This is a genomic window from Variovorax soli, from assembly GCF_031454625.1.
Lineage (GTDB): Bacteria > Pseudomonadota > Gammaproteobacteria > Burkholderiales > Burkholderiaceae_C > Variovorax > Variovorax soli_A.
In genome coordinates, this window is the sequence record NZ_JAVDRF010000008.1 from 1 (window position 1) to 55342 (window position 55342).

The 55342-nt window shown below is 68.6% G+C and carries 49 protein-coding genes, 1 tRNA gene and 1 pseudogene (1 of these 51 cut by a window edge); 19 read left to right on the plus strand and 32 right to left on the minus strand.

The annotated features are described in order from the left end of the window. The 7 genes and pseudogenes from J2739_RS18015 to J2739_RS18045 all read right to left on the minus strand — a co-directional run. Nucleotides 1–1256, minus strand: a pseudogene (locus J2739_RS18015) (hypothetical protein); the annotation flags it as partial. 135 nt (nt 1257–1391) lie between these two features. Then, nucleotides 1392–1895, minus strand: a complete 504-nt coding sequence (locus J2739_RS18020) for a hypothetical protein (RefSeq protein WP_309904069.1) — start codon at nt 1893–1895, stop codon at nt 1392–1394. A 659-nt stretch (nt 1896–2554) separates the two neighbouring features. Then, the gene (locus J2739_RS18025) at nt 2555–3394 is read right to left on the minus strand and encodes a proteasome-type protease (RefSeq protein ID WP_309904070.1); all 840 of its coding nucleotides are present in this window, start codon (nt 3392–3394) and stop codon (nt 2555–2557) included. Between the two features lie 5 nt (nt 3395–3399). Further along, nucleotides 3400–6024 (minus strand): DNA mismatch repair protein MutS, encoded by a 2625-nt coding sequence (gene mutS, locus J2739_RS18030; protein ID WP_309904072.1) that lies wholly within the window; start codon nt 6022–6024, stop codon nt 3400–3402. 111 nt (nt 6025–6135) lie between these two features. Next, nucleotides 6136–6651, minus strand: a complete 516-nt coding sequence (locus J2739_RS18035) for a hypothetical protein (protein ID WP_309904074.1) — start codon at nt 6649–6651, stop codon at nt 6136–6138. A gap of 116 nt (nt 6652–6767) precedes the next feature. Then, complete coding sequence (locus tag J2739_RS18040) at nt 6768–7601, minus strand: siderophore-interacting protein (protein ID WP_309904076.1); 834 nt, start codon at nt 7599–7601, stop codon at nt 6768–6770. A 4-nt stretch (nt 7602–7605) separates the two neighbouring features. After that, a complete protein-coding gene (locus tag J2739_RS18045; RefSeq protein ID WP_309904078.1) occupies nt 7606–8160 on the minus strand; it encodes a PadR family transcriptional regulator in 555 nt (184 codons plus the stop codon). Between the two features lie 71 nt (nt 8161–8231). Between J2739_RS18045 and J2739_RS18050 the strand changes: the two genes are divergently transcribed. Next, complete coding sequence (locus tag J2739_RS18050) at nt 8232–9218, plus strand: AraC family transcriptional regulator (protein WP_309904080.1); 987 nt, start codon at nt 8232–8234, stop codon at nt 9216–9218. A 13-nt stretch (nt 9219–9231) separates the two neighbouring features. On the opposite strand, the gene J2739_RS18055 is transcribed toward J2739_RS18050, so the two are convergent. Both J2739_RS18055 and J2739_RS18060 read right to left on the minus strand, forming a co-directional pair. Continuing rightward, a complete protein-coding gene (locus J2739_RS18055) occupies nt 9232–10548 on the minus strand; it encodes a sulfatase family protein (RefSeq protein WP_309904082.1) in 1317 nt (438 codons plus the stop codon). A 7-nt stretch (nt 10549–10555) separates the two neighbouring features. After that, nucleotides 10556–11524: a Bug family tripartite tricarboxylate transporter substrate binding protein gene (locus J2739_RS18060; RefSeq protein ID WP_309904083.1), complete on the minus strand. Its 969-nt coding sequence runs from the start codon at nt 11522–11524 to the stop codon at nt 10556–10558. Between the two features lie 302 nt (nt 11525–11826). Between J2739_RS18060 and J2739_RS18065 the strand changes: the two genes are divergently transcribed. After that, nucleotides 11827–12324, plus strand: a complete 498-nt coding sequence (locus tag J2739_RS18065; RefSeq protein WP_309904085.1) for a MarR family winged helix-turn-helix transcriptional regulator — start codon at nt 11827–11829, stop codon at nt 12322–12324. A gap of 155 nt (nt 12325–12479) precedes the next feature. On the opposite strand, the gene J2739_RS18070 is transcribed toward J2739_RS18065, so the two are convergent. From J2739_RS18070 to J2739_RS18080, 3 genes are read right to left on the minus strand one after another with little or no spacing between them, the layout of a single operon-like run. Next, nucleotides 12480–13601: a mechanosensitive ion channel family protein gene (locus J2739_RS18070; RefSeq protein WP_309904088.1), complete on the minus strand. Its 1122-nt coding sequence runs from the start codon at nt 13599–13601 to the stop codon at nt 12480–12482. Beyond that, nucleotides 13601–15832, minus strand: a complete 2232-nt coding sequence (locus J2739_RS18075) for an FUSC family protein (RefSeq protein ID WP_309904089.1) — start codon at nt 15830–15832, stop codon at nt 13601–13603. Before J2739_RS18075 ends, J2739_RS18070 begins: the two co-directional genes overlap by 1 nt. Beyond that, a complete protein-coding gene (locus tag J2739_RS18080; protein ID WP_309904091.1) occupies nt 15832–16857 on the minus strand; it encodes an inositol monophosphatase family protein in 1026 nt (341 codons plus the stop codon). The genes J2739_RS18075 and J2739_RS18080 overlap by 1 nt, the downstream gene beginning before the upstream one ends. Nucleotides 16858–16981: 124 nt before the next feature. Between J2739_RS18080 and J2739_RS18085 the strand changes: the two genes are divergently transcribed. Then, a complete protein-coding gene (locus J2739_RS18085; protein ID WP_309904093.1) occupies nt 16982–17746 on the plus strand; it encodes an RNA methyltransferase in 765 nt (254 codons plus the stop codon). A gap of 36 nt (nt 17747–17782) precedes the next feature. After that, nucleotides 17783–18553 carry a serine O-acetyltransferase gene (gene cysE / locus J2739_RS18090; protein WP_309904095.1) on the plus strand — a complete coding sequence of 257 codons (771 nt, stop codon included), beginning with the start codon at nt 17783–17785 and terminating at the stop codon, nt 18551–18553. A 4-nt stretch (nt 18554–18557) separates the two neighbouring features. On the opposite strand, the gene mog is transcribed toward cysE, so the two are convergent. Together mog and yjgA are read right to left on the minus strand one after the other, a co-directional pair. After that, the gene (gene mog / locus J2739_RS18095) at nt 18558–19157 is read right to left on the minus strand and encodes a molybdopterin adenylyltransferase (protein WP_309904096.1); all 600 of its coding nucleotides are present in this window, start codon (nt 19155–19157) and stop codon (nt 18558–18560) included. After that, nucleotides 19154–19810 carry a ribosome biogenesis factor YjgA gene (gene yjgA / locus J2739_RS18100; RefSeq protein WP_309904098.1) on the minus strand — a complete coding sequence of 219 codons (657 nt, stop codon included), beginning with the start codon at nt 19808–19810 and terminating at the stop codon, nt 19154–19156. The genes mog and yjgA overlap by 4 nt, the downstream gene beginning before the upstream one ends. Nucleotides 19811–19867: 57 nt before the next feature. Here yjgA and pmbA point away from each other — a divergent pair, with 57 nt between their 5' ends. After that, nucleotides 19868–21238 carry a metalloprotease PmbA gene (pmbA, locus tag J2739_RS18105; RefSeq protein WP_309904100.1) on the plus strand — a complete coding sequence of 457 codons (1371 nt, stop codon included), beginning with the start codon at nt 19868–19870 and terminating at the stop codon, nt 21236–21238. A gap of 14 nt (nt 21239–21252) precedes the next feature. Here pmbA and J2739_RS18110 read toward each other — a convergent pair whose 3' ends face one another. The 11 genes from J2739_RS18110 to nirB all read right to left on the minus strand — a co-directional run bounded on the left by J2739_RS18110 (nt 21253) and on the right by nirB (nt 34087). Beyond that, a complete protein-coding gene (locus J2739_RS18110) occupies nt 21253–21981 on the minus strand; it encodes an alpha/beta hydrolase (protein WP_309904102.1) in 729 nt (242 codons plus the stop codon). Between the two features lie 90 nt (nt 21982–22071). Beyond that, nucleotides 22072–23028, minus strand: a complete 957-nt coding sequence (locus J2739_RS18115; protein WP_309904104.1) for an AraC-like ligand-binding domain-containing protein — start codon at nt 23026–23028, stop codon at nt 22072–22074. Nucleotides 23029–23191: 163 nt separating this feature from the next. Continuing rightward, nucleotides 23192–23641 (minus strand): GatB/YqeY domain-containing protein, encoded by a 450-nt coding sequence (locus J2739_RS18120; RefSeq protein ID WP_309904106.1) that lies wholly within the window; start codon nt 23639–23641, stop codon nt 23192–23194. Nucleotides 23642–23743: 102 nt separating this feature from the next. Beyond that, complete coding sequence (gene rpsU / locus J2739_RS18125) at nt 23744–23956, minus strand: 30S ribosomal protein S21 (RefSeq protein WP_007833691.1); 213 nt, start codon at nt 23954–23956, stop codon at nt 23744–23746. 108 nt (nt 23957–24064) lie between these two features. After that, the gene (locus J2739_RS18130) at nt 24065–25309 is read right to left on the minus strand and encodes a BaiN/RdsA family NAD(P)/FAD-dependent oxidoreductase (RefSeq protein WP_309904108.1); all 1245 of its coding nucleotides are present in this window, start codon (nt 25307–25309) and stop codon (nt 24065–24067) included. Continuing rightward, nucleotides 25309–26439, minus strand: coding sequence for a sterol desaturase family protein (locus tag J2739_RS18135; protein ID WP_309904110.1), 1131 nt, complete (start codon nt 26437–26439; stop codon nt 25309–25311). The genes J2739_RS18130 and J2739_RS18135 overlap by 1 nt, the downstream gene beginning before the upstream one ends. A gap of 78 nt (nt 26440–26517) precedes the next feature. Beyond that, nucleotides 26518–27312, minus strand: coding sequence for a uroporphyrinogen-III C-methyltransferase (gene cobA, locus J2739_RS18140; RefSeq protein WP_309904114.1), 795 nt, complete (start codon nt 27310–27312; stop codon nt 26518–26520). Then, a complete protein-coding gene (gene ybiB, locus J2739_RS18145) occupies nt 27309–28223 on the minus strand; it encodes a DNA-binding protein YbiB (protein ID WP_309904116.1) in 915 nt (304 codons plus the stop codon). Before ybiB ends, cobA begins: the two co-directional genes overlap by 4 nt. Nucleotides 28224–28321: 98 nt before the next feature. Beyond that, entirely contained in the window at nt 28322–31117 is a 2796-nt protein-coding gene (locus J2739_RS18150; RefSeq protein WP_309904118.1) for a nitrate reductase, read from the minus strand. Between the two features lie 83 nt (nt 31118–31200). Next, nucleotides 31201–31605, minus strand: coding sequence for a nitrite reductase small subunit NirD (gene nirD / locus J2739_RS18155; protein WP_309904120.1), 405 nt, complete (start codon nt 31603–31605; stop codon nt 31201–31203). Between the two features lie 13 nt (nt 31606–31618). After that, nucleotides 31619–34087, minus strand: coding sequence for a nitrite reductase large subunit NirB (gene nirB, locus J2739_RS18160; RefSeq protein ID WP_309904122.1), 2469 nt, complete (start codon nt 34085–34087; stop codon nt 31619–31621). Nucleotides 34088–34151: 64 nt separating this feature from the next. On the opposite strand from nirB, the gene J2739_RS18165 reads away from it, so the two are divergent. Beyond that, complete coding sequence (locus tag J2739_RS18165) at nt 34152–35858, plus strand: bifunctional protein-serine/threonine kinase/phosphatase (RefSeq protein WP_309904124.1); 1707 nt, start codon at nt 34152–34154, stop codon at nt 35856–35858. A gap of 32 nt (nt 35859–35890) precedes the next feature. Here the strand turns inward: J2739_RS18165 and J2739_RS18170 are convergent, their stop codons facing one another. After that, entirely contained in the window at nt 35891–37168 is a 1278-nt protein-coding gene (locus J2739_RS18170; protein ID WP_309904126.1) for an MFS transporter, read from the minus strand. Nucleotides 37169–37450: 282 nt separating this feature from the next. Between J2739_RS18170 and J2739_RS18175 the strand changes: the two genes are divergently transcribed. Next, a complete protein-coding gene (locus J2739_RS18175) occupies nt 37451–38728 on the plus strand; it encodes a type IV pili methyl-accepting chemotaxis transducer N-terminal domain-containing protein (RefSeq protein WP_309904128.1) in 1278 nt (425 codons plus the stop codon). Between the two features lie 140 nt (nt 38729–38868). Here the strand turns inward: J2739_RS18175 and J2739_RS18180 are convergent, their stop codons facing one another. The 4 genes from J2739_RS18180 to J2739_RS18195 form a co-directional block, all read right to left on the minus strand. Further along, nucleotides 38869–39675, minus strand: a complete 807-nt coding sequence (locus tag J2739_RS18180) for an ABC transporter ATP-binding protein (RefSeq protein WP_309904130.1) — start codon at nt 39673–39675, stop codon at nt 38869–38871. Further along, nucleotides 39672–40601 carry a nitrate ABC transporter permease gene (ntrB, locus tag J2739_RS18185; RefSeq protein WP_309904132.1) on the minus strand — a complete coding sequence of 310 codons (930 nt, stop codon included), beginning with the start codon at nt 40599–40601 and terminating at the stop codon, nt 39672–39674. The genes J2739_RS18180 and ntrB overlap by 4 nt, the downstream gene beginning before the upstream one ends. Before the next feature lie 10 nt (nt 40602–40611). Beyond that, entirely contained in the window at nt 40612–41856 is a 1245-nt protein-coding gene (locus J2739_RS18190) for a CmpA/NrtA family ABC transporter substrate-binding protein (RefSeq protein ID WP_309904134.1), read from the minus strand. 315 nt (nt 41857–42171) lie between these two features. After that, nucleotides 42172–43461 carry a nitrate- and nitrite sensing domain-containing protein gene (locus tag J2739_RS18195; protein ID WP_309904136.1) on the minus strand — a complete coding sequence of 430 codons (1290 nt, stop codon included), beginning with the start codon at nt 43459–43461 and terminating at the stop codon, nt 42172–42174. A 99-nt stretch (nt 43462–43560) separates the two neighbouring features. Between J2739_RS18195 and tsaD the strand changes: the two genes are divergently transcribed. Further along, nucleotides 43561–44613, plus strand: a complete 1053-nt coding sequence (gene tsaD / locus J2739_RS18200) for a tRNA (adenosine(37)-N6)-threonylcarbamoyltransferase complex transferase subunit TsaD (protein WP_309904138.1) — start codon at nt 43561–43563, stop codon at nt 44611–44613. On the opposite strand, the gene J2739_RS18205 is transcribed toward tsaD, so the two are convergent. Then, on the minus strand, nt 44558–45307 hold the full coding sequence (locus tag J2739_RS18205; RefSeq protein WP_309904140.1) for an alpha/beta hydrolase: 750 nt from the start codon (nt 45305–45307) through the stop codon (nt 44558–44560). The genes tsaD and J2739_RS18205 overlap by 56 nt on opposite strands. Before the next feature lie 209 nt (nt 45308–45516). Further along, complete coding sequence (locus tag J2739_RS18210) at nt 45517–45888, minus strand: Hsp20/alpha crystallin family protein (RefSeq protein WP_309904142.1); 372 nt, start codon at nt 45886–45888, stop codon at nt 45517–45519. A 117-nt stretch (nt 45889–46005) separates the two neighbouring features. On the opposite strand from J2739_RS18210, the gene J2739_RS18215 reads away from it, so the two are divergent. The 11 genes from J2739_RS18215 to J2739_RS18265 all read left to right on the plus strand — a co-directional run. After that, entirely contained in the window at nt 46006–47289 is a 1284-nt protein-coding gene (locus J2739_RS18215; protein ID WP_309904144.1) for a branched-chain amino acid ABC transporter substrate-binding protein, read from the plus strand. Continuing rightward, a complete protein-coding gene (locus J2739_RS18220) occupies nt 47195–48514 on the plus strand; it encodes a pyridoxal phosphate-dependent aminotransferase (RefSeq protein ID WP_309904146.1) in 1320 nt (439 codons plus the stop codon). The genes J2739_RS18215 and J2739_RS18220 overlap by 95 nt, the downstream gene beginning before the upstream one ends. Before the next feature lie 207 nt (nt 48515–48721). Beyond that, nucleotides 48722–48988, plus strand: coding sequence for a 30S ribosomal protein S15 (gene rpsO, locus J2739_RS18225; protein ID WP_056579564.1), 267 nt, complete (start codon nt 48722–48724; stop codon nt 48986–48988). Between the two features lie 219 nt (nt 48989–49207). Further along, the gene (gene pnp, locus J2739_RS18230) at nt 49208–51544 is read left to right on the plus strand and encodes a polyribonucleotide nucleotidyltransferase (RefSeq protein WP_309904148.1); all 2337 of its coding nucleotides are present in this window, start codon (nt 49208–49210) and stop codon (nt 51542–51544) included. A gap of 79 nt (nt 51545–51623) precedes the next feature. Next, a complete protein-coding gene (locus J2739_RS18235) occupies nt 51624–52622 on the plus strand; it encodes an NAD(P)H-quinone oxidoreductase (protein WP_309904150.1) in 999 nt (332 codons plus the stop codon). 14 nt (nt 52623–52636) lie between these two features. Next, complete coding sequence (gene tpiA, locus J2739_RS18240) at nt 52637–53389, plus strand: triose-phosphate isomerase (RefSeq protein WP_309904152.1); 753 nt, start codon at nt 52637–52639, stop codon at nt 53387–53389. Between the two features lie 39 nt (nt 53390–53428). Then, nucleotides 53429–53866 (plus strand): preprotein translocase subunit SecG, encoded by a 438-nt coding sequence (secG, locus tag J2739_RS18245; protein WP_309904154.1) that lies wholly within the window; start codon nt 53429–53431, stop codon nt 53864–53866. Nucleotides 53867–54025: 159 nt separating this feature from the next. Further along, nucleotides 54026–54110: transfer RNA gene (locus J2739_RS18250), tRNA-Leu, on the plus strand. Between the two features lie 57 nt (nt 54111–54167). Beyond that, on the plus strand, nt 54168–54527 hold the full coding sequence (locus J2739_RS18255) for an NADH-quinone oxidoreductase subunit A (RefSeq protein WP_309904156.1): 360 nt from the start codon (nt 54168–54170) through the stop codon (nt 54525–54527). A gap of 12 nt (nt 54528–54539) precedes the next feature. Continuing rightward, entirely contained in the window at nt 54540–55019 is a 480-nt protein-coding gene (locus J2739_RS18260; protein WP_057592164.1) for a NuoB/complex I 20 kDa subunit family protein, read from the plus strand. 13 nt (nt 55020–55032) lie between these two features. Then, nucleotides 55033–55342, plus strand: partial view of an NADH-quinone oxidoreductase subunit C gene (locus J2739_RS18265; RefSeq protein WP_309904158.1) — the 5' portion only. Its footprint extends 299 nt past the window's final position; the window shows 310 of its 609 coding nt (coding positions 1–310); its start codon is at nt 55033–55035; its stop codon lies beyond the right edge, outside the window.

Below are 55342 nucleotides of genomic sequence, written 5' to 3' on the forward strand. Positions count from 1 at the left end.
GTGGCCACCAGCGACAAGCGGGTCGAGGGAGAGTCGGCCGCGTTCTCGCCGCGGTGCTCCGCCACCGGCAGATCGGCCAGATCGTTCTTGGCCAGCACGCCGGTGGCGACGTAGTCGTCGATGGAGGTCGGCAGCAGCCGCCCTTGCTGCCACATCACCTGCGGGCGCTGCTGGAAGGTGCGGCGATCGGTGGCGGAGTTCTGCAGCCAGGCCACCGAGTTCTCCGCGCTCTGGGCCGAGGCCGGCACGCCGATGGCGGCAGCGTGGATGGACACGTACAGGTTGTTCGTGCTGTCCTCGTGGCCGAGCTGGTAGACCGAGCCGATGCCGCTCATGATGCCGACGTCGGCGCGCTCGGGCAGGGTCGCCACGCCGCTCTTGCTGGCGGGCGCTCCGTACCTGTAGGTCACGCCCACGTCGGAGTTGAACTTGTAGGCCATCGCCGCGTAGGCGCTGGGCACTACCGCGCCGGCGCTGTCCACGATGTCTCCGGGCAGGGCAACGCCTGGCGAAGGCGCGGGGGCTGGGGCAGGTGCGGGAGCAGGCGCAGGTGCCGGTGCCGGTGCAGGAGCGGGCGCAGGTGCAGGAGCGGGCGCAGGTGCGGGTGCGGGCGCAGGTGCAGGTGCGGGTGCAGGTGCGGGCCCCGCAGAGACACAGGACTTCGCCGTCATGACCGCGGGATCGGTGCCAAAGAATGCGTTCGTGCAATCGGCCGTGCCGTTGACCGTCTGAGTGACCCAGCGCGTGTCGGCGCCGTACTTCACGAGCGTCGGCGAGGGCACGGTGAACGAGCCGCCCTCAATGGCGAGCACGGTGCCTGCGTCAGGCGCAGGCGCAGGCGCGGGCGCGGGCGCGGGGGCCGGGGCAGGCGTTTGCACATAGCACGCCTTCGCCACATATGGCAGCGGATCGCCGAAGGTTTCGTTGTTGCACACCACGGCGCCGGACAGCTTCTTGCTGACCCAGGACGACTTCGCGCCGTACTGCACCACTGTCAAGGCGGAAAGGTTGAATACCTGGTCTTCGTTGGCGACCTTGATCCATGAGGCGTCGAGCTTGCCGAGCGCTGCTGCCTCCTTGTCCGCGGTCGGCTCGGCTGCCGGGTCAGCTGACGAAGCAGCTGCCGCAGCAGGCATCGCATCCGTGCCTTGCGGTGCGGCGAAGCCGCCGCCCGGGCCGCTGCCGCCGCCCCCGCAACCCGCGAGCGCACCTGCCGCAACACAAAGCAGAAGGGCGCGTTTGTCGATCTTTCTCACTGTGTCTCCTGTTGAAGTTGGAAAAAAGAAGTCCCCTGCGCCACGCAAAGGCGCAAAGAACTTGTGGAAGAAAACCTGGGAAGAGCTAGCCGACGCTTGGGGCTAGTGAGGGTGCGAGTCGAGCGTTCGGGCCTGCTAGGCCGCGACCGCGCCGATCAGGCTTCGAAGCTTTGTCTTGAAGCTCATGCCGACCGATGCGCTCCTTGGCCGCACCGGCACTGCAGATGGGCGGCCGGCTCGCGTGGGTGCCCACATTTCGTCCGGGGAGGTCGGCGCGGTATTGCTTGCCTGGGGTGCGGCCAGCATCACGGACGCCAGGAAGGCCGATTGGCCGGCTGCCTTGGATGCCGCGCTCAGCGCGCTCCAGTTCGCTGGACGACTGTCCGCAGGAAGCACATCCAGGTGGTTCAGCAGCGAGCGGCTCACCTCGAGCAGCGCACTGGCGGAGGTGAGGCAGAAATACACCGCCGACGGCGCAGGTGCCTGCCGGGCGCCCGGCTGTTCGTAAGGTGCGGCGGAGAATTCATCGCGCGGCAGGCATTGATGTGCCCTGGCAGGCGCTTCGAGCGCGCAGAGCAACTGGTCGATCTCGTGCAATGCGCGCTGCATGAGTTCGGTCTCGAGGGTCGTGCTTGTCACGGCGAAGCTCCTGAACTGGCGCGAGACGACTCTGGAATCTGGCTTCGGGATCGGTCTCGCTCGATCACCGGCTTGACTTCAGTGTTCTCTTTCGACCGGCAGGTCGATAGGCCCGGAGGAGCCACGTCGGCGCCCTTCGGTGGGTCACGGCCGCAAATGTTTCTTGTGGCCCGCTCCAGGCCATGTGCCCGCCGCGCGTGACATGCTTCGCATCTGGCGGACTGCTGTGCGCCCGTCAGGTTGCAGGTTGCGGATCATGTGTTCATTCACAGCTTGAGCCGCTTGGCCCGTCAACGCCGATGCGGTGGCGGACCGGTCTGCGGGCAGGCGCCTGTGTGGTGGGCGGCCAGAGGACAGAGCCGTGTCTGTCGAGGAGCACGGCGTGCGCGCGTACGTATCGGGCCGGTTGGCCCGCCCGATCGTCCGGCGGTGCAGTCGGCCTTCCGGCAAGCGCCTGTGTCGTCGGCCGCCGGGGGGCAGGCACCCTGCCTGCCGAGGATCAAGATCGGCGCGGCGATGGCGTGAGCCGGTTGGCCCGCCCGCGTTGACTCCGCGGGGGATTAATCCCCTTTCCCAGGGTCGGGGCGGGATCGCTTGGTGGCCCTGGCGGATCGATGCGCGACGGAACTTTTCCGGTCGCGCAGCGATGCATCAGCGGCTCAGATGAGCTTTTCCTCGGGCGTCGAGATCTTGCGCAGGGGGCTGTGGCGCGTGGCCGGCATCTTGAGCGGATGCTCGGCGTAGGTGTCGTCCCAGACCGGGTCCTCGATGCTGTCGAACACCTCGCGCAGCTTTTGGCCCCAGCTGTTGTGCACCATGCGGTAGTAGGGGTTGTCGGCGTCGATGCAGACCACCTTGTCCGTCTGGAGGCGGTTGGCTTCGTACACCACCAGGTCCAAGGGCAGGCCAACCGAGAGGTTGGACTTCATGGTCGAGTCCATCGAGACCAGGGCGCACTTGGCGGCTTCGTCCAACGGGGTGTCCGGCGTCAGCACGCGGTCGAGCACCGGCTTGCCGTACTTGGATTCGCCGACCTGGAAATAGGGCGTCTCGGTGGTCGCCTCGATGAAGTTGCCGGCCGCGTAGACCAGAAACAGGCGCATGCCTTCGCCCTTGACCTGGCCGCCGAAAATGAAAGAGACGTTGAACTCCAGCCCCGCATGCTTGAGCGCCTCGGCATCGCGGTCGTAGACGTGGCGCACCGCCGAGCCCAGCACCCGCGCCGCGTCGAACATGCTCTTCGCGTTCCAGATGGTGATGGGCTGGCCGTCTTCGCCGTCGTCGCGCCTCTCGCGCAGTTCCTCGATCTGGAGAATCTCGCGCACCGATTGCGAAATGCTCAGGTTGCCGGCCGACAGCAGCACCATGACGCGATCGCCCGGCTGCTCGTAGACGATCATCTTGCGGAAGGTGCTGATGTGGTCCACCCCCGCGTTCGTGCGCGAGTCGGAGAGGAAGACGAGGCCGGCGTTGAGTTTGATGCCTACGCAGTAAGTCATGGGATTCATCCGTGCTCGCGCGCTTGAAGTTTCTTCAATGTGTAGATCGCTTCGAGCGCCTCGCGGGGGCTCAGCGTGTCGGGGTCGAGCGCGGTCAGCGCGGATTCTACGGCGCTCGAACGCGGCGCCTCGACCGCCGGCGGCGGCGCGAACAGGTCGACCTGGGCGCGGGCCTGCTGCTGCTGGGCCTCCAGCGATTCGAGTGCCTGGCGTGCGTGGTTGACCACCGCGGCCGGCATGCCGGCGAGCCGTGCGACCTGGATGCCGTAGCTCTTGCTTGCGGGCCCGGGTTGCATCTCGTGCAGGAACACGATGTCGCGTCCCGACTCGGTGGCGCTGACGTGCATGTTGACGGCGCCATGGTGCGTGGCCGGGAACTCGGTGAGCTCGAAGTAGTGGGTCGCGAAGAGCGTGAAGGCGCGCGTGCGATCGTGCAGCTGGGCCGCGATGCCGGCGGCCAGCGCCAGGCCGTCGAAGGTGCTGGTGCCGCGGCCGATCTCGTCCATCAGTACCAGCGAATGAGCCGTGGCGCCGTGCAGGATCTGCGCCGCCTCGGTCATCTCGAGCATGAAGGTCGACTGCGCGTTGGCCAGGTCGTCGGCCGCGCCGATGCGGGTGTGGATGGCATCGATCGGCCCGAGCCGGCAGGCATCGGCCGGAACGTGCGAACCGATGGAGGCGAGCAGCACGATGATCGCCACCTGCCGCATGTAGGTGGATTTGCCGCCCATGTTGGGGCCGGTGATCACCTGCATGCGTTGCTGCGGGCCCATGTGCGTATCGTTGGCAATGAATGCGCCCGATGATTTCTCGGCCAACCGGGCTTCGACCACCGGATGGCGGCCTTTCTCGATGTCGATGCACGGATGGGCCACGAAGGATGGGGCGCGCCAGTGCAGCGTGTGCGAGCGCTCGGCCAGTGCGCACAGGGCATCGAGCGTGGCCAGTGCGCCGGCCAGCCGCGTGAGCGCCGCGACCGAGGGCTGCAGCGCATCGAGCAGCTGCTCGTAGAGCCATTTCTCGCGCGCCAGCGCGCGGTCCTGCGCCGACAGCGCCTTGTCCTCGAAGGCCTTGAGCTCGGGCGTGATGAAGCGCTCGGCGTTCTTCAGCGTCTGGCGGCGGCGGTAGTTGTCGGGCACCTTCGACAGTGCGCTCTGCGTGATCTCGATGTAGAAGCCGTGCACGCGGTTGAACTGCACGCGCAGATTCGAGATGCCGGTGCGCTCGCGCTCGCTGGCTTCGAGCTGCACCAGGAAGGCGTCGCTGTTCTCGCTGATGGCGCGCAGCTCGTCGAGCTCGGCGTCGTGCCCCGTGGCGATCACGCCGCCGTCGCGCACCAGCGCGGAAGGCTCGGGATGGACGGCCGCCACCAGCAGCTCCACGCAGCCGGGCGGCGGCGCGAGCTGCTCGGCCATTCGCGTGAGCAGCGGCGCAGTGTCTGGCAGCGCCGGCGCAAGCTCATCGGCCTTGGCCAGCGCCATGCGCAGCGCGACCAACTCGCGCGGGCGCACCTGGCGCAATGCGATGCGCGCCGCGATGCGCTCGACGTCGCTGGTGTTCTTGAGCCGGTCGCGCAGCGCGCGCCAGGGCGCCGCGCTGCTGCCCAGCGCCGCGGCCTGCAGCGCAGCGATGGCTTCCAGGCGCGCCTGCGCCTCGCTGCGGTCGCGGCGCGGCGCCAGCAGCCAGCGCTTGAGCAGCCGGCTGCCCATGCCCGTCATGCAGGTGTCGAGCAGCGAGAACAGCGTGGGCGCATCCTCGCCGCGCAGGGTCTGCACCAGCTCCAGGTTGCGGCGCGTGGTGGGTGGCAGCTCGATCAGTTCGCCGTCGCGCTCGACAGACAGGCGCTGCACGTGCGACAGCGCGCGGCCCTGCGTGTGTTCCGCATAGCCCAGCAGCGCGGCCGCGGCCGCGTGGGCATTGGCCAGCGTCTCCGCGCCCCAGGCCGCGAGGCTGTTGCTGCCCATCTGCTCGCACAGCTTGCGCTCGCCCAGCCCGCCGTCGAACTGCCACGCAGGCCGCACCGAGAGCGTGAAGGGCGCGCCGTTGCGCGAAGCCTTCAGGCGCTGTTCGAAACCGGGCGTGACCTCCGCGCTGTAGAGCAGTTCGCTGGGACCGATGCGCGCGATCCAGCCCTCCAGCGCATCGGCCGGGCACTCGGCCAGGCGCAGCTCGGCGCCGGTGACGCTGAGCCAGGCCAGGCCGCAGAAGTTGCGACTGCCCGCATGCACCGCGAGCAGCAGAGAGTCGCTCTTGTCCTGCAGCAGCTCGACATCGGTGAGCGTGCCGGGCGTGACCACGCGCACCACCTTGCGCTCGACCGGGCCCTTCGCTGCGCCCACCTCGCCGACCTGCTCGCAGATGGCCACCGACTCGCCGAGCTTGATCAGACGCGCCAGGTAGGTGTCGACCGAGTGGAAGGGCACTCCGCACATCACCACCGGCTGCCCCGCCGACTGGCCGCGCTGCGTGAGCGTGATGTCGAGCAGCCGCGCGGCCTTCTCGGCGTCGGCGTAGAACAGCTCGTAGAAGTCGCCCATCCGGTAGAACAGCAGGGTATCGGGATGGTCCGCCTTGAGGGCCAGGTATTGGGCCATCATGGGCGTGTGGGGGGCTGTCGCGGGGAGTGTCATCGGGGCGGCGGATCGGTGCGAGGCCAGGAAGGCGGCCGGGCCCGCATCATAAGGAAACGGGCGTCTGCCGCGCGGCAGACGCCCGTCGTAGCTCGTGAACCGAGGCAGGGTCTAGATCTGCCCGCGCCGCCGCCGCGCAACACGCACGGCGTCCACCCAGGTGTCGATGTTGAAGCGCTGCCCGGAATCGGCGATGCGCGCCCCGGTGATCATGTGAAGAGGGATGCGGTAAGTGTCGCCGGGCAACTCGCCGTGCCCCGTGAGGATCTTCTTCTGCAGGTCCAGGTGCTCGACATGCATCGTGCAGCCCGCCTTGCGGCCGTGCGGATCGATGTAGCGCAAGCGGATGCGCGGCTGCTCGTCGACGATGGAATGTTCGCCCTTGCCCTGGATGAACCACTCGGGCAGGGTGTCGGGCGCCGAATCGCCGTTGCGGTTCAGCCCGCCGCGCACCGTCGGGATCTCCGTCGGAACATGGCCGGAACGCACCCGCGCCGCAGCGATGCGGCGCTCGGCCTCACGCCGCTCCGAGACACGGTGCCACGCGACCCACATGACGACGAACAGAAGCAACGCACCCGTCAAGAGGGCAAGCAGGAACTGCCATTGGGCAAGTCCGATGTCCATCTCTGAATCCCTCGCAGCCGCTTAGTCACTAAGTACTCAGCAGAAATTCTGGTCGTGCCGCGCAGAGGTGTCAAACGGCCGCGCGGCATAGCGCCTTCGCCCAATGGCGCGGGGCGTCAATCGTCGATGGTGTCGTGCGTGGCCACGGCGCCCCGGCGCCAGTAGCCCGAGGCGCGAATCCACTTCGGGTTCGCGCCGCGCTCCGTGACCAGGTGAGCGCGCACGGCCTTGGCCAGTGTCGACTCGCAGGCCACCCAGGCGTGGAACTCGCCGGCAGGAAGTGTGAGCGCGCGCAGCGTTTCGAGCAGGGCGCCGCCGGTGCCGGGCTCGGCGTCGCGGCGATGCACCCAGTGCAGGGCGAGCTCGCCTCGCGTCGGCAAGGGAATCTGATCGGCCTCGTCGTCCACCTCCGCCAGCACCAGCACACGTGCGCCCGCAGGCATTTCGGCCAGCCGGCGCGAGATCGCGGGCAGTGCGGTGTCGTCGCCGATCAGCAGGTGCCAGTCGAAATCCGTCGGCACGATGAAGGAGCCGCGTGGCCCGCCCACGCCCAAGACGTCGCCGACGCGGGCCTGCGCGGCCCAGCGGGTGGCCGGGCCGGCCTCGTGAAGTGCGAAGTCGAAGTCGAGCGTACCGGCGGCCGCATCGTGGTGCCGCGGCGTGTAGTCGCGCATGGCGGGCTTGACGCCTTCGGGCCAGGAAGGTCCGTCCGGGCCGACCGTCGGCAAGAGCAGTGCTCCGGTTTGCGGATCGGGAAAGAAGAGCTTCGCATGATCGTCGAAGCCCGGGCTGCTGAAGCCGGCGAGTTGATCGCCGCCGAGCGTGATGCGCACCAGATGCGGCGTCACGCGCTGCACGGCGCGAACCTCGAGCCTGCGAAAGCGCAACTCGTGGCGCACGCGATGCGGCAAGCGGTCGGGGAGGGCGGAGGGGGATGGGAGCTCGGTCATGGGTTCAGATGCGTTCCAGTTGTTGAGCGGCGCTGTCGAGCACCGCGGCGAATTCGTGGGCTTGTTGTTCGGTGAGCGGTTCGCCCGCGAGGCGCAGGCGCATCGCGAGCTTGAGGTTCTCGATGGCGCGCACCACTTGCGGCGGCCGGCCGGCGCGCGGCCCCGCGCCGTCGACGCCGCCATTCATGCGCGCCATCATCTCGTCGGTGATCTCGCGATTGGCGGCGAGGAACTCGCGCCCCGGCGCCGTGATGGTGTAGCGCTTGCGGTTGCCGCCCTCGGCGGTATCGACGCTGACATGGCCCAGTTCCTCCAGCAGTGTCAGCGTGGGGTAGACGATGCCGGGGCTCGGGCTGTAGCGGCCGCCCAGGCGCTCCTCGATGGACTTGATCAGCTCGTAGCCGTGGCTGGGTTTGTTGGCGATCAGCTGAAGCAGCGCAAAGCGCAGGCCGCCATGGCCGAAGATCCGGCCGCCGCCCCGGCCACCACGGCCGCCGCTGAGGCCGTCGCCATGGTCGCCGCGCGGATGGCCGTGTAGAAAGTGCCGGAAAGTGCGCATCAGGATTCCTGGACGGGGTATCGGACGTTGAAAAAGATATATCTAAATAGTGTCGTAGTCAAGGCGCACGCATGTCCCTGCGCGCGGTGGGGCAGCCGGTGAACAGCCCTCGCCAGACCTATGTCGCCCGCATCAACCGGGTGATCGACCACATCGACGGTCACTTGGCGGACCCGCTGGATCTCGTCACGCTGGCCGGCGTGGCCCATTTCTCGGCATGGCATTTCCACCGCGTGTTCCAGGCAATGACGGGCGAGACCCTGGCCGATTGCGTGCGGCGGCGGCGCCTGGAGGTGGCGGCCGCACGCCTGCTCGGCGTGCCGCCGGAGCCGGTGCTGGCCATCGCGCTCGACGTGGGATTCGGCTCGGCGCCGGTGTTCACGCGCGCCTTCAGCGCGCATTTCGGCGCGACGCCCACGGACTGGCGGCGTGGCGCCTTCCGCGGCTGGACCGAGCGCCATCGCATCGAACTCAGCAAGATTCATCAAGCCGATCGCAAGTCGCATCAAGCCGTGCTGGCAGCCTTCCGGCAGGATGAGCTTTCCTGGCCCCAGGGCCATGTTCCTCGATCCGGAGACAGTGCCATGAAAGTCGAACTCAAGACCTTGCCGGCGGTGCGCGTGGCCTACATGCGCCATGTCGGCCCCTATGGCGATTCAGCCATCCCGCGCCTGTGGCAGCGCTTTGCCGCCTGGTGCGGCGAACAAGGGCTGATGCAGCCGCGACGCACGATGTACGGCGTCAGCCACGACAACCCCGATGTCACGCCGCCCGCGCGATGCCGCTACGACGCCTGCATCGAGGTCGACGAGCACTTCAAGCCCGTTGGCGAAATCGGCGTGCAGACGGTGGCGGGCGGCCGCTACGCCTGCTGCGAATTCAACGGCCCCTCGACCGAAATCCACGCGGCCTGGATGCGGCTGTGCGAATGGCTGCCGGACAGCGGCTGGCAGGCCGCCGACGGCCCTCCGCTGGAGGTCTACCCGCCCGACTTCGTGATGGACGAGAAGACCTGCGCGTTCAACTGCACGCTGTGCCTGCCGGTGCGGCCGCTGTAGCGCGGCGCGGTCATCAGCGCTGGGGCATGTCCTTGGACGAATAGCCCAGGCTCACGGTCGCATCGTCCGGAATGGGCGGCATGCTCGCGTTCCATGCCTCCCAGGCCGCGCGCATCGCGGCCAGGCGCTCCGGCTCGCGACCGGCGTGGTTCGCGCGCTCGCGCTCGTCGGCCGGGATGTTGAACAGGTAGTCGTGGCCGTCGACCTGCAGGTACTTCCAGTCGCCGTCGCGCAGGGCGCGCTGGCCGCGGTGGTTCATGCGCCAGTGCAGCGGACGGTGGAAGCGCGAGGCCGTGTCGCGCAACACCGGCAGCAGCGACACGCCGTCGAGCGGGTAGTCCGGGTCGGCCGTGGCGCCGGCAGCCTCGAGCATCGTGGCCGACCAGTCCATGGTCATGCAGTGCTGGTCGCTCACGCTGCCGGCGCGGATCAACGCCGGCCAGTGCGCGATCCACGGCACGCGAATGCCGCCCTCGGTCAGGTCCATCTTGCCGCCGACCAATGGCCAGTTGTCGGAGAAGCGCTCGCCGCCGTTGTCGCTGGTGAAGACGACCAGCGTGTTGTCGACCATTCCCTGCTTCTCCAGCGCGGCCATGATCCACCCGATGCCTTCGTCCATGTGGTGGATCATGCGGCGATAGACATGGATGTTGCCGCCGGCCAGGTCGAAGAGGTTGTTCTTCACGGCCGGCGCGAGGCCCTCGTCCTCGCGAGTCTCCCAGGGCCAGTGCGGCGCGGTGTAGTGCAGGCTCAGGAAGAAGGGCGCTTGCTGGCTCGCCATGCGCTCCACGTAATCGACCGCGCGGCGCGAGAGCAGGTCGGTGAGGTAGCCCTCTTCCTGCCTGTCTTGGTCGCCCGTCCACAGGTCATGGCGCCCTGCCGAGTCGCAGTGCGTGAAGTAGTCGACCCCGCCCGACATGGGGCCGAAGAACGCCTCGTAGCCCGAGCGCAGCGGCCCGAATGTGGGGGGAAAGCCCAGGTGCCACTTGCCGATCAGTGCCGTGCGATAGCCGGCGTCGCGCAGCAGCGAGGGCAGGGTGGGGTGTGCCGGCGGCAGGCCCAGCGTCGTGCTGCCGCGGCTCTTGCTGTTGATCGGCTCCTCGGCCGCGCCGCGCAGGCGGTACTGGTAGCGCGCAGTCATCAACGCGAAGCGCGTGGGCGAGCACACCGGCGAGTTCGCGTAGCCCTGCGTGAAGCGGATGCCCTTGGCGGCCAACCGGTCGAGCACCGGCGAGACGGGGCCGAATGCGGCCTCGCGCCCGCCATAGCAGCCGAGGTCGGCGAAGCCGAGGTCGTCGGCCACGATGAAGATGATGTTGGGGCGTTGCATGAACGGATCAGGGTTGGTAGCCGGATTTCTGCACCACGGGCGCCCATTGCGCCCGGTAGGCCTTCAGCATGGCGGCCGTCTGCTCCTGCGTGCTGACCACCGGCGTCATCAGCGAGTCCTTGAAGCGGCGGATGGTGTCCGGGTCCTGCATGACCTCGTGGATGGCCTGCGCGTAGCGCGCGATCTTCTCGCGCGGCATGCTCGCCGGCGCGAAGAAGGCGTTCCAGCCGAGCGCCACCAGATCGAGGCCGGCCTCCTTGAAGGTCGGCACCTCGGGCGCGAAGGCCGAGCGCTTCGCGCCCGACATCGCGAGGATGCGCACCTTGCCGGACTGGTGCTGCGGGATGACGACGTCCAGCGTGTCGACGGCGATCGGCACCTGCCCGCCGATCAGGTCGGTCAGCAAGGGGCCCGAGCCGCGATAGCCGATCACCTGGGTCTGCACCCTGGCCTTCTCGCCCACCATGAGGCCGAAGAAGTGCGGCAGGCTGCCGGTGGCCGGCACGCCGACATTGGCCTTGTCGGGATTGGCCCGCATCCAGGCCAGCAGGTGCGACAGCTCGCGCACCGGCACGGCGGTCGAGACCGACAGCGCGAACTCGTAGTCGTTGACGTGCGAGACCGGCACGAAGTCGCGCTCGGGGTCATAGCCGTTGTCCTTGAAGACCAGCGGCGCGACCACCATCACGGCGGGATTGGCCAGCATCAGCACGTTCTGCCCGGCCGGCGTGGCCTTGACCTGCTGGGCCGCGAGGCGCCCGCCGGCACCGGGCTTGTTGTCGACCACGACCGGCACGCCGAGCTTGGCCTGGAGCTTGTCGCCGACGATGCGGGCCACGCGATCGGTGGCACCGCCCGGCGCGTAGCCGACGACGATGCGCAATGGCCCCTCCGGGGCCTGGGCGAGGGCACCGCTCGTGGTCAGTGCGGCGAGGGTGAGGATGCCGGCGAGGCGGCGCAGAAGATGGTGAAGCATGGGATTTCAGTCCTTGGCCTGGAAGTTCACGGCCTTCATGATGCCGTCCCGGTGCGCAGTGTCCTCGCGCATGGTCTTCGGCATTGCTGCGGGTCCGTGCCCACGGGATACATGCCGTTCTGCAGCGACTGCTGGCGCGCTTCGCGCGAGTTCACCGCGCGGCGGTGGAGGGTGAGGGGCGTGCATGGGTCGTCTCCAGTATTTCTCTGTTCTTTCGATGGCGGGCGTGGGGTGGCACCGATCGAATTTAGAGTCGGGGCTCTCGATTGTTCAAATCAACCATTCCCCGGACTAACCCCGAGATGAGCGAACCCTCGCGCCGATCCCTGGACGGGCTGCTGCTGTACCGACTGTCCCGTCTGCTCTCCGTCGCGGGCAGCATGGTCATCCGTCTGTGCGAAGGCCGCTTCAGAATCACGCGGCGCGAATGGCGGCTGATCGCAACGCTCGCCAGCCGGGGCGGGCTGAGCTCGTCGCAACTGGCCGAGCAGGCCCAGCTCGACCGGGCCCGTACCTCCAAGGCGGTGGGATCGCTGGTCGAAAAAAGGCTGCTGTCGCGCACGCATGCGGCCGGCGACCGCCGGCAGGTGCTACTCCAGCTCACCGAACGGGGGCAGGCGGTGTACGACGAACTGCATCCGCTGGTGAGCCGCATCAACGCGGATCTGCTCGCCACACTGGATGCCGACGATGCGGCCCGCCTGGACGAGGCCCTGCGCCAATTGCAGGCGCGCGCCGAGCAGCTGGCCGGCGAAGCGGTGCTGCCGAAGGCCGATCGCGGGCGGCGCGGCACGGGCTGAGGCATGGCCTCAGAGCTGTTCTGCCTGCTATTCCCGATGGTTGAATTTCCACGTCGCGAGACACCGGGCTTGCAGCCATCGCGGCGCTGCATGCACGGGCGCCCGCGCTGCGGCAGCGCGGCGAGGCGCTCGCCGCCGCAGCCCGGCCGCGCCGTTCAGCCGCGGCCGGGTGAAGAGGCGCTGCGGACGGCGAAGGCGGAGCGGGACGCGGGTGCCGACGCTTCCGCCTCCGGCGGCCGATCGCCCTCGACGCGCAGCCTGGGCAGGAACTGCGGGTACTCGCGCTGCATGAAGTCGATCAGCCCCTCTCGCACATTGCAGCGCAGATCGAAGGCCAGCGAGGAGGAGGCGGCGGTGCACAGCACGCGGATCTGCATCGTGCGATCGGTGGCATCGGTCACGCGCAGGTTGAAGAAGCGGCCGTCCCATTCGGGCGCCGCCTTCACGATGCGCTCGAGCTCCTCGCGCAGCGGCGCCAGTGGCATGCCGTAGTCGGCGTAGATGAAGACCGAGCCCAGCAGCTGCGAGCTGCTGCGTGTCCAGTTCTGGAACGGCTTCTCGATGAAGTAGGACAGCGGCAGGATCAGTCGCCGGTCGTCCCAGATGCGCAGGACCACGAAAGTGCCGGTGATCTCCTCGACGCGGCCCCACTCGCCCTCGACCACCAGCACGTCATCGATGCGGATGGGCTGCGCGAGCGCGATCTGCAGCCCGGCGATCAGGTTGCTGAAGACCGGCTTGGCTGCCAGGCCGGCCACGATGCCGATCACGCCCGCGGAGGCCAGAAGGCTGGCGCCGACCTGGCGCGCGCCCGGGAAGGTCATGAGCATCAGCGAGGCGCCGGCCACCAGCAGCACGGTGTCGGCGGTGCGCGCCAGCACGCGGGTCTGGGTGAGCACGCGGCGCGCCTGCAGGTTGTCTTCCACGTCGTGGGGGTGCTTGGTCAGCACGCCGTCGGCGATTCCGTTGACAGCGCGAATGGCAAGCCAGGTTGCCGCCGCGATCAGCAACAGGCCGTTGAGATGCCGCACGCTCTCGATGAAGCGCAGGTCGTCCGGCGCGGCCTGCCACACCATCTGCAGCGCGACCAGCGGCAGCAGGATGCGGGCCGGACTCTGGATGTTGACCAGCATGGCGTGGAGCACGGGCGCGTGGCGCGTCAGCCGGCGCAGCACCATGCCGCCGATGCGGTGGACGAGCAGCGCCAGCGGCAACGCGATCAGCGCGGCCAGGCACGGACCGAACCACGGATGGGAGAGCAGCAGTTCCTTGTTCATCAGGCAGTCTGGGGGGTCTCGATCGTGGGGGGTTGAAGAATGCGCGCCGCGTCGTCGCGCAGCTGTGCCGAGATGCCGACCGCCATGTCGAGCCGGCGCAGCAGCCAGGGGCTGACGTCGTTGTCGAAGGGATCGGGCAGCGGAATGGGCTCTGCCACCGTGGTCGCGGCGGCGCTCTCCGGCATCAGCGGGCCGGAGGTTGGGGCGCTGCCGATGTGGGCCTCGATGCGCGCGGCCGCACGCTGCAGCGGGCCCTCGATGTCCGCCGGCGTGAGGCGGTCGCGCCGCAGCACCAGCATGGATTTCACCGCGCTCAGTTGCGCCAGCAGCTGGTAGCTGTGCGCCTGCAGGTGCTCCAGCGGCTCCAGCGGCGGGCGCACCGCGCGCGGCTCCGACAGCGAGCGCTGCGTGGCCTGGACCAGCGCCGAGAGGCTGTCGTAGGCCTCGCGGCGCGCGAGTCGCCATTCGAGTTCGGGGCTGGTCTGCACCGAGCGCAGCTGGCCGAGGCCCAGGGCGAGCCGCGCGTGGCGTGCCTGCGCCGTCAGGGTGCGCGCGACGAGGGAGGGGATCTGGCTGCGTTCCCACGAGGGCAGCACGTAGCAGAAAGCCCAGGCCAGGCCGGCGCCGATCAGCGTGTCGGCCACCCGTTCGAACAGGGCGAAGGTGGGGCTCATGCCGACATTGAGCTGGTGGGCCTGCAGCAGACCGAGCACGGTGGCGGCCACCGAGGTGATCAGGTACTTGCGCACCGCGAAGCCGTGCGCGATGGCCTGCGCCGCGGTCATTGCGACCAGCGTCCCCAGCGCGCTGGGATGCACGGCCAGCAGCGCCACCGCGACCACGCAGCCCAGCAGCGTGCCGCCCACCCGGCTGTTGCGCCGCTCCAGCGTTTGCGAGAGGCTGCCGCGCAGCACCACCACGATGGTCAGCAGGATCCAGTAATCGTGCGAGCCCCAGGGCAGCATGACCGCAATCGCATAGCCGACGGCGACCGCGAGCGCGGCGCGGATGGCATGGCGAAGCGGCGGTGCGTCCCAGCGCCACAGCCTGAAGAACGGCCTGAGCGACCACTCGGTGGGACTCACGAACATCTGCCAGTTGGCGCGCACCACCGCGAGATCGGGTTCGAGCTCGCCGCGCGCGAGGCCCACCAGACGCAGCACCTCGTCGTTGATATGGCCGATGCGGCTGGCCAGCCCGCGCGCGAGCACGGCGGGCGTCGGCCCGACGGCGAAGGCCGTGTGCGCCGCGTCCTCTTCGAGGCGGATGGCTGCCAGCTCGGGGCGGCGGTCGGGCACGGTGCCGGGTTGGCGGCCGAGCAGCAAGGCATCGGCCAGCGCGATCGTCGCGTCGGCCAGTTCCAGGAGGATGCGCTGCATCTCGCACAGTGCCGCCGCATGGCCGGGGTGCGACTTCAGCGCATCGAGGTCGAGCTCGGAAGCCACCAGCATGTCGCGCAGCTCCAGCACCGTGACCAGCATGCCGGCGAGCCGCTGGCGGCGCGGCGTGCGCGGCGATTCGAGCACGATGTCGCGCGTGGCCTGCAACTGGTCGGCCAGCGCTGCCTGCTCGCGCAGCAGCTGGCCCAGCAGCGGCCTGGGCACCTCGCGCACGTCGCCGGAGTCGTCCAGAGGCGTGAACTGGCGTGCCTCCGTGCGCATCAGCGCCGCCAGCGAGGACAGCAGGTCCGCCATCGCCTGCACCCGGTAGCGGCTGTTGAGCGCCAGGTTGGCGAGCAGCGCATAGAGGACGTAGAGCGCAGCGCCGAGCCCGAAGTACAGCGTGCGCCCGACCGCCTCGTGCATGCCGGTGGGTGCCGGCGTGGCCATCGAGAAGATCATCGAGAACATGATCGCGATGGCGATCGGGATGCCGCGCTTGCCCCAGGCCATGGCCGCGAACGCCAGGAAGGTCGCGGGCACCAGCAGCAGCCCGAGGTGCAGGGGCGCCGAATGCAGCAGCTGAACGCAGAAGAAGAGCGGCAGCCCGACCAGCGGCGAGGGCACCATCTGCCAGAACTTGCCGCGGCGCGGGCCGGGCAGGTCGGGCGGCGCGGTCACGATCACGCCGACCCCCGCGGCCGCGGCGGCCGCAACGCCCAGCGCCAGGTGGACGCCGCCCGAGATCAGCAGCAGCCCGAAGGCGACCGACAGCCCGTTCGCGACATAGTGGGAGAGCGCCACGCGCAGCGCGGCGCGGCCTCGTTCGGTGGCGGCGCGCTGCGCCTGCATCACTCGGCGGCGGCGTCGCCCTGGACGGGCGTGGCGGGGCTTTCCTCGCGGCGCAGGCGGGTCAGCTTGCGGGGCGGCGGGGCTGCGGCCGCGGCGTCGGCCGATGCTTCGGCCTCTGCTGTGGCGGCATGCACCGTGCTGCGCGCGTAGACGCTGCCGGCCGAAGGATCGACCGCGCGCACGCGCTCGCTGGCGGCGAACTTGTCGTCCACGCTCGCGAACTTCGAGTACTTGGCCAGGAGCGGCACCAGCTGGCCATAGATCCGCGGCGAGCCGGCGAGGCATTCACGCTGGTCGAGGAAGTCGGGCTCGCCGGTGAAGTTCCCGATCAGGCCTCCGGCCTCGGTGACGAGCAGCGAGCCGGCCGCCACGTCCCAGATGTTGAGGCCGGTTTCGAAGAAGGCGTCGCTGAATCCTGCAGCGACGTAGGCCAGGTCCAGCGCCGCGGCGCCGGGGCGCCGCAGGCCGGCCGCGCGCGGCATGAGGTCGGCCATGATGGCCAGGTACTGCTTGAAGTTGTCGCCGGTGCGGAAGGGAAAGCCGGTCGAGATCAGGCACTCGTTGAGGCGGGTGCGCTTGCTCACGCGGATGCGGCGCTCGTTCATGAAGGCGCCGCGGCCGCGGGTGGCGGTGAACAGGTCGTTGCGGGTCGGGTCGTAGATGACCGCGTGCTCGACCTTGCCCTTGACCGCAAGGGCGATCGAGACGCAGTAGACCGGGAAGCCGTGGATGAAGTTGGTGGTGCCGTCCAGCGGGTCGATGATCCACACGTAGTCGGAATCCTGGGCACCGTGCTCGGTGCCCGATTCCTCGGCAAGGATGCCGTGTCCCGGGTAGGCGCCGAGCAGCGTGTCGATGACCGCGCGCTCGCTCGCGTGATCGACTTCGGTCACGAAGTCATTGACCTGCTTCTGCGATACGCGCACCGCCTCGATGTCGAGCGCGGCGCGATTGATGATGGCGCCGGCGGCGCGGGCGGCCTTGACGGCCACGTTGAGCATGGGGTGCAGGTTGGGAGACGACATCGGATTGGGGGAAGAACGGCGGGCGGGGGCCCTGGGAAGGCGGCCCGGCGATGCGGGCGGCGAGAATCGTGGATTTTACCGGGTCGGGGCCGGCCTTCGGCCCGTTCCCCCTCGAGCCTGTTCCATGCGCACCCGCTTCATCCTGATCCAGACCAGCCATGCCGGCAATGTCGGCGCCGCCGCGCGCGCCATGAAGACCATGGGCTTCGACGACCTGGTGCTGGTGGCGCCGCGCTGGGCCAATGTGCTGCGGCGGGAAGAAACCATTCAGCGCGCCAGTGGGGCGCTGGACGTGCTGGAGCGCGCGCGCATCGTCGACACGCTGGATGAGGCGCTCGACGGCGTCACCCACCTCTGCGCCACCGCAATGGTTCCGCGCGACTTCGGGCCGCCGACGCGAACGCCGCGCGAGCACCTGGGGCCGCTGGCCGCGGGAGACGAGCAGCACGTGGCCTTCCTGTTCGGTTCGGAGCGCTTCGGCATGCGCAACGAGGACGTGTACCGCTGCCATGTGGCGCTCAGCATTCCGACCGATCCGGCCTTCGGCTCGCTGAACCTGGGCGCCGCGATCCAGGTGATCGCCTACGAATGGCGGCTGGCACTGGGCGGCTTCGGGGTGCGCGAGACCATCGCCCCGCCCTCCGCGGCCGACGCCCGCGCCGTGGCGGGCATGCTGGAACACTGGGAACGCTCGCTGGTGCAGATCGGCTTCCTGGATCCCGAGGCGCCCAAGAAGCTGATGCCGCGGCTGCAGCAGCTCTTCAACCGCGCGCAGCCCACGCCCGAAGAGATCCACATCCTGCGCGGCATCGCCAAGGCCATGGCCGATGCGGCCGGCGGCGGCAGCTACAAAACCCCATCGCCCGTGCGCGGCCAGGGCAGCACTTAGACTGCGCAGCCTCTATCCTCATAACAAGAACATCTCATGTTCTCGCGCCTGCGCTCCGACATCCAGTGCATCCTCGACCGCGATCCGGCGGCGCGTTCGCGCTGGGAAGTGCTGACCCTCTACCCAGGCCTGCACGCCCTGGTGCTCCATCGCATCGCGCACTGGTGCTGGGGCCACGGCTTGAAGTGGGTGGGTCGCTTCGTCTCCTATGGCTCGCGCTGGCTCACCGGCATCGAGATCCATCCGGCCGCCGTCATCGGCGATCGCGTGTTCTTCGATCATGCGATGGGCGTGGTGGTCGGCGAGACGGCCGAGATCGGAGATGGCTGCACGATCTACCAGGGCGTGACGCTGGGCGGCACCTCGCTCTACAAAGGCACGAAACGCCACCCGACGCTGGGGAAGGATGTGGTGGTGAGCGCCGGTGCGAAGGTGCTGGGGGGCTTCGTGGTGGGCGATGGCGCCAAGATCGGCAGCAATGCGGTGGTGATCAAGCCGGTGCCCGCGGGTGCAACCGCTGTCGGCATTCCGGCGCGGATCATTCCGGCCAAGGCAGCCGTCAGTGGCGATTCGACCCACGCCGACAGGAAGTTCGAGGCGTACGGAATCACGCAGGAAGACGACCCGCTGTCGCTGGCCATGCGCGGCCTGATCGACACCGCGTCGAGCCAGGAGCATCAGATCGCGCTGCTGTGGCAGGCGATCGAAACCTTGTCGACGCAGGCCAGGAAGGATTGCGTGCCGGGGGACGCAGCGACCAAGGAGTGTTTCGAGGCCCAGCGGCTCACCGAACTGGTCGGAAAGTAGCGGGTCAGGGCGCGGAAGCCCGGATCGCCGACTTCGGCCGGAAGGCCTTGCACACCGAGTCATCCGTCTCGAGGTAGGGCCCGCCGATCAGGTCGATGCAATAGGGCACGGCCGCGAAGATGCCGGGCACCACCGGTGTGCCGTCGGGGTTCTTCAGCCCTTCCAGCGTCTCCGCGATGGATTTCGGCTGTCCCGGCAGGTTGATGATCAGGCTCTTGTCGCGGATCACCGCCACCTGCCGCGACAGGATGGCCGTCGGCACGAAGCGCAGGCTGATCTGCCGCATCTGCTCGCCGAAGCCCGGCATCTCCTTGTGCGCGACCGCGAGCGTGGCCTCGGGCGTCACGTCGCGCAGGGCCGGCCCGGTGCCGCCGGTGGTCAGCACCAGGGCGCAGCCGGCGTCGACCAGCGCGATCAACGCGGCGCTGATGGCGGCCTGTTCGTCGGGGATGAGCCGCGGCTCGAAGTCGATGGGGTTGCGCAAGGCGCGTTGCAGCCACGCCTGCAGCGCGGGCAGGCCCTTGTCTTCGTAGACGCCGCTGGAGGCGCGGTCGCTGATCGAGACGATGCCGATGCGCACCGGTTCGTAGGCATGGCCGGTCATGCGTCTTCCTCGCGCGCCTGGGCCGCGGCCTCGGCGGCATGGTCCTCGGTCCCGTGCACTTCGAGCTGCGCGCGCAGCAGCTGGAACAGCTCCCGGTAGGCCTTCCCCTGGCGAGGCGCCTCGCCGGGCGGGCCTTCCTTGAGATCCTTGCGCGCCTGGCGCACCAGGGCGCGCAGCTGCTGGGCGTCGGTGCCGGGATGGGTTTCGATCCAGCCGCCCAGCGCGTCGTCGTCGGCGATCACTCGGTCGCGCCAGCGCTCGGCGTCATGCAGGATGGCGGCTTCCTGCGCCGGCCCGCGGTTCTGCTCGTCGAGCGCGGCGCGGATGGCATCGAGCGTGGCGGCGTCGAGGCCGCGCATCAGCTTGCCGATGAACTGCATCTGGCGGCGCTTGCCCTCGAAATTGGTGATGCGCTTGGCTTCGGCGATGGCGTCGCGCAGCTTGTCTTCGAGGCCCAGCTTGTCGAACAGGCCGGCGCGCAGGCCCAGCAGCGCCTCGCCCAGCGTCTGCAGCTCGGCGCTCTCGCGCTTGAGGTCGGTCTTGCTCGCCGCGTCGCTGCCTTTGAGCTCGCGCTTGAGCTCGATGTCGAGTTCGCTGCCTTCGGCGACAAAGGTGCCGCGGACGAAGTAGCCTTTCTTGGGTTTGCGGGGCATGGAAGCAATCGTAAGCCGCCGTCCGAAACGGAGGGGCGCAAGTATCATAGCCGCCACATGAGCACCTCTTCCTCGCGCGCCGACTCCGGCTTCGCCTACAGCCGTTCCTTCTTCGAAAACCTGGTCGACACGGCCCTGGCGCACGCCAGGAAGCTCGGCGCCACCGATGCCGGCGCCGAGGCGTCCGAGGGCTGCGGCCTCAGCGTCTCGGTGCGCAAGGGCGAGCTCGAGAACGTCGAGCGCAACCGCGACAAGTCGCTGGGCGTCACGGTCTACGTGGGCCACCGCCGGGGCAATGCCAGTACCTCGGACTTTTCCGAGACGGCCATCGCCCAGACGGTCCAGGCGGCCTACGACATCGCGCGCTTCACGGCCGAGGACCCGGTCAGCGGCCTGCCCGACGAAGCCGACATCGCGACCGAGCAGCTCGACCTTGACCTGTTCCATCCCTGGGACATCGGCAGCGAGCAGGCCGCCGCGCTGGCACTGGAATGCGAGGCCGCGGCCCTGTCGACTGACAAGCGCATCACCAACAGCGAAGGCGCCGGCGTCTCGGCGCAGCACAGCCACTTCTTCAGCGCCCACACGCGCGGCTTTCGTGGCGGCTATGCGAGCTCGCGCCATTCGATCTCGGTCGCGCCCATCGCGGGCAAGGGCGACGACATGCAGCGCGATGCCTGGTACAGCTCGATGCGCTCGGCCGAGGAGCTCGCGAGCCCGAAAGCCATCGGTCGCTATGCCGCCGAGCGGGCGCTGAGCCGCCTGAAGTCGCGCAAGATCAAGACCACCGAATGCCCGGTGCTGTTCGAGTCGCCGCTGGCCGCGGGCCTGCTCGGCGGGCTGGTCCAGGCCACCAGCGGCGGCGCGCTCTACCGCAAGAGCAGCTTCCTGCTCGACTCGCTGGGCAAGCCGGTGCTGCCCTCGCACATCGATGTGCTCGAAGACCCGCACATCCCGCGCGGCAAGGGCAGCTCGGCCTTCGACGACGAGGGCGTGGCCACCCGCAAGCGCAAGGTGGTCGATGGCGGCCGGCTCGAGGGCTATTTCCTGAGCACCTATTCGGCGCGCAAGCTGGGCATGAAGACCACGGGCAACGCCGGCGGCTCGCACAACCTCACGTTGAGCTCGCGCCGGACCAAGAAGGACGACGACCTCGACGCCATGCTCGCGAAGCTGGGCACCGGTCTGTTCGTGATCGAGCTGATGGGGCAGGGGGTCAACTACGTGACCGGCGACTATTCGCGCGGTGCCAGCGGCTTCTGGGTCGAGAACGGGAAGATCGCCTATCCGGTGCAGGAGATCACGATCGCCGGCAACCTGAAGAGCATGCTCATGGGCATCGATGCGGTCGGCGCCGACGTCTACAACTACGGCGCCAAGACCACCGGTTCGCTGCTGGTGAACCGGATGAAGGTGGCCGGCAGCTGATCGCCGGCCTGGCGCTAGTCGCGCCCGGCTTCGATGATCTTGCGCGCCAGCAGCGCGGGCTCGGTGAAGCACAGCTCGTGGCTGCCGGGGCATTCGACCAGCCGGTACAGGCCCAGGCGCTCCGAGAGGCGAGGGTGCCAGGGCAGGCTGTGCGGCAGCGCGATGTCCTGCTGGCAATTCAGGTAGGACTTGCCCACGGGGAGTTCCGCCAGCTCGTTTCGCAGGGTCGCGGGATCGGTGAAGGTCCGGTACGGGTGCGGGTTGAGCAGCCCGTAGGTTCGTTCGGCCGTGGCCAGGTCGGCATCGTTGATGAAGGCATCGCGCCAGATCGGGAAGGGCAGCGTGACCGCGCCATCGTTCTGCGCCGCGATACCGTCGAACAAGGCCTTGTAGTGGGGCGGCACCAGGTCGACCAGCGATTGCCCCTGGAGCGGCACGAAAGCGTTCCAGTACACCAGCCGGCGCACGCGTTCCGGCACCAGGCTCATCGCGCCGGAGATCACCATGCCGCCGTAGCTGTGGCCCACCAGGCGCACATCGCGAAGGTCGCGCTCGTGGATGAAGTCGGCCAGCGACTGCACGGCATCGGCCAGGCCCGTGGTCGCGCGCGAGTCGCCCGGCCGGTTGCCGGTCAGCGTCGGGCAGTGCACGGTGTGGCCCTGAGCCCGGATCGTCTCGGCCACCGGCTCCAGCAATTCGCCCGTGTGCCATGCGCCGTGAACCAGAACGTAGGTATCCGCCATTTCAGTCTCCTCGTGGTTGAAGGGCTGCAAGATAGCTGCGACGGACCCCGGCCGCTGGCCGATGCGTGCCGCGCGCGTGGCCGTTGAGCGTCAGGCCGGCGCGCCCGCGAGCGATCGGCGCCAGGCGCCCGGCGTGAGGCCGTGCCCGGCGCGGAAATGGCGCACGAAATGCGAGGCGTCCAGATAGCCGCAGCGACGCCCGATCTCGGCCACGCCGAGTCGCGCGAAGCGGTCCGAGGCCAGCAGGCGCGCAGCCTCTTCCATGCGCAGCCGGCGCAGCGTGCGGGCGAAGCTTTCGCCCGGGGCAAAGGCCCGGTGCAGGCTGCGCAGGGAAACGCCCAGCGCGTCGGCCACGTCCTGGCCCACCAGGGCGGGCTCGCCGAGGCGCTGGTGCAGGAGGTCGGTGGCGCGCCGGCGAATGCTCTCTGCGTGGAGCGCCGGGCGTTCGGCAGTCCCCGGCACGGCGAGGCTGAGCAGCACTCCGAGCTGATCGACGATCAGCGCGGGCGGCAGCCCTGGCGCCTCCGCGAACGCCGGCGACAAGTTATGAAGCATGCCGCGCAATGCCAGGCCCCAGCCCGCGTCCCCGGGAATACGCCGCGCCACGGCGTCCTGGCCCGCCGGCAGCCAGCGCTCGACCCAGGCGATCGGCAGCTGCATCGAAGCGCAGTGCACGCCCTCGCGGAAGTGGAATTCATAGCGCTCGCGCGAGTCGACCAGCACCGCATCCCCGGCGGCCAAAGCCGCACTGCGGCCACCCTGCGCGGCGCCCCAGGGCTGGTCGAACTGGCTGATCAGGTAGTAGAAGTTGCGGCGGCTGCGGCCGATGGCTGCATGGGTGCGGTAAACGTCCTGCGCGCTGGCGCGGACCCGGTTCACCGCGATCGGCCCGAGCGGCTGGTGCTGCAGGCAGGCGTCGAAACCCTCCGGCCTCGAGCTCGTGACGTCCATCTCGAGAAAGGCCTCGCAGACCGCGCCGACCCAATAGTCGAGGCGCTGCGGGCGGGGCACGGCATCCGTGCTCCATCGGCGTTGGTGGTTTTGCATGCGCGCACTTTCGGGCCGGTGTGGCCGTCCGGACTATAGGGTGCGCCCATGGAGAAGCCAACCCGCGCCTGCATGCATTGCGTACCGAGTCGGTGAAACCGGCAGGCGTTCTCCGTCGCCGACGGGCACGCGCAGAGTTCGAGCAGCTGCTGCGCCGGCAGGCTCAGCCGCCTGCCAGCGCGGCCTTGACCGCGGCGCTGACCAGGCCCATGTCGGCCTTGCCGGCCAGTCTGGTCTTCACGGCGCCCATCACCTTGCCCATGTCGCCCGGGCCCTTGGCACCCAGTTCGGCGACGATGGCCTTGACCTCGGCCGCAATCTCGTCCGCGCCCATGCGCTGGGGCAGGTAGGCCTCGAGCACCTTGATCTCGGCGGCCTCCTTGTCGGCGAGATCCGTGCGTCCGCCCTGGGTGAAGGCGGCGACCGAGTCCTTGCGCTGCTTCACCAGCTTGTCGACGATCGCGACGACCATCGCGTCGTCCAGCTCGATGCGCTCGTCGACTTCCTTCTGCTTGAGGGCCGCCAGCAGCAGGCGGATGGTGCCCAGGCGCTCCGAGTCCTTGGCGCGCATGGCGGTCTTCATGTCTTCGGTGATCTGGTCCTTGAGGCTCATGGCTTTGCTTTCGAGGGGGCGGAAAAGACAAGAGCCGCGACAGGTATTCCCTGGCGCGGCTCGGAACGGGCGTCGGCTCGGGCCGACGCGGCGGGTGCCAGCTCAGTACAGCTTCTTGGGCAGCTGCATGCTGCGCACGCGCTTGTAGTGGCGCTTGACGGCTGCGGCCTTCTTGCGCTTGCGCTCGGCGGTGGGCTTTTCGTAGAACTCGCGGGCGCGCAGGTCGGTCAGCAGGCCGAGCTTCTCGATGGTGCGCTTGAAGCGGCGCAGGGCGACGTCGAAAGGCTCGTTTTCTTTAACGCGGATGGTGGTCATTTGAAGATCGGTTGCAAAAGCGATTTGCTCGTTTGGCTTGGGGAAGATCGGGCCCCGGGCCGGGTTTCCTCAACACGAAAGGGATGGGCCGTTGAGGGGTGGCCAAAGTTAGCCCAGCATTATAGCGTGATCCGCACGAGCTTCCAGTGCCTGCGCGCAGGCGTGTGCGCTCGCCCAGGCCCACTGGAAGTTGTAGCCGCCCAGCCAGCCGGTGACATCCACCACCTCGCCGATGAAATAAAGGCCGGGGTGCTTCGATTCCATGGTCTGCGAGGACAAGTCCCGGGTGTCGACGCCGCCGGCCGTGACTTCCGCCTTCTTGTAGCCCTCGGTGCCGCTCGGCGTGATCTGCCAGCGGGCGATGCGCTCGGCCAGCGCCGATAGCGCGCGGTCGGCTGCCTCGTTGATCGGGCGCTGCAGCGCCGCGTCCTGCCCGACCCAGGCGTCGGCGAGGCGGGCCGGCACCATGCCGGCGAGCTCGTTGGCGATGCGCTTGCGGGAGCGCTGCTTGGCGTCGGCCAGCGCGGCCTGCACGTCCACGCCTGGCGCGAAGTCGATGTCCAGTGGGGCGCCGGGCTGCCAGTAGCTGGAGATCTGCAGCACCGCCGGGCCGGAGAGGCCGCGGTGGGTGAACAGCAGGTCCTCGAGGAAGACCGTCCGCGCCTTCTTGCTGCCGGTCGCGATCCGCACCGGCAGGGCGAGCCCGGCCAGGTCGGCATAGGGCGCCCAGTCTTCGCCGCCGAAGGTCAGGGGCACCAGGGCAGGGCGCGGCGGGACGACGCGCAGGCCGAACTGGGCCGCCAGCCGGTAGCCGAAATCGGTGGCGCCGATCTGCGGAATGGACAGCCCGCCCGTCGCCACCACCACCCGGGGCGCGCGCACCTCGCCGCGGCCCGTCTGGAGGCGATAGCCCTCACCGGGCGCGAAGCCGATCTGGCCGACGCTGCAGGGCTGCCAGTGCGTCACGCCGCCGGCCGCACATTCGGCCAGCAGCATGTCGATGATCTGCTGCGAAGAGCCATCGCAGAAGAGCTGGCCCTTGTGCTTCTCGTGGTAAGCGATGCCGTGGCGCTCGACCAGTTCGATGAACTGCTGCGGCGTGTAGCGCGACAGCGCCGAGCGGCAGAAATGCGGATTGCCGCCGATGAAGTGACGCTGCGGTGCGCGCACGTCGAGGTCGCGGTTGGTGAAATTGGCGCGGCCGCCGCCGGAGATGCGGATCTTCTCGGCAATGCGCTCGCCGTGATCCATCAGCAGCACCTTCAGGCCGCGCTGGCCGGCCAGCCCGGCGCAGAACAGGCCGGCCGCACCGGCGCCGATGACGATGACGTCGAATGCGCCCGGCGCTCCCATCAGCCCTTCCACACGAAGGGAAACTTCAGCTGCTTGAAAAAGCCGTTGGGCACGTAGTCGCCCACCACGCCGTAGTGCTCGGGCCAGAGCCTGGTGCTCTTCACCGCGGTGCCGAAGAGATAGTCGATGAAGGCGTAGTGCGCGGCGTAGTTCCTGTCGATCGCCTCGTCGTCCTGGCTGTGGTGCCAGTGGTGGAAGTTGGGCGTGACGATCACGTAGCGCAGCGGCCCCAGGCGCACGCTCACGTTGGCATGGTTGAAGACGGCCTGGAAGCCCACCACCACGATGTAGGCGTCGATCACTTCCTTGCTGAAGCCCAGCACGTAGATCGGCGCCAGCACCAGCGTGCGCGTGATCAGCAGCTCCAGGATGTGCTGGCGCGAGCCGGCCAGCCAGTCCATGCTCTTCACGCTGTGGTGCACCGCGTGCAGGCGCCACAGCAGCGGCACCTCGTGGTAAGCGCGGTGCGTCCAGTACTGCACCAGGTCCGCCACCAGGATGATCAGCAGCACCCGGGCCCAGAAGGGCAGCCCCGCGATCCAGCCGCGCACCCCGTCGTTGGCCGCCCAGCCGAAGAGCTTGTGCACCAGCAGGTTGGTGGCCAGCAGCACGAAGCCCACGATCATGTGGTTGACCACGAAGTGATGGAAGTCCGTCTGCCACTCGGCGCGGAACACCGGCTGTTCCGTGCGATGCGCGAACAGCTTCTCGATGAAGATGAAGATCAGCGAGGACCCCAGCAGATCGAGGATGAACCAGTCCAGCCCGATGTAGGGCGTGTTGTCCGCGAAGTCGTTGACCGGCACCTTGTGCCCGCCCAGCAATGCCGCGATCGCCACCAGCAGGAAGGCGAAGGCCGAGAGCCAGCGCGAGCGGTTGAAGATGATGTTGACCAGCGCCAGACCGCCGGACACGACCATGGCCGCGAGCAGCACCATGCGCATCACGTCGACGTTGTAGCTGCGGCGCAGCTCGGGCGTGCTCAGGTACTGCGGAAAGTGGAAGACCAGGACGCCGAGAAAGCAAAGGATGCCGAGCGAGAACGCGATCGTTCCGGTGACCAGCCCGCGGCCGCGTTGCAGTTCGCCGTGGCTTTCGACGAATTCGTTGAGTTTCTCGAGCTCCAGCATGCTCATCTCCGCCCGTTGTTCTTCAGGCCGAAGATTCTAGGGCGGCGGCCGGCGCATGCCGACCGGCCGAATGGCCGATCAGGTGCCGAAGCGCGCGGCCGGCAGGCCCGCGGCAGCCAGGCCGCGCAGCACGTCGCCCACCACGATCACGGCCGGGCTGCCCAGCCCGGCGCCGACGACGTCCCGGGACAGGTGCGCCAGCGTGGTCGCGACATGGCGCTGCTGCGGCAGGCTGGCATGCTGGATCACGGCGACGGGAGTTTCGCCCGGCAGGCCGTGCAGCAGCTGCTCCTGGATATGCACCACGCCCGAGACCCCCATGTAGATCACCAGCGTGAGCCGCGCATCGCGCGCCGTCGCCGCCAGCTGACGCCAGTCGGTGGGATGCTCGGCGGCGGCATGCCCGGTCTTGGCATGGCCGGTGACGAAGACCACGCCTTGCGCATGGTCGCGGTGCGTGAGCGGCACACCCAGCGCGGTGACTGCCGCCAGGCCGGCCGTGATGCCGTTGACCACCTGCACCTCGATGCCTTCCTCGCGCAGGTGCTCCACCTCCTCGCCGCCACGGCCGAAGATGAAGGGGTCGCCGCCCTTGAGGCGCACGACCGTCTCGCCCTCGCGCACCGCGGTGATCATCAGCCGCTCGATGAAGGCCTGCGGCGTGCTCTTGCAGCCGCCGCGCTTGCCCACATGGATGATGCGGGCGCCAGGCCGCACGTAGGCGGCGATGATCTCCTCGTTGACGAGGTCGTCCACCAGCAGCACCGTGGCCCCCTGGATCGCCTTGACGGCCTTGATGGTCAGCAGCTCGGGGTCGCCCGGGCCGGCGCCGACGAGGGTGCAACTGCCCGGGGTGGCTTCGAGATGATTCATGCGTGCTCCATGTCGTGGTTCAGTTGCAGGACCTGGCGGACCTGCTGTGCGATGGCGTCCGGAACCGGCGCCTGGCCTGCCAGCACGCGGCGCGTGTAGTCGGCGGTGGTCTGGACGTCGATGTCGGCCGGCAGTCCCGGCACTTCCGACAGCGTGCCGGGCTGCTGCGCCTGCAGCGCGATGCGTCGTCCCTTGACGAAGCCGTCGACCTGTCCGGTGCGGCGCGGATCGGCCACGCTTTCGCCTTCCAGTCCGCGCGAGAGCAGGGCGGTGGTGCCCATCAATTCGAAGGTGGCAGCCATCGATTCCGCATAGGCCGGATGCGTGTAGCTGCCGACCACGATGCAATCGCCTTCGCAAGGCTGCATCAGCTTCACCACGCTGTGGGCGGGATTGCGCAGGCCCACCACGCGGCGCACGTCTAGCAGGCGCTTGAGGCCGGCGCTGAGCAGCGCGGTGGGCGCGAACACCACTTCGCCGTCGGCGATGGGCCGGACACGCTCGAGCGGCTGCACATCGAGCGCCGCCAGCACGTTGGACGCCAGCACCCGCGTCGACTCGGTGGCCGCGCCATGGACCAGCACCGGCAGCCCCTCGCGCGCCAGCAGCAGCGCGAGCAGCGGCGTCAGCACCGGCATCCGGCGCGCGCCGTTGTAGCTGGGGAGTACCACCAGTGGTCGGCCGGCGGCCGGGAAGCGCGCCAGCCGTTCGTGCGTGGCATCGAGAAAGCCCGCCATCTCCTCGGGCGTCTCGCCCTTGATGCGCATGGCCAGGCAGAAGGCGCCGGTCTCGAGGTCGGTGACCGTGCCGTCGAGCACCTGGCCGAACAGGTCGCGGGCCTGCGCGCGGTCGAGCGGCTTCGCGCCGCGTGCGCCGCGGCCGATTTCCTTGATGTAGTGGCTGATTCCCATGGGTGCCCGGATTGTCCCGCAAGGCTTATGCCGCACGGCACGGTCGCTTATGCCCCGGCACGCAGCAGGGGCGGGCGATGTGCCATGCATCGCGGGCCTCACGACGCGGTCGCCAGTGCGGGGCTCGCACGCACCATGCGCTTGAGCTCGGGCAGGCAGGAGCCGCAGTTGGTGCCGCACTTCAGCGCACCCTGCAACGCGCCGAGGCGCTCTTCGTCCGAGCCCGGGACGTCCCCCAGTCGTTCGGCGATCGCGGTCTGGGTAACGCCGAAGCAGCTGCACACGACCTTGCCGCGCGCGGCGACGCCGGCCGGCGCGGTCGCACCCGGCTTGAGCAGCTGGCGGCCGTAGGCCTGGGCGGGCAGCCGGTCCTGCAGCAGCGCCTTGATCCAGGCCTCGGCCCGGGTGTCGCCGGCCAGCAGGAAGGCTTCGAGACGCGCGTCCTGTCCGTCGCGCACCAGCCGTGCCGCGCGACGCTGGCCGTGCTTTCTGTCGGCATAGCGCAGGCTGTCGGCGCCGTCCAGCGCGAGCAGCGCCTCGATGCGGGCCAGCACCTCGTCCGCGGGCGCTTCGTAGGCCGCGGCGCGGAACAGCACGCCGGTGCGCTCCGCAGCGCCGCCCTGCAGCGCGCCGCCGGCGCCGAAGGGCACGCAGCTCGCGAAGGCGAAGGAGGGCATCAGCCTGCGCAAGGCCTCATGGACGCGCAGTGCCGCGTCCTCGGGCAGCCAGCCCATGGCCAGCAGCGTCCAGGGCAGCTCGGCCTTGAGGATCTTGACGGCTGCATGCTTGAGCTCCGGCTGCTTCGAGTCGGGACAGAAGGCGGGCGTGGTGAGCACGTTGACGCCCGCCAGCCGCTCGCCGGTGCTGGAGCGGCCGCTCAGGTATTCCCCGCCCCAGTGCATGGCGATGAAGGCCTGGCTCAGCCCCACATCCGTGCTGCCCGCGGCGGGCAGCACGATCGATCCGCGGCGCGAGGTCACATGCACCAGCTCGCCTTCGCGCAGCTGGCGGCGCGCCATGTCCTGCGGATGCATCTGCACCGAGGGTTCGGCCACGTGGCCGAACAGCCGGCCCAGCGTGCCGGTGCGGCTCATGCCGTGCCACTGGTCGCGCAGGCGCCCGGTGGTCAGCGAGAACGGATGGCGCGCATCGCGCGGCTCGGCCACCGGCTTGTAGGCCACGTCGACAAAGCGGGCGCGGCCGTCGGGCGTGGGAAAGACGCCATCCTCGTAGAGGCGCGCGCGACCGGCGGACTCGCCTTCGCGCAGCGGCCATTGCTGCGGCGCGGCCTCCAGCATGGCGTAGCTCATGCCGGTGATGTCGAGGTCGCGGCCGCGGGTGGATTCGCGGTGCTCGTTCCACACCGACTCGGCGTCGGCGTAGGGGAAGAGCGTGGCGGCAGACCCGAGCTGCGCCTGGAGCCGGCGAGCGAAGTCGGCGGCGATCGCCCAGTCGTCGCGCGTCTCGCCGGGGCGCCGCACCGCATTGCGCACGCGCGAGATGCGGCGCTCGCTGTTGGTCACGGTGCCGTCCTTCTCGCCCCAGGTGGTGGCCGGCAGCAGCAGGTCGGCGTAGTCGCAGGTGGCCGTGGTCGAGAAGGCCTCCTGCACCACCACGAACTCGCAGCGCTCCAGCGCCCGGCGCACGGTCGCCTGGTCGGGCATGGACTGGGCGGGGTTGGTGCACGCGATCCACAGCGCGCGGATCTCGCCGTCGGCCGCGGCCTGGAACATCTCGACCGCGGTCTTGCCGGGCTTCTCGGGCACCGACGGAACGCCCCACAGCGCGGCCACCTCGGCGCGGTGCGCGGGGTTGGCGAGATCGCGGTGGGCCGACAGCAGGTTGGCCAGGCCGCCCACTTCGCGGCCGCCCATCGCGTTGGGCTGGCCGGTCAGCGAGAAGGGGCCCGCGCCCGGCTTGCCGATCTGCCCCGTGGCCAGGTGAAGGTTGACCAATGCCGCGTTCTTGGCCGTGCCCGAGCTGGACTGGTTGAGGCCCTGGCAATAGAGGCTCAGCGTGGCTGCCGAGGTGGCGAACAGGCGCGCGGCTTCCAGCAAGTCGTCCTTGGAGATGCCGCAGATTTGCGCCACGCGCTCGGGCGTGCAGTCGCGCACCGTGCGCTTGAGCTCGTCGAAGCCGGTGGTGTGGGCCGCGATGTAGGCGGCATCGGTCCAGCCTTCCCACAGCATCAGGTGCAGCATGCCGTGGAACAGCATCACGTCGGTGCCCGGCTGCAGCGGCAGGTGCAGGTCGGCGATCTCGCAGGTGTCGGTGCGGCGCGGATCGGCCACGACGATCTTCATCGCCGGATTGGCCGCCTTCGCATCCTCGATGCGGCGGAACAGGATCGGATGCGCCCAGGCAGTGTTGCTCCCGGTGATGAACAGGCATTGCGCATGCCGCAGGTCGTCGTAGCAGGCCGGGGGCGCATCGGCGCCCAGGGTCTTCTTGTAGCCGGCGACCGCGCTGCTCATGCACAGGCGCGAATTGGTGTCGATGTTGTTGGTGCCGACCAGGCCCTTGGCGAGCTTGTTGAAGACGTAGTAGTCCTCGGTCAGCAGCTGGCCGGAGACGTAGAAGCCGACGGCGTCGGGGCCGTGGTCGCGGATGACCTGCGCGAACTTCTCGGCGGCGCCGTCCAGTGCCGCATCCCAGCCGATCGTCTGCGGCTTTGCGCCGCGCTGCGTGCGCCGCATCGGCTGCAGCAGGCGCGTCTGCATCGTGACGGCCGCGGTGGCCGTCAGGTGCAGGGTCGATCCCTTGGTGCAGAGGCGGCCGAAGTTGGCGGGATGGTCCGGGTCGCCGCGCACGCCGGTGATCTGCTCGCCTTCGGACTCGATGACCACGCCGCAGCCCACGCCGCAATAGGGACAGGTGGATCGTGTTTCAGCCATGGCAATGAGACTCCCTTTGCCTCCGGGAGCGGGTGAGGGTGAGTGCGCCGGCCGTGTCCATCGCGAAGCTCGCTGACCTCACCCTAGCGCTCTCCCACCGGGACCGGCGACAAGGCGATGTGCCGCGCCGGTCCGGCCACGGGCCGCGGCAGGTCGATGGCGTGGGTGGCGAGTTCGTGCGCGTCCAGATGAACGACCCCGTCGGCCACCTTCACCGCGAAGCGCGGCGTGCAGCCCTCGTCGGGCGCCTTGGCGCATCCGTCGTCCAGCCCGATCGCCCAGTTGTGCAGCGGGCAGGCCACGCTGGTGCCGAACACGATGCCCTGCGACAGCGGGCCGCCCTTGTGCGGGCAACGGTCGAGCAGGGCGAAGACCTGGTTCTCGGCGTTGCGGAACACCGCGACATCGACGCCCTCGGTGCGGGCCACGCGGCGCGCGCCCAGCACGGGGATGTCGTCGACGCGGCAGATGGCTTTCCATTCGGTCATGGCCGGGGTCCTTTCAGGCGGCTTGGGTGGTGGTGTCGACGACGGCGACGGGCGTGAACTGCCGGACGTCGACCGAAGCCTGGCTGCTCTCGAACCACGGATCGGGCTCGCCGTCCAGGGCGAACTGCAGGCGCTCCCACAGGGCCTTGCGGCCTTCGGCGTCTTCGAGGATGCGCTTCTTCACGTAATCCAGGCCCACGCGGCCGATGTAGTGCACCGTGCGCTCGAGATACCAGCCCTCCTCGCGGTAGAGCTGCAGGAAGGCGCCCGAATACTCCATCACTTCCTCGGCGGTCTTGGCCTTGACCAGGAACTGCGCCACCTCGGTCTTGATGCCCCCGTTGCCGCCCACGTAGATCTCCCAGCCCGAGTCGACGCCGATCACGCCGACGTCCTTGATGCCGGCCTCGGCGCAATTGCGCGGGCAGCCCGAGACCGCGAGCTTGACCTTGTGCGGCGAGTACATGGCCCACAGCGCGCGTTCCAGGTCCTTGCCCATCTGGGTCGAGTCCTGGGTGCCGAAGCGGCACCACTCGCTGCCGACGCAGGTCTTCACCGTGCGCAGCGACTTGGCGTAGGCGAAGCCCGAGGGCATGCCGATGTCCTTCCAGACATTGGCCAGGTCCTCCTTCTTGACGCCCAGCAGGTCGATGCGCTGGCCGCCGGTGACCTTGACCGTCGGGATGTTGTACTTGTCGGCCGCGTCGGCGATGCGCCGCAGTTCGTCCGGCGTGGTGTGGCCGCCCCACATGCGCGGGATCACCGAATAGGTGCCGTCCTTCTGGATGTTGGCGTGGCTGCGCTCGTTGATGAAGCGGCTCTGCGGATCGTCCTTGGCCTCCTTGGGCCAGGTCGAGATCAGGTAGTAGTTGATGGCCGGGCGGCAGGTGGAGCAGCCGTTCGGCGTGCGCCAGCCCATGCCGCGGTAGACGTCCGCATGGCTGAGCCAGTGTTCCTTGCGGATCGCGTCGCGCACGTCCTGGTGGCTGACGTCGGTGCAGCCGCAGATGGCCTTCTTCTTCGGCGCCGCCGAGTAGTCGCCGCCGGCGGTGAACATCAGGATCTGCTCGACCAGCCCGGTGCACGAGCCGCAGGAGGCGCTGGCCTTGGTGTGCTTCTTGACCTCTTCCAGCGTGAACAGGCCCTTGTCCTTGATCGCCTTGCAGATGGTGCCCTTGGTCACGCCGTTGCAGCCGCAGACCTCGGCGTCGTCGGGCATGCTCGCCGCCTTGCTGTGGCCTTCGTGGCCGGTGTCGCCGATGTTCGATTCGCCGAACATCAGCTTGTCGCGGATGTCGTGCACGCTGCGGCCGTCGCGCAGCAGCTTGAAGTACCAGCTGCCGTCCACCGTGTCGCCGTAGAGGCAGGCGCCGACCAGCTTGTCGTCCCGGATGACCAGCTTCTTGTAGACGCCGCCGAAGGGATCGCTCATCACGATTTCCTCGCAGCCGTCGCCGCCCATGAAGTCGCCGGCGGAGAACAGGTCGATGCCCGTCACCTTGAGCTTGGTGGAAGTGAGCGAGCCCGAGTAGCGGCCGATGCCGAAGTGCGCCAGGTGGTTGGCCGCCACCTTGGCCTGCTCGAACAGCGGCGCGACCAGGCCGTAGGCGACGCCGCGGTGCGCGGCGCATTCGCCCACCGAGTAGATGCGTGCGTCGGTCACGGTCTGCATGGTGTCGTTGACCACGATCCCGCGGTCGCAGTGCAGCCGCATCTTCTGTGCCAGCTCGACGTTGGGGCGGATGCCCACTGCCATCACCACCAGGTCGGCCGGGACCTCGGTGCCGTCCTTGAAGCGGATGGCCGTGACGCGGCCGCTCTTGCCGTCATCGCTGCTGCCCACCAGCTCCTGCGTCTGCGCGCCAATCAGGAACTTCAGGCCGCGGTCCTCCAGCGACTTCTGCAGCAGCTTGCCCGCCACGTCGTCGAGCTGGCGCTCCATCAGCCAGGGCATGACGTGCACCACGGTGACGTTCATGCCGCGCAGCATCAGGCCGTTGGCGGCTTCCAGGCCCAGCAGGCCGCCGCCGATGACGACCGCGTTCTTGTGCGTCTTCGCGGTCTCGATCATGTAGTCGGTATCGGCAATGTCGCGATAGGCGATCACGCCCTTCAGGTCCTTGCCGGGCACCGGCAGCATGAAGGGGTTGGAGCCGGTGCACATCAGCAGCCGGTCGTACTCGGCCTCGGTGCCGTCCTCGGCGCGCACGATGCGCTTGACGCGGTCGACCTCCACCACCTTCTTGCCGGCGTGCAGGGTGATGTTGTTCTCGGCGTACCACTCCCAGCTGTTGAGAATGATCTCGTCCACCGTCTGCTCGCCGGCCAGCACCGGCGACAGCAGGATGCGGTTGTAGTTGGGATGCGGCTCGGCGCCGAAGACGGTGACGTCGTAGAGCTCGGGCTCGATCTTGAGCAGCTCCTCGATCGTGCGCACGCCGGCCATGCCGTTGCCGACCATCACGAGTTTCATCTTCTTCATGGGGTGGACCTTTCTGGACTCAAGCAAACAGGGGGCTCGTGACTTGCATGGACAATGCCGCGCCATGAGCTTCGAGGTTGAAATCGGCTACAGCAGCCATCGCGGCCCGCGACCGCAGAACGAGGACTTCGCCGGCGCGGTGCATGCGCCGCGCGGTGAGGAGTCGCGCGGCCTGGTCGCGGCGATCGCCGACGGCGTGTCTTCCGGGGGGCACGGGCTGGAGGCGGCGCAGACCACCGTGATCGGCCTGCTGGGCGACTACTTCGCCACGCCCGACACCTGGGAGCCGACGGTGGCCATGGACCGCCTGATCGCCGCCCAGAACGCCTGGCTGGCCGACCACAACCGGCGCCGCCGCCACGACGGCGCCATGACCACGCTGACAGCCCTGGCCCTGCACGGCCAGACCTACACGCTGGCTCACGTGGGCGACACGCGGGCATGGCGCGTGCGCGCGGGCGAGGGCGCGGCCACGCCGCTGACCGTCGACCACGCGCTGGACCATCCGGACCTGCGCAGCCGCCTCACGCGCGCCGTGGGCCTGGACGACCATGTGCGCGTCGACTACCTGCAGGGCGAGCTGCGCGTGGGCGACTGCTTCGTGCTCAGCACCGACGGGGTGCATGGCGTGCTGAAGCCCGCGCGCGTGGCCGAGCTTGCGCTGGCCACCCATGCGCAGCAGGCCAGCGATGCGCTGGTCGACGCCGCGATCGCCGCCGGCACGCGCGACAACGCGACCGCGCTGGTGATCCGCGTGCTGGGCCTGGACGCGCGCCAGCTGCACGACGAACTGGGCGATGCACGCCGGCTGGCGCCGCCCCCCGCGCTGAAAGTGGGGGACATGCTGGACGGCTACCAGATCACTGCACTGGTGGCCGATACCGGCGTGCACCGGCTGTACCAGGCGCGCGAGGCGCGGACCCGTGGGCTGGTCGCGATCAAGACGCTGCATCCGTCGCGCGCCAGCGACCCCGAGGAGCGGGCCATGCTCGCGCACGAGGCCTGGCTGGGCCTGCGAGTGAGCGGCGGCGGCGCGCCCGGCTTCGTGCGCGTGCACGAGCGGGGCGACGACGCCAGCGCGCTCTACACCGTGTTCGACTGGCATGGCGGCCGCACCATCGAGCAGATGCTGCGCTCCGGCCCACGCCCGGGCGTGGCGCAGGTGGTCGACGCCGCGACGCAGATCTGCAAGGCGCTGGGCCGGCTGCACCGCCACGGCGTGGTGCACCGGGACATCAAGCCCGGCAACCTGCACCTGGGCGATGACGGGCAGTGGCGCATCCTCGACCTGGGCGTGGCGCTGTCCGGCCGCGAGGGCGCGGCGCAGCGCGAACTGCATGCCGGCACGCCCAGCTTCATGAACCCGGAACAGTGGGAGGGTGCGGCACCCGACCCCGGCAGCGACCTGTTCGCGCTGGGCGTGTCGCTCTACCAGTGGCTGGGCGGCCGCCTGCCCTATGGCGAGATCGAGCCCTACCAGGGCGCGCGCTACCGGCGCGACCCCGTGGCCTTGTCGCGCATCCGCCCCGACGTGCCGATGTGGCTCGACCACCTGGTGCGCAAGGCGGTGGCGCGCGATCCGCGGCAGCGTTTCGAGACCGCCGAGGAGATGCTGCTCGCGCTGGAGCGCGGCGCCGCCCGTCCGGTCGGCGCGCCGGCCGCCACGCCGCTGGCGCGACGCGACCCGGCCCTGCTGTGGAAGCTCGCGCTGGCGGCATCGCTGGTCTTCAACGCGCTGCTCGTCTACTGGCTGTTGTTCCTGCCGCGCTGAGGGCGCGAAGGGGGCGTGGCTGCGCATGGTCGTCACCGTCCGGCGCTGCGTCGCATCGGGCGAACCGGGCGATCGGCCTCGTGGTTCGGCGTGTGCGGCGCGACGCGCGCGCGGCCGCCTTTTTCTGCCCAGGTGCGTGTCCAGCGGATCTGCATGACCCGCATCACGCCCAGCATCACCAGGGCAAGCATCGCGAACAGGATGAAGCCCCACATGTAGGTGCCGAGGTACTGCTTCGACAGCCCCATCGCATTCGGCACCAGGCCGCCGCCCAGGGCGCCGATCTCGCCGATCATCGAGCCGGCCACCGCCGTGCTGGCGGGCCAGCGCAGCGGGACCAGCTGGAACAAAGCCCCGTTGCCCGCGCCCAGCGCGGCGAAGCACACGATCAGCAGCAGCGTGGTGAGCGCAAGCGAGCTCGAGGCCAGCCCGATCAGCGCCAGCGTCACGGCGGATGCCAGCAGCACCAGCGTCAGCGTGTTGACGCCGCCCCAGCGGTCGGAGAGCCAGCCGCCCATGACGCGCACGGCGGCGCCCATGAAGGCCGCCAGCATCGTCAGCTGTCCGGCCTGCACCTTGCTCACGCCGAACTGGTCGTAGTAGTAGGAGGGCAGAAAGGTGGTGAGGCCAATGAAGCCGCCGAAGGTGATGCCGTAGATCAGGCTGAAGGCCCAGCCGTCCTTCTCGAACAGGCAGGCCACGTGCTCGCGCAGGCTGGCATGGCTGTCGACGTCCGGCGGCTCCTGCGCGAACAGCACCATCACCGCCATCGGCAGCAGGATGGCCACGGCCGCGACGCCGTAGACCGCCTGCCAGCCGAGCCACAGCGCCAGCGGCGGCGCGACCAGCACCGAGACCGCCGTGCCCACGTTGCCGGCGCCCACCAGGCCCATCGCCAGGCCCTTGTTCTGCGGCGGGAAGGAGCCCGAGCCGAGCGACAGGGCCACGCCGAAGCTGGCGCCCGCGATGCCCAGCAGCACGCCCATGGCCAGCAGGTCGTTGAAGCTGTGCACCATGAAGAAGCCGAACAGCATCGCCACCGCGATCAGGCCCATCTCCACCAGCGTGGCGTTCTTGCGGCCGATGTATTGCGAGAGGATGCCGAGCGGGAAGCGCATCAGCGCGCCCGCGATGATCGGAATCGACAGCATCAGCCCCTTCTGCGCGGGGGTGAGCTGGAAGGTCTCGCCGATGAAGGGCGCCATCGCGCCGTTCAGCACCCAGATGCAGCACGAGAACATGAAATAGAAGAACGCCGCGAACAGAGTGGGTGCGTGCCCGGAGCGCAGGAAGGACTTGAAGCTGGACATGGCGGTGGCTTGGCGGTGGCGTTGGCAATGCGAAAGTCATCAGCGCGGCCGTGGCGCGGCTGCGTCGATGGGCGATGAAAGGGTGTGTCCCGCCGGGCCCCGGCGGAATGGACTGGGGGTGAGCGGGGCCCTGCCGGAACCCGGGCCGGCGCGGTGGCCGGCGACTTCACCAAAGCGGTGCCTCGTTACACCGCGTCGTTGTCTACGCAAGACCCGTGCCTGCTGTCGGGCGGGCGCTTCGCCTATGCTGCGACCGCCTGACCCGTTCGCGAACGTCCTTCCATGAATCGACTCCTGCTCGTCCTGCCCGATCCCATTGCCGAGGCGCCTCCCGAAGGGCTGCGCCAGCTCCTCGCGGAAGCGGATGCGACGGCCATCGGATGGGCCACCTGCGGCACGATGGTGGAGGAGGCAGCGATGCTCGCGCCGGAGCAGGTGCTGGTCCACGCGCCGGCATCGATCCCCGGATTGCAGGCCGCGCTGCAGGCCTGGGCCGGCGCGCCGCCGCTTCCCGTGGTCGTGGTCAGCGAGCCGCTGCCGCCGCAGGCGCATGAAGAACTCGTCGCGCTCGGCGTGCAGGCCTGGTCGCGTGCCGACACCCTGGACGCAGCCGGCCTGCGCGCCCTGCTCGCCCGCGCGCAGGCGCGCTGGCGGCGCGAGGCCGCGTTGCGCGACACGCTGGCGCGCTCGCTCGCGCACCTCGACGAGCGCAAGTGGGTGGACCGCGCCAAGGGGCTGCTGATGACGGCGCGCGGCATCGGCGAGGACGCGGCCTTCGGGCTGCTGCGCGGCGCGGCGATGCATGCGAACCTGCGCGTCGGCGAGCTCTCGCGTTCGGTGGTCGAGGCCGCGCAATGGGCCGATGCCATCAACCGCGCCGGACAGCTTCGCATGCTCTCGCAGCGGCTGGTGCGCCTGGCGGCGCAGGCGCTGGCGGGCGTCGATGCGCGGCGCAGCCGCGCGCTGCGCGCCGAGTCGGCCGAGCGGGTACAGGACAACCTCGGTCATCTCGCGGGCCTCCCGCTGGATGCGACCAGCATGCAGGCGCTGGCAGCGGTGCGCTCGGCCTGGGAAGCGCTGGATGCCGCACTGTCGGCGCGGCCCGGGCCCGCGGCGCTGAGCGACATCGACGCCAGCGCCGAGACCCTGCTGAATGCCGCCGAGGCGCTCACCGACGTGCTGGAGTCGTCTGCGGGGCGCCGTGCCCTGCGCATCGTCAACCTCTGCGGACGGCAGCGCATGCGGGCGCAGCGCCTGGCCAAGGATGCGCTGCTCGCCGCGCTGCTGCCCGAGGGTGCGTGGAGCGCGCGCCTGGTGCCCACCATGGACAGCTTCGAGGCTTCGCTGCTGGAGCTGGAGCGTGCGCCGCTGAGCTCGCCCGAGATCCGCGCAGCGCTCAGCGGTGCGCGCGACGAATGGCTGCGGCTGGTGCGCGGCGTGCGACAGGCCGACCGGGCCGAAGGCCGCGCCGACCTGGTGCGCGCCAGCGAGGTGCTGGCCGACACCTTCGACCGGCTCACCGCGTCATACGAACACAGCCTGCAGGTCATCATGTCGTGACCTTGGCTCTCCCCCAGGTTGGCCCACTTCGTGTGGCCGCCCACCCCCTTCCGGGCGCAACGCCAGCGGCCCGGCAAAGCCGGTTCCGCGGTGTTTCCCGAACGAGCCTGGCTTTGCCGGCCGCGGGGCTTCGTGACGCGTCAGGCGGCGGCCTTCTCGACGTGCGCCTGGCGCGTGTAGAGAAAGTCGATCACGGCCTTGCGAGCGTGGACGTAGACCGGGTCTTCCGCCAGTGCCACGCGGTCGCGCGGGCGCGGCAGGTCCACGGCCAGCACCTCGCCGATGGTGGCGGCCGGGCCGTTGGTGAGCATCACGATGCGGTCGGACAGAAGCACCGCCTCGTCCACGTCGTGCGTGACCATGACCACCGTGCTGCGGGTCTTCGCGACGATGGCGAGCAACTCGTCCTGCAGCTTGGCGCGGGTCAGCGCGTCGAGGGCGCCGAAGGGCTCGTCCATCAGCAGCACCTTGGGTTCCATCGACAGGGCGCGCGCGATGCCCACGCGCTGCTTCATGCCGCCCGAGATCTCGCCCGGACGCTTCTGCGCGGCGGCCGTGAGGCCGACCAGCGCCAGCGCCGCTTCGGTGCGTGCCCTGAGCTGCGCCTTGTTCTCCGTCGCCGCAAACACGCGCTCCACCGCGAGGTGGACGTTCTCGAAGCAGCTGAGCCAGGGCAGCAGCGAATGGTTCTGGAACACCACCGCCCGTTCGGGCCCGGGGCCCTTGATCTCGCGGTTGGCGCACAGCAGCGCGCCCTGCGTGGGCGCGCTCAGCCCGGCGATCAGGTTCAGCAGCGTGGACTTGCCGCAGCCGGAGTGTCCGATCAGCGTGATGAACTCGCCCTTGGCCACGTGCAGATCGATGTCGCGAAGCGCCAGGAAGCTGCCCTTGGGCGTCTTGAAGCGCTGCTCCACGCCCTCGATCTGGATGTACTTGCCATCGCTCATGACTTCACCTCTTCGAATGTGAATGCAGTGGCGATCCGGATCAGGGCGAACTCGAGCACCAGCCCGACGATGCCGATCACGAAGATCGCGATGATGATGTTGGCGACGTTGAGGTTGTTCCACTCGTCCCACACCCAGAAGCCGATGCCGACGCCGCCGGTCAGCATCTCGGCCGCGACGATCACCAGCCAGGCCGTGCCGACCGCGAGGCGCACGCCGGTCAGCATGTAGGGCAGCACGGCGGGAAACAGGATGCGGGTGAGGATCTTCCACTCGGACAGATCGAGCACCCGCGCCACGTTCATGTAATCGCTGGGCACGCGCTGCACGCCCACCGCGGTGTTGATGATCATGGGCCAGATCGAGCAGATGAAGATGGTCCAGATGGCGGCCGGGTTGGCGCCCTTGAAGACCAGCAGGCCGATGGGCAGCCAGGCCAGCGGCGAGACCGGGCGCAGCAGGCTGATCAGCGGGTTGAACATGCGCGCGAGAAAGCCGAAGCGCCCGATCGCGAAGCCCGCCGGAATGCCGACGGCCGCTGCCAGCCCGAAGCCCATCGCCACGCGCTTCAGCGAGGACAGGACGTTCCAGCCCACGCCCTGGTCGTTCGGTCCCTTGCTGTAGAAGGGGTCGCTGAACACGGTCAGCGCCTGTTGCCAGACAGCGCCCGGCGACGGGAAGCCGTTGCTGTTCTTCAGCGCGACCAGTTCCCAGACCAGGATGAGGAGCCCGAAGCCGAGGATCGGCGGCAGCACGCGCAGCCAGATCCAGCTGAAGTCGCGCGGCGCGCGCGGGGTGGGCTCGGGCGCCTGCTGCACGGGCACCGCCGCGGCGGCGGGCACGGCGGCGACGCTCCTGGAGAGCACGGGTGCGGCGACATGCGCGGCGGCGGCTTCGAGCGGCGAGTGAAAAACGGCACTGACCATGGCGTGCTCCTCAGACGTGCAGCTTGAAGGAATCGGCGTACTGCTTCGGGTTCTTCCCGTCCCACACCGCGCCGTCGATCAGCTTGCTGGTGCGCAGCACGTCCTTGGGCACCGGCGTCTTGGTGGCCGCCGCGGCCTGCTTGTAGATGTCGATGCGGTTGATCTCGGTGGCCACCTTGAGGTAGTCGGGGTGCTCCTTCAACAGGCCCCAGCGCTTGTGCTGCGTGAGGAACCACATGCCGTCGGAGAGGTAGGGGAAGCTCACCGCACCGTCGTTGTAGAACTTCATGTGGTTGGGATCGTCCCAGTTCTTGCCCAGGCCGTTGGTGTAGCGGCCCAGGATGCGCTGGTTGATGGCGTCGACGCTGGTGTTGACATAGCTCTTGTCGGCGATGGTCTCGGCCATCTTGTTCTTGTTCTGCAGGCCGGTGTCGATCCACTTGCCGGCCTCCAGGATCGCGGCGGTCACGGCGCGTGCGGTATTGGGGTACTTCTTGACGAAGTCCGCGGTGGTGCCGAGCACCTTCTCCGGATGGTCCTTCCAGATGTCCTGCGTGGTCACGGCGGTGATGCCGATGCCGTCCATGATGGCGCGCTGCCCCCACGGCTCGCCGACGCAGTAGCCGTCCATGTTGCCCACGCGCATGTTCGCCACCATCTGGGGCGGAGGCACCACGATGTTCTTCACGTCCTTGAACGGATCGATACCCGCCGAGGCCAGCCAGTAGTAGAGCCACATGGCGTGGGTGCCGGTCGGGAAGGTCTGGGCGAAGGTGTATTCGCGCTTGTCGGTGGTGATCAGCTTGGCCAGCGAGGCGCCGTCGACCGCGCCCTTGTCGGCGAGCTTCTTCGACAGCGTGATCGCCTGGCCGTTGTTGTTGAGCGTCATCAGCACGGCCATGTCCTTCTTCGGGCCGCTGATGCCGAGGTGCACGCCGTAGACCAGGCCGTAGAGCACATGGGCCATGTCGAGCTCGCCGTTGACCAGCTTGTCGCGCACCCCCGCCCAGCTCGCTTCCTTGCTGGGGACGATCTTCACGCCGTATTTCTTGTCGATGCCCAGCACCGAGGCCATCACCACGCTGGCGCAGTCGGTCAGCGGGATGAAGCCGATCTTGACCTCCTCCTTCTCGGGCTTGTCGGAGCCCTGGGCCCAGACGGCGGCGCGCAAGGCGGGGTCGAGCCCGACGGCGCCGGCAGCCGCGGCCTGCAGGATGCGGCGGCGGCTCAGTTTCGGTTTCAGCAGATCGTTCATGGGGCGCACTCCGAAGGTGGATGACTGGGCTCGAGAAAAACAAAAAGGCGTCCTCACCGTGCAAGGGCTCGCTCGACACGAGCCCGCGCAGGTGGGGACGCCTTTGTCCGTTTTGGGTTTGGCCGCATCCGCCGTTGGATGCTGCGCGCAGAGCTAACGCAAGGCTTGTGCCAGGAAGGGCGGGTTGGCTTGGCGCCGCTTCTGTGCTCCGGCAGCCGAAGGTGCCATGCGGGCGGCACGCGTCTTCGATGCAAGTGCTTCTTCGTTGCCCTCGGGCACGCTTGTTGTGCAGCGCACCAATTCAGATCATGGCGCTCAGCGCACGGGATCGGCCGGCAGGTATTCCGCCATCGAGAGCACCGATTCGGCCACCTCGACCAGCCGGCGTCCCTGGCTCATGGCAGTGCGGCGCAGCATCTTGTGGGCCTCTTCCTCGCTCATGCGCCGGTAGGCCATCAGCAGGCCCTTGGCGCGCTCCACCAGCTTGCGCTCGTTGAGGGCGGCGCGCACTGTCTCGAGTTCATCGCTCATGGCCTGCAGGCGATGCGACTGCTCCTGCACCATCTCCAGGACCGAGCGCTCCAGCTGGCGGCCGAAGGGCGCCGGCGCGGCCAGGGCGCGTGGCTGGCCGGGAGGGGCCACCGGCGCCGGCGGTTCGTCGAAGAAGGCGGCCGACGCGGCGCCTGGCTCGATCGCCAGCTCGGCGAGCAGGCCCTCGTGCGCCTGCAGTTCGGCCCGGGCGCGGGCCGTCTTCTGCTCGCACAGCAGGCGCAGGTCGGCGGCCAGTCGCTCCTCGATGGTCTGCATGGCATCGATGCGCCGGCTGCAGCAGTCGAACCAGGTCTGGCTCAGCTCGGTGTCAAGGCTCACGCCCGGGGGTGCCGCGCAGGCGATGCGCCGAAGCCGCTCCTGCTCGGCCAGCTGCGCTGTGGGCTGACTGCTGCGCCAGAGCTCGCCCAGCGCCGGGCCCGAGAACTCGACGAAGACCTGGAAGCAGCGCTCCTGCGACTCGATGAGGTGCAGCCATTGCTGCTGGCGTGCGCCATCGTTTCGGCCGGATGCGAAAGCCGCGGCGCCGCAGGCGCGTTCCTGGCCCGCGAATTCCTTGCCCTGCATGAAATTGAACATGGCCACCAGAAGGCGCGAGATCTCGGGGTCGGTGGCGCCGTCCGCGGCCTCGAACACCACGGCCAGCAGCCCGGCGATCAGCTTTACGAAGGCGGCCGTGGCCTCGGCGGCGGACAACGCCATCGCTGCGACGCGGCGACGCAGCTCCGGCAATGCGTCCAGGCCCGGCAGCACCCACGCGATGCGGCTGAACAGGCGCGCGCCGTTGCCGATGCGCGGCGCCTCGGTGTCGAGGCGCCCGAAGCTGCTGCGCACCGCTTCCTCGGCGCGCAAGCAGGCTGCGATCTGTTCTTCACGCTGCGCCGCGAAACGCCGGCCGCCGGAGGCCAGCCACACGTTCGAGATGCCGCGCTCGCGCTGCAGCGCATGGACCAGGGTGCCGATCGTGCCGACGAGCGCGCTGGTGCGCGCGAGCTGATCGAGTTCGTCGATTTCGCAACGCCGCGCGCCGATCAGGAAGCTCAGTGCGGAGTTCATCGTGGCAGGCCCATGGAGAGGGGATGCAGCAACAATCGTGCCCCGGTGCATCCTCTGCGTCCGGATGTCCGTTCCCGGTCCACGACCTACACTTGCCGCATGTTTGTACTGGGAATCGAATCGTCCTGCGACGAGACCGGCGTGGCCCTGGTCGAGTCGGGCACCAGTGGCCTGCCGCGTTTGGCCGCCCATGCCTTGCACAGCCAGATCGCGATGCACCAGGCCTACGGCGGCGTGGTGCCGGAACTGGCGAGCCGGGACCATATCCGGCGGGTGCTGCCGCTGACCCAGCAAGTTCTGTCGGAGGCCGGCCACGGGCTGGGCGACGTCGACGTGGTCGCCTATACGCGCGGGCCGGGACTGGCCGGCGCACTGCTGGTGGGCGCGGGCGTCGCATGCGCCCTGGGCGCGGCGCTGGGCAAGCCGGTGCTGGGCGTGCACCATCTCGAGGGGCATCTGCTGTCACCCTTCCTCAGCGCCGATCCGCCTGAATTTCCTTTCGTCGCGCTGCTCGTGTCCGGTGGCCACACGCAGTTGATGCGAGTCGACGGGGTGGGGCGCTACGCGCTACTGGGCGAGACCATCGACGACGCTGCAGGCGAAGCCTTCGACAAGAGCGCCAAGCTGATGGGCCTGCCCTATCCGGGCGGCCCCTGGCTGGCGAAGCTTGCCGAGCAAGGCGATGCCACGGCCTTCAAGCTGCCGCGGCCGCTGCTGCACAGCGGTGACCTCGATTTCTCCTTCGCGGGGCTCAAGACGGCCGTCCTGACCCAGGCCCGCAAGCTGGGGGACGACCTGGAAGCGCGCAAGGCCGACCTTGCGGCCTCGACCCAGGCGGCGATCGTCGACGTGCTGCTGAAGAAATCGCTGGCCGCCCTCGAACAGAGCGACTTGAAGCGCCTGGTGGTCGCCGGCGGCGTGGGGGCCAACCGCGCACTGCGAGCGCAGCTGGATGCGGCCTGCGCCAGGAGGGGGGTGCGGGTGCACTACCCGGAGCTGCACCTGTGCACCGACAACGGCGCGATGATCGCCATGGCCGCCGCGATGCGGCTGCAGTGCGGCCTGCAGGCTCCGACAGACCGCTATGCGTTCGACGTCAAGCCGCGATGGCCATTGGCCTCGCTGGGCGCGCCGGAGCCGCAGTTCGGCTAGGCAACGAACGCTTGGGGGTGCCGCGCGAAGGAAGCGGCAGCACGTCGAGCATCTTGCGCCAGAGCTGCGACCACTGCGGCCAGTCATGGCCGCCTTCGGTGGTGAAGACGCGCCCCGCCGGCAGCGCCTCGGCGAGCAGGCGATGGTTGGATGCAAAGCGGTCGGCCAGCCCGAAGCCCAGGTACAGCGGAGGCAGTTCCCTGTTCGGCTCGGCGGCGGCGTATTGCTGCAGCCACGGCCAGAGCTTGCGATCGACTTCCTGGTCCGGCGGCGGCCCTTCGGGCGCTTTCCAGGCCCGCAGGCCGCCGGCCTTGTGGATCTCGGCGCCCAGGGGCCGCCGGCCCAGATAAGGCGCCAGCGCCACGATCCCGTCGACGGCACCGGGCTTGGCCAATTCGTGGATCAGGGCGCCGAAGCCGCCGATCGAGATGCCGATCAACCACACCGACTTGTAGCCCAGCGCGCGCTGCGGCTGCAGGATGTCGTCATGCAGCCGCTCGATGAAGGTCTGGTCGTAGTAGTAAGAGACGTCGGCATCGACCAGCAGAGCGTCGGCCGCCAGATCGCGCTCTCGAACGGCACTGATGAACCCTTCGCGTTCGAACTCCTCGGGCTTCAGGAAAGCTCCCGGCAGAAACACCAGCAAGGTGTCCGAGCGCGAATCGTGGTTGGCGGGTTTCAGGTGCGTTCTCATGGGTGCTTTATCAAGCGCTTGTGACTCACTGCTGCTTTCGCAGCCCGGCACGACGAGCGCTGGTTAAGGAAGAAGGCATCAAAAAAAAGCCATAAATGTGACGTCCTTGGACATATTTTGCAGCCAGGAATAAGAAGGGCCGGCAACAAAAAGTTACCGGCCCAGTCAGCTTCTTGCGCAGTCAGAGGTTATGAAACATTTGTGCCAACTCAATGAATGGCCAGTTGGGTCACGGTGCTGACCGGCACCTGCTTGCCCAGCTTGAGGCTCAAGACCCCGTTTTCGAGCTTGGCTTCGCTCGCGGCCGCATCGATGTCCTGCGGCAGCTCGTAGGCGGCCTTGAACTGGCGCTTGGCCTCGGCCTTGCTCTCGATGCGAACCACGGCGCCTTCGATGCCGATCGTGAGGTCTTCACGCGCGAGGCCCGGGACATCGAGGGACAGCGTCCAGCTCTTGTCGTCCTGCTCGACATTGAGGGAGCGGCGAGCGGCGGAGAAGGTGTCGTTGACGAAGCGCTCGACGCTGCGATCGAAGCTGCGCGGTGCGAAGCGGGTGGCGCGGAGGGCGGGGACGAAGATCATGCGAGGTACTCCTGAGTGAACGCGGTGGGACAAGAAATGTGTGTCCCTTACACTGCGCGGCCTTTCAACAGAGTGCCGCTTGCCGTCTCATCTAGGCGCGGCGAGAAGCGTTTCAAGATGAGTTCCTTCCGCTTTATTTACCGCCGCCGGGCCTTGAAATTCGCGGCCGCGGCGCTATGCGCGGCCACGCTGCCTGTGGTGCGTGCGCAGCCCGCGGTCCCGATCCGACTGGCGCTGGTCGAGAGCATGAGCGGGACCTTCGCCAACACAGGGGAAGCGGTTTGGCGCAACCTGCTGTGGGCCGTGGAGCGCGTGAACGCGCGCGGCGGCGTCAAGCTCCCCGGCGGTGCGCGCCTCCTGCAGCTGGACCGCTACGACAGCAAGGGACAGAACGAGGAAGCCCTGTCGGCACTGCGCGCCGCGGTGGACGACGGCGCGCGCATCGTGCTCCAGGGCAACTCCTCGGCCACGGCTGCGGCGCTGGTGGACGCCATCGAGAAGAACAACGAGCGCGATGCCTCACGCCGTGTGCTCTTCCTCAACTACTCGGCGGTGGACCCGGTGCTCACCAACGAACGCTGCAGCTTCTGGCACTTCCGCTTCGACGCCCATGCCGACATGCGCGTCACCGCGCTCATGGAGGTGATGAAGAGCGACGCCGCGCTCAAGCGGGCCTATCTCATCGGCCAGGATTACAGCTTCGGCCAGTCGGTGCTGCGCGAATCGAAGCGCCAGCTCGCGATGCTGCGGCCCGACGTGCAGATCGTCGGGGAGGAACTGCATCCGATGGGCCGCGTGAAGGACTTCGCGCCTTACGCGAGCAAGATCCTCGCGAGCGGGGCGCAGGTCGTGGTGACGGGCAACTGGGGGAGCGATCTCACGCTGCTGGTGAAGGCGGCGCGCGAGGCGGGCTTCAACGGCAGTTTCTATACCTTCTACGGCAACGCGCTCGGTGCGCCGGCAGCCATCGGCGACGCCGGCATCGGACGCGTGGTCGCGGTCGCCGACTGGCTCCCCAATGTGCAGACGCGCGAGTCCGAAGCCTTCTACCGGGCCTTCCGCGAGCGCTTCCCCAAGCCGGCCGACGACTATGTGCACATGCGGATGCAGCTCCTGGTCGAGGCGCTGGCGCAGGCCATCGAGCGCGCCGGCAGCGTCGATCCCGTGGCTGTCGCCCGTGCGCTCGAGAAGGCCGAGGTCAGCCTGGCGGGCCAGAGCGGCCGCATGCGCGCCGCCGACCACCAGTTCCAGCAGTCCCTCGTGGTGGGCGTGATGGACCGGCAGGGCAGCCCGGGTGTGAAATTCGATGTCGAGGGATCCGGCTACGGTTTCCGCGTGGTTCGCACCATCGCTGCCGAGCGCGCCGAGATGCCCACCAGCTGCAAGATGCAGCGCCCCTGAACACGCAAAGGAAACAGTCAAGATGCGCGAAGCCATCCACAACCTCGAAGCCTCCAAGATCCGCGAAGTCGCCAACGCCGGCATCGGCCGCGCCGACGTGCTGGCCTTCTGGTTCGGCGAAGGCGACGAAGTCACGCCGGAGCCGATCCGCCAGGCCGCCATCGCATCGCTGCAGCAAGGTGAAACCTTCTATGCCCACAACCTCGGGCTGCCGGAGTTGCGCGAGGCCGTCGCGCGCTACATGAGCGGGCTGCACCCCGCGATCGATGCTGCGCGCATCGCCATCACTTCGGGCGGCGTGAGTGCCCTGATGCTTGCGATGCAGGCACTGGTCGACGCCGGCGACGAGGTCGTGGCCGTGACGCCGGTGTGGCCCAACCTGACGGCGCAGCCCGCAATCCTGGGCGCGCGCGTGCGCTGCGTGTCGCTGGTGCCGAAGGCGGGGCAATGGACGCTCGATCTGGATGCCCTGCGCGCGACCGTGACGCCGGCGACGAAGCTGCTGGTCCTCAATGCGCCCAACAACCCGACCGGCTGGACGCTCACGCGCGCCGAGCAGCAAGAGATCCTCGATCACTGCCGGCGCACGGGCACCTGGATCCTGGCCGATGAGGTCTACGAGCGCCTCTACTTCGAGCCGAGCCCGACGCCGAGCGGCCTGAAGCAAGACGCGCCTTCGGATGGCCCTGTTCCCAACGGCTGCGCGCCGAGCTTCCTCGACGTGGCGGCGCCGGACGACCGGCTGGTGGTGGTCCACAGCTTCTCCAAGAGCTTCCTCATGACCGGCTGGCGCCTCGGCTGGCTGGTGCTGCCGCCCGCGCTGGTGGAGGGCATGGGAAAGCTGATCGAGTTCAACACCTCCTGCACCAGCGTGTTCACCCAACGCGCCGGCATCGCGGCGCTGGCGCACAGCGCGGAGATCACGCCTCGGGTAGTGGCGCACCTGAAGACCTGCCGCGACACCCTGATTCCTCTGCTGGCCGAGCTTCCCGGCGTGCAGGTCGCGCCCGCACGCGGCGGCATGTACGCCTTCTTCAGGCTCGAAGGCTTCGACGATTCGCTGGCGCTCGCCAAGCGCCTGGTGGCCGAGGCCGGGCTCGGCCTGGCGCCCGGCAGCGCCTTCGCGCCGGAAGCGCAGGGCTGGCTGCGCTGGTGCTTCGCTTCCAAGGATCCCGGCCGCTTGGTGGAAGGCGTGAGCCGCCTGAAGCGCTGGCTGGCGCAATAGCCCCGAGAATCCCGGGCCCTTCGTGAAACACCGCGGAACCGGCTTCCCGGGCCGCAGGTGCCGCCCCAGGGCAGGGGGCGCCCGGCAGGACATGCGGGCAACCTGGGGAGAGCTATAATGCTTAGCTTTGCATGCCGCAAGGCGCACGACGGGTGCAGTTCCAGCGCTCGCCGCAAGTCAAACATCCCGGAACAGGAAATTCATCACATGATCGCAGCCTCCATCAAGGCCGAAGTTGTCAAGGACAACGCCCGCGCCGCCAACGACACCGGCAGCCCCGAAGTGCAAGTCGCACTGCTGACCGCCCGCATCAACGAACTCACCCCGCACTTCAAGACGCACGCCAAGGACCATCATGGTCGCCGCGGCCTGCTGCGCATGGTGAGCCGTCGCCGCAAGCTGCTCGACTACCTGAAATCCAAGGACGCCGAGCGTTACACCGCGCTGATCGCCAAGCTGGGTCTGCGCAAGTAAGCTGATTCGCATGAAGAAACGCCTGGGTTAGTCCGCTAGCTCAGGCGTTTTTTACTTCGCGAATCGAACCAGGAGTGCCGTACAGAGCGAAGCTGTGTCATTCCAATGGAGTTCTCCCCGAGCTTCCCTGGAATGGCATCGTGTTCTGAAAGGCGCCCCTTCCCCGCGGAACCTGCGATCGCCGCAGGCCGATCCGCCCACAAGAAACAGGAGCTAGACATGAGCCTCTTCAACAAAGTCACCAAGACCTTCCAGTGGGGCGACAAGACCGTCGTCATGGAAACCGGCGAAATTGCCCGCCAGGCCAGCGGCGCGGTCGTCGTCGATATCGACGGTACCGTCATCCTGGCGACCGTGGTCGCCTCCAAGTCCGCCAAGCCCGGCCAGGACTTCTTCCCGCTGACGGTCGACTACATCGAGAAGACCTATGCGGCCGGCAAGATTCCCGGCAGCTTCTTCAAGCGGGAGGCGAAGCCCAGCGAACTCGAGACCCTGACCTCGCGCCTGATCGATCGCCCGATCCGCCCGCTGTTCCCCGAGGGCTTCCTGAACGAGGTGCATGTGGTGATCCACACGCTCTCGCTGAACCCCGAGGTCGATGCCGACATCGCGGCCATGCTCGGCGTGAGCGCCGCTCTTTCGATTTCCGGCGTCCCCTTCAACGGCCCGATCGGCGCCGCGCGCGTCGGCTACATCAACGGCCAGTACGTGCTGAATCCGGGCCAGACCGTTCGCAAGGATTCGCAGATGGACCTGGTGGTCGCCGGTACCGAAGCCGCCGTGCTGATGGTCGAGTCCGAAGCGCTGCAGTTGAGCGAGGAAATCATGCTCGGTGGCGTCGTGTTCGGCCACGAGCAGGCCGGCATTGCGATCAATGCGATCCACGAACTCGTGCGTGAAGCCGGCAAGCCCGTCTGGGACTGGCAAGCGCCGGCCGAGGACGAAGCCTTCGTCGCCAAGGTCAAGGGTCTCGCCGAGGAAAAGCTGCGCGCCGTCTACCAGATCCGCAGCAAGCAGGCCCGCACGCAGGCCCTGCGCGAAGCCAATGCCAGCGTGATGGAGTCGCTCAAGGAAAGCGGCGAGCCTTTCGATGCGGGCAAGGTCAGCGATCTGCTGTTCGCCATCGAGTCGAAGATCGTGCGCAGCCAGATCCTGTCGGGCGAGCCGCGCATCGACGGGCGCGACACGCGCACCGTGCGCCCCATCGAAATCCGCAACGGCGTGCTGCCTCGCACCCACGGCTCGGCCCTGTTCACGCGCGGCGAGACGCAGGCATTGGTCGTGACCACGCTGGGCACCGAACGCGACGCGCAGCGAATCGACGCGCTCGCCGGCGAGTACGAAGACCGCTTCCTGTTCCACTACAACATGCCTCCCTTTGCGACCGGTGAAGTGGGCCGCATGGGCTCGACCAAGCGCCGCGAAGTCGGCCACGGCCGCCTCGCCAAGCGCGCCCTCGTGGCCTGCCTGCCGACCAAGGAAGAGTTCCCCTACACCATCCGCGTCGTGTCGGAGATCACCGAGTCGAACGGTTCCTCGTCGATGGCTTCGGTCTGCGGCGGCTGCCTCTCGATGATGGACGCCGGCGTGCCCATGAAGGCGCACGTGGCCGGCATCGCCATGGGCCTGATCAAGGAAGACAACCGCTTCGCCGTCCTGACCGACATCCTCGGCGACGAGGACCACCTGGGCGACATGGACTTCAAGGTGGCCGGCACGACCAACGGCATCACCGCGCTGCAGATGGACATCAAGATCCAGGGCATCACCAAGGAAATCATGCAGGTCGCCCTGGCCCAGGCCAAGGAAGCGCGCATGCACATCCTGGGCAAGATGCAGGAAGCGATGGGCGAAGCCAAGGCCGAGGTGTCCAGCTTCGCGCCGCGCCTCTTCACGATGAAGATCAATCCGGAGAAGATCCGCGACGTGATCGGCAAGGGCGGCTCCGTGATCCGCGCGCTGACCGAAGAGACCGGCACCCAGATCAACATCGACGAGGATGGCACCATCACCATCGCCTCGACCGATCCGGCCAAGGCCGACGAGGCCAAGAAGCGCATCGAGCAGATCACGGCGGAAGTCGAGATCGGCAAGACGTATGAAGGGCCGGTCACCAAGATCCTGGACTTCGGCGCGCTGATCAACCTGCTCCCCGGCAAGGACGGCCTGCTGCACATCAGCCAGATCGCGCACGAACGCGTCGAGAAGGTGACCGACTACCTGAGCGAAGGCCAGATCGTGAAGGTCAAGGTCCTCGAGACCGACGACAAGGGCCGCGTCAAGCTGTCCATGAAGGCGCTGACCGAGCGTCCGGCCGGCATGGAGTTCAGCGAGCGCCCGCCGCGCGAGGAGCGTGGCGAGCGGCGTGACCGTGGCGACCGCGGTGATCGCGGCGATCGCGGCGATCGCGGCGATCGTGGTGACCGCGGCGATCGTCCCCCCCGCGGCGAGCGCGCACCGCGTGCCGAGAGCGCCGAGCCGGCGGGCGAGCAGGCCGTTGCGCTCGAGCAGGACTCGCGTTCGCAAGAGCCCCACGGCGGCGATCGCCAGGCTTGAGAGGCGGGGGCGGTGACGCCCTTGCCGTCGTTCAACCGTGCGTCCGCCTGCGAGGGCGGGCCTTTCAGGCGAGAAAAGCATGAAAGCCATTGAAATCACTTCCTTCGGCGCACCCGAGGTGCTGCGCGTGGCCGAGCGGCCGGCGCCGGCGGCTGGTGCGGGCGAGGTTCTGATCCGCGTGGCCGCCAGCGGCGTGAACCGCCCCGACGTGCTGCAGCGCACCGGCAACTATCCGGTGCCGCCGGGCGCCTCCGACCTGCCGGGCCTCGAGGTCGCCGGCGAGATCGTCTCGGGCGATGCCGTGGCCATGAAGGAGGCCGGCTTCGCGGTCGGCGATCGCGTCTGCGCGCTGATCGCCGGCGGCGGCTATGCCGAGCTCTGCGTCGCGCCCGTGGCCCAGTGCCTGCCGGCGCCCAAGGGTTGGAGCGATGCCGAGGCGGCCTCGTTGCCGGAGACCTTCTTCACCGTGTGGAGCAACGTGTTCGACCGCGGCCGTCTGCAGAAGGGCGAGACCCTGCTGATCCAGGGTGGTACCAGCGGCATCGGCGTGACCGCGATCCAACTCGGCAAAGCCTTCGGTGCCACGGTGATCGCCACCGCGGGCAGCGACGAGAAATGCGACGCCTGCAGAAAGCTCGGCGCGGACCATGCGATCAACTACAAGACGGCCGACTTTGCCGAAGAGGCCAAGCGCCTGACCGGCGGCAAGGGCGTCGACGTCATCCTCGACATGGTGGCGGGGCCCTATGCACAGCGCGAGATCGAATGCCTGGCCGAGGACGGCCGGCTGGTGATCATCGCCGTGCAGGGTGGGGCCAAGAGCGAATTCAACGCCGGCCTGGTGCTGCGACGCCGACTGACCATCACCGGCTCGACTTTGCGGCCGCGGCCGGTCGCCTTCAAGGGCGCGATCGCGAAATCGCTGCGCGAGAAGGTGTGGCCGCTGCTCGAGAGCGGCGCCGTCAAGCCCGTGATCCACAGCGTCTTCAAGGCCGACGGCATGCCCAGCGGCGCCGCCCAGGCCCATGCCCTGATGGAAACGAACCAGCACATCGGCAAGATCGTGCTGACCTGGTGAACGACGGAAACGACATGACGACGAAGAAGAAACTCATCGCCGGCAACTGGAAGATGAATGGCAGCCTCGCTGCCAACGAGGCGCTGGTGAAGGCGCTGCTGCAGGGCGTGGGCACGCCCGCTTGCGAGGTCGCGGTGTGTGTGCCGGCGCCTTACCTGGCGCAGCTGCAGTCGCTGCTGTCCGGATCGCCCATCGCGCTGGGTGCGCAGGACCTGTCGGCGCAGCCGCAGGGCGCATTCACCGGCGAGCAGTCGGCGGCGATGCTCAAGGACTTTGGCGTCCGCTTTGCGATCGTAGGCCACTCGGAGCGACGCCAGTACCACGGCGAAACCGACGAAGGCGTGGCGGCCAAGACCGCTGCCGCGCTCGCCAACGGCATCACGCCCATCGTCTGCGTGGGCGAGACGCTGGCCGAGCGCGAAGCGGGCCACACGGCCGAAGTGGTCAAGCGCCAACTGGCCGCCGTGATCCATGTCAACGGCCATTGCATCAGCGAGATCGTGGTGGCCTACGAGCCTGTATGGGCCATCGGCACCGGCAAGACGGCGACGCCCGAGCTGGCTCAGTCGGTGCACGCGCTGCTGCGGGCGCAGTTGCACCATGCCGCGGACGAACACGCGGCCGGCATCCGTATCCTCTACGGCGGCAGCATGAACGCCGCGAACGCGGCCGAGCTGCTGGCACAGCCCGACATCGACGGCGGCCTGATCGGCGGCGCCTCGCTCAAGGCGCCGGATTTTCTGCAGATCATTGCTGCGGCACGCTGAACACGGCGCTGCCGCGAACGAATTTAGGAGTTAGAACGAATGAACGTGGTCCTCAATATCCTCGTGGGCGTGCAGATGCTCGCAGCGCTCGCGATGATCGGCCTGATCCTGATCCAGCACGGCAAGGGCGCCGACATGGGCGCTGCCTTCGGCAGCGGCAGCGCCGGCAGCCTGTTCGGGGCCAGCGGCAGCGCGAACTTTCTCTCGCGCACCACCGGCGTGCTGGCCGTGGTGTTCTTCGCGTGCACGCTGATGCTGGCTTACTTCAGCCATGCGCGTCCCACCGGCGGCGGCAGCCTGCTCGAGCGGGCCGCGATCGGCACGCCGGCACCGGCACCCGCACCGGCGGCATCGGCTCCGGCACCCGCATCGCAGATTCCTTCCGGCAATGCCCCTGCTGCGCCCGCTTCCGGCGCACCGGCACCGGCCCAGCCGGCCGCACCGGCTTCCGGCGCCGGGCAGATCCCGGCCAAGTAAGCGGGTCTCTTCGAGGGGCGTGGACCCGCGACCGGATGTCCCTTGTCGTTTTCACTGCGTTCCCAAAAGAAAACGGCCCCGTTTCAGGGTAAACTCTAAAGCTGCCCGGAAAGCCAAAACCTCACAGGTTCCTCATGCCATCCGGGCATTGCAAACACCGCCGTCGTGGTGAAATTGGTAGACACGCTATCTTGAGGGGGTAGTGGCGAAAGCTGTGCGAGTTCGAGTCTCGCCGACGGCACCAAATCTCGCCGACAGGAGGCTTCATCCTCCTGTCGGCGTTAAGCGGTAAAAGACCCCGATGAACCTCGATTCCTACCTCCCCGTCCTGTTGTTCATCCTGGTCGGAGTCGGGGTCGGCGTTGCGCCTCAGGTTCTCGGCTACATCCTGGGTCCCAATCGACCCGACAGCCAGAAGAACTCGCCTTACGAGTGCGGCTTCGAAGCCTTCGAAGACGCGCGCATGAAGTTCGACGTGCGGTATTACCTCGTGGCGATTCTCTTCATTCTTTTCGACCTCGAGATCGCCTTTCTCTTCCCGTGGGCGATCGCGCTCAAGCAGATCGGTTCGGTCGGCTTCTGGGCCATGATGATTTTTCTCGCCATCCTCGTCGTGGGCTTCGTCTACGAATGGAAAAAGGGTGCGCTCGATTGGGAATGACAAGGAACCACGATGGCCATTGAAGGCGTCTTGAAGGAAGGCTTCGTCACCACGACCTACGACTCGGTGGTGAACTGGGCCAAGACGGGATCGCTCTGGCCGATGACCTTCGGCCTTGCCTGCTGCGCGGTGGAAATGATGCACGCGGGTGCCGCGCGTTACGACATCGACCGTTTCGGCATGCTGTTCCGTCCGAGCCCGCGCCAGTCCGACCTGATGATCGTGGCCGGCACGCTCTGCAACAAAATGGCGCCGGCCCTGCGCAAGGTCTACGACCAGATGCCCGAGCCGCGCTGGGTGCTCTCGATGGGTTCCTGCGCCAACGGAGGCGGCTACTACCACTACAGCTACTCGGTGGTGCGTGGCTGCGACCGCATCGTGCCGGTCGACGTCTACGTGCCGGGCTGCCCGCCCACTGCCGAGGCGCTGCTCTACGGGATCATCCAGCTGCAGCAGAAGATCCGCCGCACCAACACCATCGCACGTGCCTGAGAAGCGAGAGACGATGACCGACTTTGCCATTGCTCCCGAGGCACTGCAGAAACAGATCCAGGAAACGCTCGGCGCCAAGGCCAGGAGCGTGACCGTCGCGCTCGGCGAAGTGACCGTCGTGGTGCCCGCTGCCGATTACCTCGAGGCCGCGCGGCTGCTTCGCGATGCACCCGGTTGCCGGTTCGAACAGCTGATCGACCTTTGCGGCGTGGACTACTCCGACTACCGCGAAGGCGAGTGGGAGGGTGAGCGCTTCTGCGTGGTCTCCCACCTGCTGTCGGTGAGCCTCAACCAGCGCGTGCGCCTCAAGGTCTTCGTGCCCA

What these genes read in the sequence shown, in the direction of transcription:
- J2739_RS18025 (WP_309904070.1), bottom strand. Translation starts at nt 3,394, where the DNA reads ATGACTTACTGCGTAGGCATCAAACTCAACGCCGGCCTCGTCTTCCTC.
- mutS (WP_309904072.1), bottom strand. Translation starts at nt 6,024, where the DNA reads ATGACACTCCCCGCGACAGCCCCCCACACGCCCATGATGGCCCAATAC.
- J2739_RS18035 (WP_309904074.1), bottom strand. Translation starts at nt 6,651, where the DNA reads ATGGACATCGGACTTGCCCAATGGCAGTTCCTGCTTGCCCTCTTGACG.
- J2739_RS18040 (WP_309904076.1), bottom strand. Translation starts at nt 7,601, where the DNA reads ATGACCGAGCTCCCATCCCCCTCCGCCCTCCCCGACCGCTTGCCGCAT.
- J2739_RS18045 (WP_309904078.1), bottom strand. Translation starts at nt 8,160, where the DNA reads ATGCGCACTTTCCGGCACTTTCTACACGGCCATCCGCGCGGCGACCAT.
- J2739_RS18050 (WP_309904080.1), top strand. Translation starts at nt 8,232, where the DNA reads ATGTCCCTGCGCGCGGTGGGGCAGCCGGTGAACAGCCCTCGCCAGACC.
- J2739_RS18055 (WP_309904082.1), bottom strand. Translation starts at nt 10,548, where the DNA reads ATGCAACGCCCCAACATCATCTTCATCGTGGCCGACGACCTCGGCTTC.
- J2739_RS18060 (WP_309904083.1), bottom strand. Translation starts at nt 11,524, where the DNA reads ATGCTTCACCATCTTCTGCGCCGCCTCGCCGGCATCCTCACCCTCGCC.
- J2739_RS18065 (WP_309904085.1), top strand. Translation starts at nt 11,827, where the DNA reads ATGAGCGAACCCTCGCGCCGATCCCTGGACGGGCTGCTGCTGTACCGA.
- J2739_RS18070 (WP_309904088.1), bottom strand. Translation starts at nt 13,601, where the DNA reads ATGAACAAGGAACTGCTGCTCTCCCATCCGTGGTTCGGTCCGTGCCTG.
- J2739_RS18075 (WP_309904089.1), bottom strand. Translation starts at nt 15,832, where the DNA reads ATGCAGGCGCAGCGCGCCGCCACCGAACGAGGCCGCGCCGCGCTGCGC.
- J2739_RS18080 (WP_309904091.1), bottom strand. Translation starts at nt 16,857, where the DNA reads ATGTCGTCTCCCAACCTGCACCCCATGCTCAACGTGGCCGTCAAGGCC.
- J2739_RS18085 (WP_309904093.1), top strand. Translation starts at nt 16,982, where the DNA reads ATGCGCACCCGCTTCATCCTGATCCAGACCAGCCATGCCGGCAATGTC.
- cysE (WP_309904095.1), top strand. Translation starts at nt 17,783, where the DNA reads ATGTTCTCGCGCCTGCGCTCCGACATCCAGTGCATCCTCGACCGCGAT.
- mog (WP_309904096.1), bottom strand. Translation starts at nt 19,157, where the DNA reads ATGACCGGCCATGCCTACGAACCGGTGCGCATCGGCATCGTCTCGATC.
- yjgA (WP_309904098.1), bottom strand. Translation starts at nt 19,810, where the DNA reads ATGCCCCGCAAACCCAAGAAAGGCTACTTCGTCCGCGGCACCTTTGTC.
- pmbA (WP_309904100.1), top strand. Translation starts at nt 19,868, where the DNA reads ATGAGCACCTCTTCCTCGCGCGCCGACTCCGGCTTCGCCTACAGCCGT.
- J2739_RS18110 (WP_309904102.1), bottom strand. Translation starts at nt 21,981, where the DNA reads ATGGCGGATACCTACGTTCTGGTTCACGGCGCATGGCACACGGGCGAA.
- J2739_RS18115 (WP_309904104.1), bottom strand. Translation starts at nt 23,028, where the DNA reads ATGCAAAACCACCAACGCCGATGGAGCACGGATGCCGTGCCCCGCCCG.
- J2739_RS18120 (WP_309904106.1), bottom strand. Translation starts at nt 23,641, where the DNA reads ATGAGCCTCAAGGACCAGATCACCGAAGACATGAAGACCGCCATGCGC.
- rpsU (WP_007833691.1), bottom strand. Translation starts at nt 23,956, where the DNA reads ATGACCACCATCCGCGTTAAAGAAAACGAGCCTTTCGACGTCGCCCTG.
- J2739_RS18130 (WP_309904108.1), bottom strand. Translation starts at nt 25,309, where the DNA reads ATGGGAGCGCCGGGCGCATTCGACGTCATCGTCATCGGCGCCGGTGCG.
- J2739_RS18135 (WP_309904110.1), bottom strand. Translation starts at nt 26,439, where the DNA reads ATGCTGGAGCTCGAGAAACTCAACGAATTCGTCGAAAGCCACGGCGAA.
- cobA (WP_309904114.1), bottom strand. Translation starts at nt 27,312, where the DNA reads ATGAATCATCTCGAAGCCACCCCGGGCAGTTGCACCCTCGTCGGCGCC.
- ybiB (WP_309904116.1), bottom strand. Translation starts at nt 28,223, where the DNA reads ATGGGAATCAGCCACTACATCAAGGAAATCGGCCGCGGCGCACGCGGC.
- J2739_RS18150 (WP_309904118.1), bottom strand. Translation starts at nt 31,117, where the DNA reads ATGGCTGAAACACGATCCACCTGTCCCTATTGCGGCGTGGGCTGCGGC.
- nirD (WP_309904120.1), bottom strand. Translation starts at nt 31,605, where the DNA reads ATGACCGAATGGAAAGCCATCTGCCGCGTCGACGACATCCCCGTGCTG.
- nirB (WP_309904122.1), bottom strand. Translation starts at nt 34,087, where the DNA reads ATGAAGAAGATGAAACTCGTGATGGTCGGCAACGGCATGGCCGGCGTG.
- J2739_RS18165 (WP_309904124.1), top strand. Translation starts at nt 34,152, where the DNA reads ATGAGCTTCGAGGTTGAAATCGGCTACAGCAGCCATCGCGGCCCGCGA.
- J2739_RS18170 (WP_309904126.1), bottom strand. Translation starts at nt 37,168, where the DNA reads ATGTCCAGCTTCAAGTCCTTCCTGCGCTCCGGGCACGCACCCACTCTG.
- J2739_RS18175 (WP_309904128.1), top strand. Translation starts at nt 37,451, where the DNA reads ATGAATCGACTCCTGCTCGTCCTGCCCGATCCCATTGCCGAGGCGCCT.
- J2739_RS18180 (WP_309904130.1), bottom strand. Translation starts at nt 39,675, where the DNA reads ATGAGCGATGGCAAGTACATCCAGATCGAGGGCGTGGAGCAGCGCTTC.
- ntrB (WP_309904132.1), bottom strand. Translation starts at nt 40,601, where the DNA reads ATGGTCAGTGCCGTTTTTCACTCGCCGCTCGAAGCCGCCGCCGCGCAT.
- J2739_RS18190 (WP_309904134.1), bottom strand. Translation starts at nt 41,856, where the DNA reads ATGAACGATCTGCTGAAACCGAAACTGAGCCGCCGCCGCATCCTGCAG.
- J2739_RS18195 (WP_309904136.1), bottom strand. Translation starts at nt 43,461, where the DNA reads ATGAACTCCGCACTGAGCTTCCTGATCGGCGCGCGGCGTTGCGAAATC.
- tsaD (WP_309904138.1), top strand. Translation starts at nt 43,561, where the DNA reads ATGTTTGTACTGGGAATCGAATCGTCCTGCGACGAGACCGGCGTGGCC.
- J2739_RS18205 (WP_309904140.1), bottom strand. Translation starts at nt 45,307, where the DNA reads ATGAGAACGCACCTGAAACCCGCCAACCACGATTCGCGCTCGGACACC.
- J2739_RS18210 (WP_309904142.1), bottom strand. Translation starts at nt 45,888, where the DNA reads ATGATCTTCGTCCCCGCCCTCCGCGCCACCCGCTTCGCACCGCGCAGC.
- J2739_RS18215 (WP_309904144.1), top strand. Translation starts at nt 46,006, where the DNA reads ATGAGTTCCTTCCGCTTTATTTACCGCCGCCGGGCCTTGAAATTCGCG.
- J2739_RS18220 (WP_309904146.1), top strand. Translation starts at nt 47,195, where the DNA reads ATGTCGAGGGATCCGGCTACGGTTTCCGCGTGGTTCGCACCATCGCTG.
- rpsO (WP_056579564.1), top strand. Translation starts at nt 48,722, where the DNA reads ATGATCGCAGCCTCCATCAAGGCCGAAGTTGTCAAGGACAACGCCCGC.
- pnp (WP_309904148.1), top strand. Translation starts at nt 49,208, where the DNA reads ATGAGCCTCTTCAACAAAGTCACCAAGACCTTCCAGTGGGGCGACAAG.
- J2739_RS18235 (WP_309904150.1), top strand. Translation starts at nt 51,624, where the DNA reads ATGAAAGCCATTGAAATCACTTCCTTCGGCGCACCCGAGGTGCTGCGC.
- tpiA (WP_309904152.1), top strand. Translation starts at nt 52,637, where the DNA reads ATGACGACGAAGAAGAAACTCATCGCCGGCAACTGGAAGATGAATGGC.
- secG (WP_309904154.1), top strand. Translation starts at nt 53,429, where the DNA reads ATGAACGTGGTCCTCAATATCCTCGTGGGCGTGCAGATGCTCGCAGCG.
- J2739_RS18255 (WP_309904156.1), top strand. Translation starts at nt 54,168, where the DNA reads ATGAACCTCGATTCCTACCTCCCCGTCCTGTTGTTCATCCTGGTCGGA.
- J2739_RS18260 (WP_057592164.1), top strand. Translation starts at nt 54,540, where the DNA reads ATGGCCATTGAAGGCGTCTTGAAGGAAGGCTTCGTCACCACGACCTAC.